We start from the raw sequence: 55,976 nt of genomic DNA on the forward strand, positions 1-55,976 counted from the left end.
ACAACTATTTTAAAGAGCTGTGTGAAAATAAGTTGAGTATAATTGTTGGTGAATCAACTAGTGGTAAAACAACATTAAGTAAACAGCTATTTCGTAGTGAGTTGAATGCAGGAAGGTGTTGCATTCTTGCTTATGGTCAAAACTTTACAACATCCACTGAAAATGCAATCATAAAGACCATAGAGGAAACTTATAAAAAACAATATTCTGGTGATTATTTGGAAGAATTCAGACAGCTTCCACGAAAGAATAAAACATTGATTATAGATAATTTTGATTCAATACAAAATAATAACAATAGAAGAAGCAAGGTGATAGATTGTGTGTCAAATCAATTTGATACAGTTGTAATACTAATGGCATCAAGCTTTGCAATAACAACACTCTTAAAATCAGAGGTAATAAATTCAAGCGATGAATTGTATTATTATGAAATCAAGCCATTTGGGAACAAAAAAAGAAAAGACTTTATATCAAAATGGTATAAATTAAATAATGTTTCCGACACAGAAAAAACAATAGATGAAAAGATTGAACAAGCTAAAGGTATAGTAAATAATTTTTTGGGAAATGGAGCGTCTTTTATTCCTGCATACCCAATTATTCTAACTGGTATACTACAAAACAAGGATGCTTTTAGCCAAAGTATTCATGTGAGTAAGTATGGTTATCTTTATGAGTCATTGATTAATCAAAGTCTTGCATCTATTGCTGAATATGAAACAAATTCTGGGTTATATAATTTAGATACTGAAATTTTATCTGGAGTAGCATATGAAATTCTGCATCGTAAACGTACTGCTATTACAAAGGAGGACATTGGATCATATTCTAAAAAGTTATGTGAAGAAAAAATACTTTCGAATGTTCATGTTGAACAGTTTATTGATAGAATGCAACGTGCTAAAGTTTTGATAGAAGAATTTAGTAATGGTGACGGATATAAATTCAAGTATCCATACTTTTTTTACTATTTTGCAGCAAAGTACATTGCTAATCATTTAAATGATGAGCAAGTACAAAACCTAATGGAACATATGAGCTCGACTCTTCATAATGAGACTTACGGAAATGTTGTAACTTTCGTATGTCATTTCAACAGTGACCAAAGTGTTATTGATAATGTTATGATAAATGCTTATGAAAAATTGGATAACTTTGAGGAGTTCGACTACTCAAAAGATAATCCGATTTTTTGCGAAATTAAAGATGCAGTAAAACATTTTATTCCGCAAAAGATTTCATCAAATGAAAATGTAGAATCTAATAAAGATGCTGAGTTGAAGCAAATGGATAAGATGGGAATGAACGATGGTGAAGTAAGCAAGGGAGAAGACTACATTGATGATACGATATCAGAGGAGGATAAGAATTTTGCGGAGATTGTTGCAGCATTAAAAACCATTGAAGTACTTGGACAAATTTTACAGAATTATCCTGCTGATATAAGTGGTCAGAATAAAATAAAGATAATTGACGAAATGCATAGGCTCGGAATGCGTTCAGTAAATGCAATTATTGAGACAATGAAGTATCTAAAGGATGACTTAATTAACTTTGTATATGAATCTTCCGTAAAAAATAAATCAAATATATCACGAGAAGAAATTGAAAATCGCATTAGAACACTAATTAATGTCATTGTGGTGGGGATGGCTCGCTCAATGATACATCAAGTTGCAAGATCATTAAGTAGCGAGTTGCTACTGCCGGCTGTCGAGAAAACATATGAAAATGATGATTCTATTTCAACGCAACTTTTGATGACAGACTTAAAGCTAAACTGTTTGAAGGACAAGGTGAACTATGATGAAATAAAGCAACTAAGAGATAAACTTGACAAAGGAAATGAGCTTTTTGCAAAAGGTATTGTTGATTCAATAGTTGGAAGATACTTAAACTACAATGAATGTGACTTTAAGTTAAGGTCAAAATTCTGTAATTTATGTGGATTTGCCGAAAGACCCATGTTCGCATCAGTAAGCGAAAACTTAATAAATAGCTAATATACATGAGGCTGTCGCATTGAATAAAAAGTGACAGTCACTTATCATGGGAAAAGCAGAGCATCAACGACAGAATCTACGATCCCAACGTTAACGGTCTGCTTCTTTCGAGTTTTGGCACAATAAACCAGCCATTGCCGGTTTGATCCATTGTGATATTACGCCAGAAAAACAGACCACAAAAAGCAAGACTATTTCACGTTGTACGACAGCCTATTGAAAATGCTGTATCTTATCATAATTGATATCACGATTGATACCATGAAAAACAGATCTGTCATCGGCATGGCCGAGGACAGATCTATTCTCAGCTGAAAATCTATTTTGAGGGCGTTTAGCAGGAAGAAAGCTGGGGAGACAGGCCTATCATCTTAAGCGGGTATATGGAGCCTTAGAGCTCGAGGGCTTCGTCCGCACCTTGCGCTTTCCTATTCTGCTTATAAGGCTTATTTACCTTCATGATATCGTTGACAGCGATGAATTCCTCTGCACCGGATAGCTTCTCGGCTAACCGATCGGTGAATTCCTCTCCTATAAATACAGGTATGTGACTCCTATACATCCTGCCTGAATATGCTTCGTGGGGCATATTTATAAAATGTGGCAGCTTGCCGTTTTCATCCTTTGTCAGAATCCGCCGATATATAGGATCGGCAATCACAGTGGCAGCACCGTTCAGGACAGCTTCTATATCAGCCTCGTCGCGAACAGTCACATCGCCGGAGCGGAGTACGTGTGCATCAAGCTGAGTAGGGCATAGTATATGCACGTCTGGAACGCCCAGATCATGCTCGAGAGCGTAGCGGATGCCGGATGCGTTCACTGCTTCTCCGATAATCCATGTTCCTCCGTCTGTTCTATTCTTTAGCGAATATTGGGCACCGAACCTCCTGCTGTGAGATTCATACGGAAGTGTATCGTAGAGCGCGCTTGTACCTAGTATTCTTGATCTGTTGTCCGCAGCCGATGCTCTTATTAGCCGCTCCAGCTCCGTGCCGGCAGACTTCCCGGTCGGCAGTCCCAGAACTGCAGGAGTACCGTATTTCTTATGCAACACGTGTGCGCCTGAAATCGCGAGTGAAGAGCACACGACGTTGACATCAGCTATATGCGCTCGAGCTATCTCCTCGAGCGTGCAGCTCATGGTCATGCAGCAGTTGACGCGGATGTTCCTGTCTGCAAAATACTTATTCAGGGCTTCCACGTTTCCGACCACCGAGAAGTCAAGCGGAGTTATGCCGAGCAGGTTGACAGAGAGCGAAGCTGAAGGTGCAGCCGGCGTTTCAGCCGGGACAAGCGGTGCAATTGGTACATTCGATGCAGCCGATCCACCAGGCGCAGCAGATTCTTGTGATGCGCAGCTGTTTTCATCTTCCTCAAGCTTTGCATGTGGAGGGCAGAATCTATCCAGCAGCTCCTCATAGACCATATTGCCGCCGAGCACGTATGTGTCCATGGCGTTGGTTGTAAATCCGAAGGTCGGAATTCCCGTTCGATTCTCGATTATACGCGCTATTCCCTTCATATCAGTGCTCATGAAGAGCGGTATGAGAGCTGCCGAGATAGCTATGAACTTTGGATGAGTCTCGTTTGCGGCTTCAACCACATCGCATATCAGCTTCTCGTCGTTGCCGAGTATGACATCGTTCTCGATTAGACCCGAGATATATATCATGCTGTCCACGTCGTACCAGCGCGGCTCGTCGTGTGTGTTGTAGGTTGAATTGCAGCCCGAAGCATCGTGCATAACGACCAGTCCACCCAGCTCGTACAGTACAGAACATACACCAAACAGGTCTGCCGAATATGTAGATAAAACTCTCGCTACCTGCTTCATGCCGAGCACCCCCAAGCCTTGACCTGTATGATGGATTTCGTATCCTTCTCGTTTTCGTATGCGTCTATGAGCTCAGCAGCTAAACTCTTGATAGCATCATAACCGTACCGACCGTTGTTGGTAATCATATTTACAAAATGTCCGGTACCCATGAAATACGCAGCCTTCTGACCGATAGCGATAACCTTGCCGTCCGCTTCCTCGTCTCGAGGGTAGAAGCGAGCGCGGAAATCCTGTGTAGCCTTGAGCGGTATGTCCGGATAATGCTGCTTCAGCCACTCCAGGTCGGGCATGCTGTCCGGGGTAAGGCTGTCACCGTAAATCTCGGTGACATTGAAGCCGTGAGACAGCAGCAGTCTTGCCAGACTGAGAAAGCGCGGTGTACTCATATAATCTATCCCGATCGGGGCAGTGCCTACAATCGACAGTGCATTTGTAAGAGATTCTTCAGCCTCTGTTCGCATATCGGTGAGGTCAGGAGCTTCGACATCCAGCACAGCTGCAAGCCTGGTCATGTCACGGTCTATCTCGTCATAAATATATGTGTATGGCATGTAGATGAACTGCTGCCCGAGTCTCTCCTCGAGACATGCCGCCGACCATGCTGCGACAGGCAGGGAATAGATGTTGAGAAAGCTCTCTCCCATAGCCTTGTATTCTGCATAATCATCCATAGCTGCCGGGTCATGAGTGCGAAAACCGTGCTTATGCAGCAGCTTCATATGGTCTCCGGTAGTGGCGATCGGGAAGTTGTCACCGATGAAATTCACTACTTTGCCGTTTAGCGGTTGCTCCTCGATGCACAGATACATCGAGCGGCACATATCCTCTTCAGGAGTGTGGTCGTTAAGCTTCATGGTTGGCGTCATCTGCGCGGATATGAAGTCTATATCCGGGAAGCGAGCTGACAGCTCGTCGTAGATATATTCGATATCCGTAGCCAAAAAGTAGTGGATGCAGCCGGTGAACGGCAGCACGCATGTTGGCCTGTGCTTCAATTTATTCAGTATATCTGTAACACCCTCGATGAACAGCTCCTCCATCTGACCGCTGAGGATGTCCTTCTCCTCAATCATCACCATCGAGTATCTGTCGAGGCCCTCGTATTCTGCAGCCGATAGCACTACTCCGCGCAGACAGGCAGACGCTCCGATATATATCATGTGAGAACCCGGTATGATCATCGGCGTGTGCGCAATCGTCCATCCGCCGCGTGAGGGACATGAATATTCGAGCTTGCGCGGGAACGGTGTCAGCGTGTTAAGGTCGCCCAGCCGCACCTGTGCCTTGCTTAAATCGGGCTTGTGTAGATCAATCAGCATTTTTACTCCCTGTTTATTAAATCCAGTGCGATCTTCGTGTAAACATCCACCATCGGGTCACTCGGATATGCCTCGGCGACCGTGAGTGCGTCGTCAGACGCTTTTTTTACAACCATACTGTGCTCGATAACTCCGACTATCGGACACTCGAGATCCTCGCTGAGTGTCTGCAGCTTCTCGTCCTCACCGTGGACGCTGCGCTTGTTGGCGATGATACCCGACAGTCCGTTGTGGCCGCGGCGCTTGAAACTCTCCATCGCAAGGCCGAGATTCATGGCTGCATATATGGCCATCTGTTCACCCGATGAAATCACATATACATCGTCAGCATAGTTCCGGCGTAGCGGCATGGAGAATCCGCCGCAGACTACGTCACCGAGAACATCATAGAAGACTACATCTGGATGGAGCACCTGTTCGAAGTTCCTTTGCTTCAGTAAATCCAAGGCTTTTGCTACCCCGCGACCCGCGCACCCGATACCGGGAGTCGGACCTCCGGCCTCGACGCAGATTACTCCGTTATATCCGATCGTGTACATGTCCTCGAGTTCAATATCCTTGACTTTATCTCTATATGTATCGAGAACCGGGGTGAGTTCACGTCCCCGGCGCAAGCTGATAGTTGAATCCGCCTTCGGATCGCAGCCAATCTGCATGACCGTGTATCCCTGCCCGGCCAGTGCAGCGGACATGTTGGAGACGGTGGTCGACTTACCGATACCGCCTTTACCGTATATTGCAATTCTTTTCATAGAAATTACTTCCTTGTTAAACATAATTATATCTCAAAAGCTTATAGCTTCATGTTACTACTTGCTTTGAGATACGATGTTTAAAAATATTTTATCAGTGGGGTAAAAAATTGTAAATGATTGTGATTAAAATACCTTTAGTTGCGTGTAATCGAATGCGATAGTATAATTTCAATAGTTAAATGCGGACTGACCACAACGGGCACCGTGTGGGAAGAGCTTGTTTTCGGAGACTTCTGCCCGAGTGGTTGAAGTCTTTTTGTGTAGGGGGATAAATGATTAAAGTGGCTATATATGGCAAGGGCGGCATTGGAAAATCAACGGTTACAGCCAACCTCGCGGCAGCTTTTGCAGTTAAAGGCTATAAGGTGCTTCAGATTGGCTGCGATCCGAAGGCGGATTCGACAATCAATCTGCTCGGCGGTGAGCCGCTGATGCCGGTAATGAATTTTATGAGAGAAAACGACGATGAACCGACGATTGACGAAATGGTCAAGACCGGCTTTGGCGGAGTGAAGTGCATCGAGACCGGGGGTCCGACGCCGGGGATCGGATGTGCCGGAAGAGGAATAATCTCGACGTTCAATCTGATTGACGACCTGGATGTGTTTGGCAGGTTCGAGCCGGACGTAGTGCTGTACGATGTGCTGGGAGACGTTGTCTGTGGAGGCTTTGCGGCCCCTATCAGAGAGGGCTTCGCGGAGGATATACTCATCGTAACCTCGGGAGAGAGGATGGCTCTCTATGCTGCCGGCAACATCAAGACGGCTGTTGATAATTTTGCAGACCGCGGATATGCCAAGGTGAAGGGCATCGTGCTCAACCACAGGAACGTCGAGCACGAGACAGCGAAGGTACAGGCCTTTGCGGATGAGGCCGGCGTTCCGATCGTCGGAGAGATTCCTCGCAGTCAGGAAATCATCGACTGGGAGGATCAGGGCAAGACTGTCGTCGAAGGCAATCCGGATTCTGATATCGCCAAGAGATTTATGGCGCTCTCAGACTATCTGATCAAGGAGAACGCGTAATGGCGAGAGATGCTTACTATACAACTATCGGAGAACTCGCTGCGGCAGGTACGATTCCGTCTGAACTGATTGGTAACGATCACCTGGTATACAGTTCACCGGCGACGCTGACATATAATTCTCCCGGCGCGCAGGGCTTCGGCGTCAAGCGGGCAGGACTCGTGATACCGGAATCGGTGATGCTGGTCGTTGCACCGGCATGCTGCGGCCGTAACACCACGATTCTCGCGGACGAGGGCGGCTACAGCGACAGGATGTTCTTCCTCCAAATGAGCGAAACCGATCTGGTCACAGGGCGTCACCTCACCGATATACCGCAGGCAATAGAGGAAATCTGCGAGGTGTGCGAGGTCAAGCCCAAGGTTGTGGTCATCTGCATCACATGCGTGGATGCACTCCTCGGAACCGACCTGGAACGTGTCTGTCGCAAGGCTGAAGAGCGAACAGGAATTCATGTGGTTCCTACATATATGTATGCGCTGATGCGCGAAGGCAAAAATCCACCTATGGTTGCGGTAAGGGAAGCTATCTACTCACTGCTCGAGAAGCGAAAGCCAATAGGCGGGACTGTTAATCTGCTCGGGAATTTCACCCATCTCGAAGACGATTCGGAGCTATATGATATCCTCGGACAGCTTGGAGTCAAGACAATCCATGAGGTAGGGAGGAAGACAACCCTCGATGATTATATGGAGATGGGCGGAGCCGACTTCAACCTGATATTAAATCCTGAGTCAAGGAAGGCTGCGTTTGCGCTGGAGGCGAGATTGGGAATACCATATGCAGAGCTAAGCAGACTGTATGAAATAGATAGAATTCGCCGTCAATATGCGCTTTTTGCTGCGGCCCTCGGAAGTGCTATCGATGATTCGGAATACTACAACGAGGCGAATGATGCCTGTGCGAGGCTGCAGAGGGAGTGCGAGGGCAGGACTTTTGCAATAGGTCAGGTAGTAAATGGAAATTCTATCGAGATGGCACTTGCACTCGAAAAGCTGGGGCTGCGCGTCAAGGCAGTTTTTGCAAATATAAGTGGCGATGACTTCCCGTTTATCAACGAACTCGCAGAGCTCAATCCGGAGTTAAAGGTATATTCGACGTTGTCTCCGACGATGATGAACTATGATGGCAGTGAAAAGGTCGATATATCTATTGGAATTGACGCACAGTTCTACTATCCTGAATCGATAAATGTGCACTGGAATGACGAGATTCAGCCGTTTGGCTACAAAGGACTGGTCCACTTTGTTGAGGCGGTAGAGAGGAGGCTCGCTGATGAAAGGGCTTAGGAAATATCTATCGCCGTTCACACCGGATCAGTCGGGAGCCGTTTCGGTGCTGTTCCACTACGGCGGAATGCTGATAATAATGGATGCCGGCGGTTGTGTCGGTAATATCTGCGGATATGACGAGCCGCGCTGGGAGAAGGAGAAGAGCGCGATTTTCAGTGCCGGACTCAGAGACCTGGATGCGATTCTCGGACGCGACGAGCTCCTGATCAAGAAGACCAAGGATGCATTGCGAGATGTGGATGCTAAGTTCGTCGGACTGATCGGGACACCGGTTCCGTCGGTGATTGCGACGGATTACAGGGCGCTCAAGAGGCTGATGGAAGAGGATTACGGGCTTCCTGTCGTGTCGGTCGAGACGAACGGAATCGACCTCTATGACGATGGTATAAGCAAGGCTTTTTTGCAGCTGTTCAAAAGCTACATGCCGGAAAACGGCGGCTCCGGAGCAAAGGTACTGAATTCAGGGAGTTCGATGGAAGCAGCAGGATTGTCAGCTGATGAACCGGTCGAGGACGGCCCCAATGCCGATACTGATTCAAATGTGGAAGCGCCGGTAAGCGATGCGGATGACGCATGCAGTAGAGATAACAGAACAGGTTGTGTAGGCCGATTGCATTTAACAAATCGGGATGCGGGTGACGTATGCAATAGAAATAATAGAACCGTCGGGGTGATAGGCTTTACACCGCTGGATACGCCGGGAAGCGGCGATTATTCAGATATGCTGGCAGCGCTTGCGGAGATGGGAATCGAAAATCCGGTCATATACGGTATCAACGATGACCTCGCAGCTGTTGGCAAAGCGGCTCGCGTGAACAGGAATATCGTCGTATCTCCCGGTGGAATCAAGGCGGCTCGATGGCTTCGAGATAGATTCGGAGTTCCGTACGAGATACGATATCCGCTGCCCGAGGCTCGATTGCAAGACTTTGCCGCAAGGGTATGCAGCCATAATCCGACAAGGGTGCTGATAATACACCAGCAGGTTCTTGCAAATTCGCTAAGGAGCGTTGTGCTTGATACTGATTCCGACTCTTCGCTTGAATCGGTGGATGTTGCGAGCTGGTTCATGCTGAATAAGGAGGCTAGATTCGACTCGGATGTAAAGCTGAACGAAGAGGATGATCTCATGAAGCTTGTGGAAGCTCGCGGATACGATATGGTCATTGGCGATCCGCTACTTAAAAGAGCGTTGCCCGGCTGGCAAGGAACATTCCTCAGCCTGCCGCATTTCGCTATATCCGCTTCACTTTATTCCGCAGACTCTGACGCCGAGTATTGGGAGAAGGCCGGAGAGGTGCTGTAATTGATAACCAAACTTATTAGGCTTTATGGAATAGTGCAGGGAGTAGGCTTCAGACCATTTGTCAATAGGCTTGCAGATAGATATCAAATATCCGGAAGCGTCTGTAACAAGGGTTCTTATGTTGAAATTGCAGCTTCTGCTACAGTAGACGTAATAGATGAGTTTATTCATGCACTGGAGGCAGAGGCTCCTGAGAGATCTGCGATTGTCAAGGTCAAGGTGAAGACGCTTGAGCCCGAGAACGGTGCTCCGGCACCTGAGCTGATAACGGGGCAGAGAGGTGCGGCTAAGAACAATAACGCAGGATCCGGATTCAAAATATTAGAGAGCAAGCATGAGGAAGGTCAGATATTTGTATCTCCTGATATTGCCATCTGCCCTGATTGCGCCAGAGAGCTGTACAATCCTGATGACAGGAGATATCTGCATCCCTTTATCAACTGCACACAGTGCGGTCCCAGATTAACAATTCTGGATTCTATGCCTTATGATAGAGATAAAACCAGCATGGCCGATTTTCCTATGTGCGAGGACTGCAATCATGAATATACGGATATGAATTCGAGGCGGTATCACGCACAGCCTGTATGCTGCAATGATTGCGGGCCGGAGCTCTACACACTCGGCGGCGTGGCCGAAGTCGGAGCGGTTAGTCCGCACACCGTAGAATGTGATGCGGCACAAGCTGATTCTCGTATCGAGCAGGGTGCCGAATCCGAGGCCGTGACCGACAGTCCGTGCACCGGGGAATATGGCGCAGCACAAGCTGATGCTCATATCAAGCAGGGTGCCGAATCCGAGGCCGGAATCTACAGGCCGCGTGCTAAGGAATATGGCACGGCGGCTCTGCTCAGGACCAGGGCTGTGATTAGATCCGGCGGCATCGCTGCTATCAAGGGGATTGGAGGGTTTCATCTGTGCTGCGACGCCGCGAATGAAGCAGCGGTTCGGCGCCTCAGACAGCTGAAGGCGCGCCCGATGAAGCCGTTTGCTGTGATGATGCGGGATCCGGATGTGGTTGCGCGCGAATGTGAGCCGGAGGCGGAGATGATGACGCTGCTTACCGGACCGCAGAAACCGATCATACTGATACCTAAGAAATCTGAGAGACTGAGTTCAGGCATAGAGCTTCAGAAGCATGATATTTCGGTGACTGATAATGAGGAACAATCAGTTCAGGGAACTAGAGTTGCAGCATCAGTAGCCCCACACAATCCTAACCTGGGGGTTATGCTGCCGTACACACCGGTGCATATGCTGCTCTTCGATTATCCGGGGGATGAGCCGATTTCTGATGTGTTGGTGATGACTAGCGGCAACCCTTCAGGAGCCCCAATCTGCATGAATGATGAAGAGGCATCAGGGTACTTGGCGCCAATGTGCGATATAATACTCTCAAATTCCAGAGAAATTCGCATTAGAGCCGACGATACCGTAATGGCATTTTATGACCATAGACCGTATATGATCAGGCGTTCCAGAGGATATTCGCCATTACCGATTGTTGCAAAGGAAGAAAGTAATCACGCGGTACTCGGGATAGGGGGGGAACTCAAAAACGCCTTTTGCCTAAGTGCAAAAGGGTTATATTATCCATCGCCATATATCGGAGATATGGCTGATATGAGGAGCGTTCGGGCACTTGATGCAGCAGTGCGTAGGATGGAAAGACTTTTTGAGATTAAACCTGAGATGATAGTGAGCGACATGCACCCCGGATATAATACGAGTGAGATGGCGAAAGTGATAGCAGAGCGGGAAGGAGTACCGGTTATGGAGGTTCAGCACCATCATGCGCACATGGTTGCATGCATGGCAGAAAACGAGTATGAGGGCACTGCTCTTGGAGTGACTTTTGATGGGACCGGTTATGGACCGGACGGTACGATATGGGGCGGAGAGTTTTTGCTGGGTGATGCAAATAGCTTTGAAAGGGTTGGAAATATCACGCCGTTCATGCATGCCGGCGGGGACATCGCATCCAGGGAAGGATGGCGGATTGCCTACTCAATAATCAGCACAGCGCTCGGAAGTGAGCCGGCCGGACGCATCGCCGCGACGCTCGGGCTCGGCGATGCGCAGGGCAGACGCAGCATCGACTTCATGCTCGGCAACAACGTCAATACAGTCAAGTCGACAAGTGCCGGCAGACTCTTTGATGCAGTCAGCGCAGTGCTCGGTATCAAGGCATCCGGCACCTTCGAAGGCGAGGCTTCAATGGCGCTCCAGTTCGCAGCCGAACGCGCCGAAGCACAAGGAATAAGCCTCGCTCCATATGCGGGCAGGCTGATCAATATCGATCAAGACCGATTCGAGCTGTGTACAGACACCTTGCTCATGGAGCTGGCGGCAAGGCGACTGTCCGGCCAGGATATAGATCAGCTAGCTTATTTCTTCCATAAGGCGCTGGCTGATATGATCGTAATGTCGTGCTGCTACCAGCGCACCAGAACAGCCACCGATGTAGTAGCGCTGTCAGGCGGCGTGTTCCAAAACCTGCTGTTGCTGAGGCTGGTAGATGAAGGCTTGAGGCGCGAAGGATTCAGAGTACTCAAGCACTCTATGGTGCCGACCAATGACGGCGGTATAGCTCTCGGACAGGCAGCAGCAGGAATAGCTGCACTTGAGAATCAGAGCCAATCAGAGTTATAGAGTCAATCAGGGTGTATCGGAGTTATAGAGCTAATTAGGGTACAATAGAATTAGATGACAAAATGATGGAGGTGCACTTATGTGCGTGGGATTAAGAGCAAAGGTTGCCAATATTGAAGATAATATGGCTGTTATTGACGCCGGCGGTGTCAAGAGGCGCGTCTCGGCGGAGCTGATTTCCGATCTTGCTCCCGGAGACTACGTCATGGTACATGCGGGACTTGCAATTGCCAGGATTGCAGGCGATGATGCTGCAGAAGCTGATTCGGTCATGGAGGAAATAGATGCCAATTAATGAGAGTGCCACAAAGGCACGTGACATTATTACTTCGTATAACGGATCAAAACTCCGCATCATGGAGGTGTGCGGGACGCATACGCATGAGATTTTTAAGCTTGGCATCAGGAGACTGCTGCCGGACAGTATAGAGCTGATCTCGGGACCGGGCTGTCCGGTTTGCGTTACGCCTATATCGTATATAGATGAGGCGGTGATGTTGGCTCTGGACAAGCACGTGACAATCACGACCTTTGGTGATCTGATCAGAGTTCCCGGAACGGAGATGAGCCTGGCAGGAGCGCGCAGCAAGGGGGCAAAGGTAAATGTCGTATACTCGCCGCTCGACTCGCTTGAGTATGCGAAGAAACATCCCGATGAGCAGGTTGTGTTCCTTGCAGTCGGATTTGAGACCACTACACCGGGCAGTGTGATGTCTGTGCGCGAAGCACAAAAGGCCGGGGCGCAGAATTTCTCGATTTTAACTGCCAACAAAACGATGTTCAATGCGTATCTGGCGCTCAAGGGAAGTGCGGATGCGTTCCTGTATCCGGGTCATGTCAGTACGATGACCGGCATGGCGGATTACTACAGGCTGCGGGATGAGTATGGTATTTCCGGTGTAGTCGCCGGATTTACAGGATCTGAGGTACTGGTTGCGCTTGCAGCCATAATCAAAAAGGTCGAAGAAGGAGAACCGTTTGCGCTGAATTGCTATCCGGCAGTAGTTACCGAAGAGGGTAGTCCGACTGCTCGCAAGCTGGTCGATTCACTGATGGAGCCGTGCGATTCGGAATGGCGCGGACTTGGAGTTATCAAGAATTCCGGGCTAAAGCTCAGACCCGAATATTCGGAATATGATGCGCGCATAAAGTTTGATTTGCCCGAGCTTGAAGGCACACCGAATCCTGCCTGCAGGTGTGGCGAGGTGCTGCTCGGCAAATTTAAGCCGTATGACTGTAAGGTGTTCGGCAAGGGCTGTACGCCTGAGCATCCAATCGGTGCGTGCATGGTGTCCGGCGAGGGCGCGTGCTCGGCGTTCTATAAATACGGAGGCGACATATGGAACAGATAATAACTCTGGCTCACGGAGCAGGTGGCAAGCAGACATCCGATCTGATTGGCGGGATTTTTAAAAAATATTTTGACAACGAATACTTGACTTCTGACGACGCTGCGGTTCTGCCGTCGCCAACCGGCAGGATGGCAATGTCAACAGACGGATTTATCGTATCTCCGGCAGAGTTCCCCGGCGGAAACATCGGTAAGCTCTCCATCTGCGGCACTGTCAACGACCTGGCGTGCATGGGTGCAAAGCCGCTGTATATCTCATGCGCTTTCGTAATCGAGGAAGGCTTCCCCCTGGCGAAGCTCGACCGCATCGCTGCCGCTATGGCCAAGACGGCTCACGAGGTTGGAATTTCAATCGTTTCCGGAGATACTAAGGTTGCAGGGAGGGGACAGGTCGACGGTGTGTTCATCACGACGACCGGAGTCGGTGAGATAATTGAAGGTGTGAACCCGACCGGTACAAATGCCAAGCCCGGTGACAAGATTATAGTCACCGGCGATATAGGCCGTCACGGCTGCACTATCCTGCTTGAGCGAGATCGCTATGGCATGGAGGCCAACGTGACAAGCGATTGTGCACCTCTATGGAGCGCAGTTCATGCAGCTCTCGATGCAGCTCCGGATATCCACGTCATTCGCGATGCGACTCGCGGCGGTGTCGGGACTGTTCTATATGAGATTGCTGACCAGAGCAATGTGGGCGTCAGGCTCGACACCGAGTCCATTCCACTCGACTCTGAGGTTGCGGGTATCACCGGAATACTGGGTCTGGAGCCGCTGTACCTGGCCTGTGAGGGCAGACTTGTGATGTTCGTTCCTGCAAAATCCGCTGACGATGTACTCGCAGCACTCCGCAGCTCCGACCACACAGAGGGGGCAGTGGTAATAGGTGAGGCGATGTCAGAGATGCCGGGGCATGTAATAATGACGACTGAAATTGGCACAGAGACTTTGCTGCCGCCACCAAGCGGCGAGCTGCTGCCAAGGATCTGCTAGCGAGACAGTGTAAGACCGAAAGCGTCAGTGTTAGCAGAGTTTGCGGCGACTGTTACGGCTATAGGCTATAAACGATAGACTGTTTAGCGGAATTTTAAGTGCTGACAAAAAACATACTGACAAAAAATTAAAAAATACTGGACAAGGTCCGTTATATTATGTATACTGTTTCGTGTCGCAATCGTGACACGAAATATGCCGCATTGGTCAAGAGGTTAAGACGCAGCCCTCTCACGGCTGAATCTCGGGTTCGATTCCCGGATGCGGTACCAAGGTTTGAAAAGGCTTGAAACTGTTGAGTTTCAGGTCTTTTCTTGTATCTGCTTTAGCAGTGGATTCGCCGAGCGATAACGAGGTGAATCAATAAACCACCGGCTCAGCCGGTGGTCATGATTATATAGGAATACAGGAGAAACCCATGCAACAATACTTCGTATTCGGAAGCCCTGGCTCGGGTACCGTTGAGATTACGGATAAAGACACTCTCAAGCACATGTTCCGAGTCATGAGGCTTCACACAGGCGATGAGGCCGTGCTCGTCTTCCCTGATGGCATTAAAAGACTGGCAGCCGTTGAGGATGTTGAATCCGGAACTATGCGCATCATAGAAGAGCTGGATGAAAATGTTGAACTGCCTGTGGATGTGACTGTCGCCTGCGGATTCCCTAAGGGTGACAAATTCCGGTTTATAGCTCAGAAAGCCACGGAGTTGGGAGCCGCTGCTATCTGGGGCTTTCCGGCTGAGAGGTCGGTTGTCAAATGGGATGCCAAGAAGCTGACCGGGCTCAAGGAGAAGCTTGACAAGGTCGTGCAGGGTGCGGCTGAACAGAGCAAGCGCAACCTCATCCCTGAGATTGATCTTGTCGAGCGAAGCAAGGAGCTTGTAGATAGCTTTGCTGATTTTGACAGAGTATTTGTCGCTTACGAGGAATCCGCCAAGGCGAGAGAAAAGTCAGCGCTTGCTGCGGCGCTCGGGGAAGTCTCGGAGGGTGACAGACTTCTCTTCATATTTGGACCTGAGGGCGGAATCACGGGTAGGGAGATTGAGAAATTTACAGAAGCCGGTGCAGTCTGCGTCGGACTCGGGCCACGCATCATGCGAGCTGAGACAGCGCCGCTGTATGCGTTGTCGTCGGTAAGCTATGCGCTCGAACTTAGCCGTTAGACTTTTGTAAACAAATCTACCGCGTGAGTAATCGCAGATTGCGACTGTTGATGTTAAAAAGATAAAGGACATGCGTCAAATTTAATAAATACACGTTCGGATGGTACGCAGTTTATCCGAAACAATTTAAAGCTGACGTTGATAGACATACAAATTGAATATTATGGTTTGTGCACTATAACTAGTGTCAAAAACTGGTTGTAAGTAGTACAATAAATGAAGAAGGACTCTCATTGGACTCAGTGCCGGAGGGTCTTTTCGTGTTTATATTTCAGTACCGATACGTGACGGGCGTTTGCAATTTTGTAGTTAAAGTAATATAATTACCAAAATAAATGACATTTGGTCAGTTTGAAAAAGGAGGTTGCTATGTCAATATTAGATAAGGCAACATTGGCTGCTTTCAACAAGGCAGTTGATATCGGCTTCAAGAAAGTCAAGAAAAATCCACAGGAAGGAATGCTGGATATAGTAAATATTTTCGACAAATATCTTATTCCTAAGAGCGATAAGGAAAACAGTGGCAAGAAGGCTATAGAGCGCATCAGAAGCGAGTTTGCCGATCCAAACTCAAGCTGGGTTGCGTATGCGACAAATATGGTAAATGAAGTCGACGAGAACGTCATCAAGCACTTCGTTACCAATGTCGGCTACAACGCTGCATTCAGAGGAAACAAAGAGAGAAACAGGCTTCAGCGCGAAGAGAATTGCAATATTCCATGGGCAATTTTGTTCGACCCTACTTCTGCTTGCAACCTCAAGTGCACCGGCTGCTGGGCTGCTGAATACGGATATAAAAACAATCTAAGCTATGATGAGATGGCCAGCATCATCAAGCAGGGTAACGAGATGGGCACCTACGTGTACATCATGACAGGCGGAGAGCCGCTGGTTCGCAAGGACGACATCATCAAGCTGGCGGAGGAGTTCAACGACAGCGAGTTCCATATTTTTACCAACGGAACGCTGATTGACGATGCCTTCTGCAAGGACGTTCAACGTGTTGGAAACATATCCTTCGCAATGAGTATAGAGGGTACCGAGGAGTCGACAGACTCTCGCCGCGGCAGGGGTGTGTACCAGCGGGTTATAAATGCTATGAAGCTGATGCAGAAATATCACCTGCTGTACGGAGTGTCGATTTGCTACACAAGCGTTAACTACGAGTACGTTACCAACGATGACTTCATACAGATGCTGGTTGAACACGGCTGCAAGCTTGCTTGGTACTTCCACTACATGCCGGTCGGCAACGATGCTGATCCGAGCCTGATGCCTAATGCTGAGCAGCGCAAGCATGTTATGGAGAGAGTTCGCTTCATCAGGTCTAAGGATTATCCTCAGACCATATTCACTATCGATTTCCAGAACGATGGTGAGTACATCGGCGGCTGCATAGCAGGTGGAAGAAACTACTTCCACATCAATTCTGCAGGGGACATGGAGCCATGCGTATTCATCCACTACTCCGATTCGAATATCCGGGAAAAAACAATTCTGGAAGCTCTCAAGAGTCCACTGTTCATGGCATATCACCACAACCAGCCGTTTAACAGCAATCCGCTCAAGCCGTGTCCAATGCTGGAGAATCCGGGAAGGCTGTCCAAGATGGTCAATGAATCCGGTGCTCACTCTACAGATATGATTTCGCCTGAGTCGGCGGAGCACCTTGAGGAGAAGTGTATCCCATATGCTAAGCAGTGGAATCCGAGCGCTGAAGAGATATGGAGTCACAGTAAGCACAGCAAGCAGGCAAAGTAGTTACAGTTACATAGAGCCGAAACATCTCAAAGCATATAAATGCACATTGTATTTTTGTGTATTTATCAATTTTACCTCTGGACTTTTGTGTTGGCTATGGTACAATACATAAGGTTAAATTATAAATACTGACGCAGAGAGGTGCAGACATGCAGAGGCGAGTGTTTCGCGATTTGTATTTTGAATATTACGATACGATTAAGACTTCGACATTGGATTTTTAATTCCGGTGATCGAAGTCTTTTTTTATGAACAGTCAGTATGTACGAATGAGATGATGCATTTAGATAACAGGAAGGGTGAGGAAAATGGCAAGAAGAAGTGACATCAGGAAAATTCTCGTAATCGGGTCGGGGCCAATCGTGATCGGACAGGCAGCAGAGTTCGACTACGCCGGTACCCAGGCATGCATAGCGCTTAGAGAAGAGGGTTATGAAGTGGTATTGTGCAATTCCAATCCTGCGACGATAATGACTGATACGTCGATGGCGGACAAGGTTTATATGGAACCGCTCACCTTGGAATATCTCGCCAGGATAATCAGGTACGAGAGACCTGATGCCATTCTGCCGGGAATCGGCGGACAGACCGGACTCAATCTCGCAATGCAGCTGGATAAAAAAGGTGTGCTGCGCGAGTGCCGAGCGGAGCTGCTTGGTACCAAGAGTGACAGCATCGAGCGTGCCGAGGACAGGGAGCTGTTCAAGGAGCTGTGCGAGGAACTCGGTGAGCCGGTGTTGCAATCTGAGGTTGCAAATGATGAAGATGAAGGGCTCGAGATTGCTCGCGGGATTGGATTCCCGGTTGTGCTCAGGCCGGCGTTTACGCTCGGAGGCACGGGCGGCGGATTTGCGGATGACGAAACGGAATTTAGAGAGATGATTCGCCGTGCACTTGCGATTTCTCCAACTCATCAGGTGCTCATTGAGAAGAGCATCAAGGGATACAAGGAGATAGAGTACGAGGTAATGCGTGACGGTAATGACACAGCGATTGCCATATGCGATATGGAGAACATAGACCCGGTGGGTATACACACTGGCGACTCGATTGTAGTGTGTCCGACACAGACAGTGAGTGAGTCGGACTGCGCTATGCTCAAGTCGAGCGCACTCAAGATTATCCGCGCACTGCGCATCGAGGGGGGCTGTAACGTTCAGTTTGCGCTCAATCCGAATTCTTCGGAATATTACCTGATAGAAGTTAACCCTAGGGTATCCCGTTCGTCAGCGCTCGCTTCCAAGGCCAGCGGTTATCCGATCGCGAGAATTACAGCCAAGATAGCAGTCGGAATGACTTTGGACGAGATAGAGATTATCGATCAGCCGGCATCAGTCGAGCCGGTTGTCGACTACATAGTGAGCAAGGTGCCGAGGTTCCCGTTCGACAAATTCGCAGATGCGGACAACAAGCTGGGAACCCAGATGAAGGCGACCGGCGAGGTTATGAGTATCGGCAGAAGCCTCGAGGAGAGTATGCTTAAGGCTGTGCGATCGCTAGAGATAGGTGTAGCTCACGTCTACATGGAGAAATTCGATTCATGGGATACGGATGACATGAAGTCGTATATAGTAGAGGGGCGTGACGACAGGATATTTGCCATTGCCGAACTGCTTCGCAGGGGTATCAGCAGGTCTGAAATTTGTAAGCTGACAGCGATCAATGAGTACTTCATAGAGATGCTTGAGAATATCGTGGACATTGAGAATGAGCTGCGTGAGCACAGAAACGATGTCGCAAGGCTGAGAATTGCCAAGCAGTACGGATTCTCAGATGCAGAGATAGCAAGGCTTTGGAACATGCCTGAGGCACAAGTGTGGAGGCTTCGCGAGGCAGTGGAGCTGTTCCCGACGTACGATATGATCGATTCATGTGCAGCATCCAAGGATGCATACGTTCCTTACTTCTACTCGACCTTTAATGACAGCGGGAACACACATATCGCCGATAGCGGTAGACGCAAGGTCGTCGTTCTGGGATCTGGTCCTATCAGAATAGGACAGGGTGTAGAGTTCGATTATTCGACTGTGCAGGCAGTCAAGTCGCTGCGCAGTCAGGGCTGTGAGGCAATTATCATTAACAACAATCCGGAGACCGTGTCGACGGATTACACGACAGCCGATAAGTTGTATTTTGAGCCGCTGTGCATCGAGGATGTTATGAATATCCTGAGACTTGAGCAGCCCGAAGGTGTAATAGTATCCCTTGGAGGACAGACCGCTGTCAACCTTGCAAGTGCGCTCGATGAGCGCGGTGTCAACATTATCGGCACCGATTGCACGGCGATTAACGCTGCAGAGGATAGAGATGAATTCGACAAGCTGATGCAGAGGCTTGACATCGACAAGCCGGAGGGCAAGGCAGTGACGGATATTGATGAGGGCTGCAGGGTAGCAAGAGAGATAGGATATCCGGTACTTGTCAGACCCAGCTTCGTGCTTGGCGGCAGAGCGATGAGGATAGTTGCAGATGAAGAGCAACTGAGGCAGTATCTGAGGACTGCGGTTGAGATAGATGAGGATAAACCGGTTCTGGTCGATCATTACATCAGAGGTAAGGAGGTTGAGGTAGATGCCATCTGCGATGGTAAGGATGTATTTATCCCCGGCATTATGGAGCTTGTAGAGCGTACAGGAGTGCACTCCGGAGATTCGATCAGCGTATATCCACCATGCTCGATTTCAGACAGTGTCAAAGAGATTATCCGAGCATACACCGAGAAGCTGGGGCTGGGAATAGGTATTAGAGGCCTGTTTAATATCCAGTTCATAGTGGATCCTTCTGAACAGGTGTACATAATAGAGGTGAATCCAAGGTCTTCGAGAACAGTTCCGTTTCTCTCCAAGGCTACCGGCTACAACCTTGCAGACATCGCTTCTAAGGTGATGCTGGGCATAAGTCTGGAGGAACAGGGACTCAAGGGAGTGCCACCTATGGAAAAGAAGAGGTGGTACGTCAAGGTTCCGGCCTTCTCGTTTGCTAAGCTGTCAGGAATGGATATAAGACTGTCTCCTGAGATGAAATCCACCGGCGAAGCCATCGGATATGACGACGATCTGATGCGAGCTTTTTATAAGGCAATGCAGGCTGCAGGCATGAGGATGCAGAACTACGGAACAGTATTTGCATCTATAAATGACGAGTCTAAAGCAGATGCACTGCCGCTCATCAGGAGATTCTACGACTTGGGCTTTAATATCGAAGCGACCGAGGGTACGGCACAGTTCCTCAAGGCGAACGGCGTCAAGACCAGGAGCTTCCCACACACGGACAACAGCATGGACGCTGTGGCAAATGAGCTCAGACAGGGATATGTGACATACTTGATTAACATCGGTGACATTCGCTCTGTAGATGCAAATTCTATGGGCAATCGTATCAGAAGGTGTGCCGCTGAGAATAACGTAACGACGCTCACTTCACTTGATACGGTGAAGGTGCTGCTTGACGCTCTGGGCGATATAACATTCAAGGTATCCACAATCGACGCATAATGATATAATGGTCATCAATCAAATTTTGGTAGTAGCCTTGCCGGCACTAATACTGAATCTGATAATGTAATGGTCATCAATCAAGTTTTGGTAGTGGCCCTGCCGGCACTAATACTGAATTTGATGGTGTTATAATGATCGTCGATCAATTTTTGGTAGTAGTCTTGTCGATACTAAATACTGAATCTGATAATGATATGATGATCATCGATCAATTTTAGGAGGGGATTATGGAACTAAGAGAGTGTGTGAAGTTGCGCCATTCAGTGCGCGCGTATGAGGATAGACCGATAGATAATAAAGCCGTTGAGGATCTCAAGGTGATGATTCAGCAGTGTAACCGCGAGGGGAATTTGCATTTCCAGCTGATTCAGGACGAACCGAAGGCCTTTTCGAGCTTGCTTGCCAGATACGGTAAGTTCTCAAATGTTCGCAACTATATTGCTGTTGTGGGCCCAAAACGCCCGGACCTGGACGAGATGGCCGGATACTATGGCGAGAAGCTGGTGATTCGGTGCATACAGCATGGACTCAATACTTGCTGGGTCGGAGGAACTTATAAGAAGGTTAAGGAAGCTATCGTCGTCAGAGCCGATGAAAAGATCGTAGCGGTTATAGCAGTCGGTTACGGCAAGACCATGGGCTCTGATAGAAAGTCTAAGACTGCAGGCGAGGTGTTCGACGCGAAAGCGTCCAAGGTTGCCGGCTTTGAGGAGACACCTGATTGGTTCAAGGATGGAGTTGAGATGGCGCTGATGGCTCCAACTGCGTTTAACCGGCAGAGGTTCAGCTTCGCGCTGAGTGGTGACAGGATCAAGGTCAAGTCAGGCATGGGTCCGATGAGCAAGGTTGATCTCGGTATTGTAAAATATCACTTTGAGATAGGGGCATCGCCAAAGGAATTTGTATGGGCTTAATAGTTTAAAATATGGACAGATTAGATTATATGAAATTATATGAAATTCGCCCGGTTGCGCACATGCGCTCCGCTTTTCGGCAGAAGTACGGTATACCGCGGCAGCCCCGGATGGTTGACGGGCTGCGGTCGGAGATAGTCTTTGACCATGAATTTAATATTCCTGAAGCTGTGAGAGGGCTCGATAAGTTCTCTCATATTTGGTTGATATGGGGCTTTTCGGAAAACCGGCTCAATATGAGAGAGCCACATCCGGCATGGCGACCAACTGTCAGGCCTCCACGGCTGGGTGGTTCGGTTCGCATGGGCGTATTTGCTACCAGATCTCCATACAGACCGAACTCTCTTGGAATGTCAGCAGTTAAGCTGGTGGAAGTGAGATATGAGGATGGGCAGGTGAGCCTGATAGTAGAAGGTGCGGATCTCCTCGACGGTACGCCGATATACGATATCAAGCCGTATTTGCCGTACAGCGATGCGATTACCGAAGCGACAGAAGGCTTTGTTGCCCGGCCCGAAGCGTCCGGAAAAACGGAAGAATGCGGAGAAACCGGAAAGTGCGGAAAAACTGAAGAGCATGGAGATCCCGAGAGAGCCGGAGAAAAAGATGATATCCCGGGAGCTCAAATGACGTGCGTGGAGGTCGAATTCCCGGATCACCTCCTAGCCAAGGTGGAGGAGCAGTATAGAAAACCGATTATCGGCATACTGCAGCTGGATCCTCGCGATGCATATGACAGAGATTCGGATAAGCCTTCGAGGCTGGCTTTTGGAAATGTGGATATAGAGTTCATATCGCGTGAAGGCAAGCTGATAGTGACAGCAGTCAGAGAGCTGGCAGAGTAAGAAGGCTTGAGCATTATTTGAACTCGTCCGGTTAGAGTGATACAATCAAGACATAATAGTTTAGATGAAAGATATGTGAGGTAATTAGGAGGTAACCAGATGTTCGAATATACCGATACCAAGAACGCTCCTGCGGCTCTCGGTCCTTATTCTCAGGCAGTCCTGGCAGGAAACATACTATATGCTTCCGGCGCAATTGGAATCGATCCTGCAACAGGGAAGTTTGTAGGTGATGACATTCAGACACAGGCGGAGCAGGCCTGCAAGAACGTAGGAGAGATTCTCAAGGCTAACGGTATGACCTACGACAACGTTGTCAAGACAACCTGCTACATTTTGGATATGAGCGATTTCAAGGTGTTCAATGAAGTATATGCTGAATATTTCACTTCGAAGCCGGCTAGATCGTGCGTTGCAATCACTGCACTTCCTGCAGGTGCACTCTGCGAAGTTGAGATAACGGCTGTAAGGTAGTCTTTGAGAAAATCAATAGTATTTATGCACTGATGGCGAATAAACAGCGATGAATTTCGCCGCATTTATCATTTATAATAGTGGTAACATATGAGACCAGCGGTATGAAGCGTACTGCTGGTTTTACATTGATAGCTCTTATGGTTTATATTAATAGCGCCTATCTGTTATATGGAGGATTTCATGTATAATAGCGAATATACAGATACAGATAGCACGAAGAAATTTGCTGAATGAATATTTGCGAATAACATTGATTTACCTATGTGAAAAGGGCGCATTGGGATGCCGTGAGGCAAGGCATGCTTATTGTATTTGACGCAGGGATGAAGGATGGACAATATTAAGAACGCTGGGAGATCATAATTAGATGAATCAGGAGAATTTGGCGCAGGAATGAAGAATGGACAACATTAGGACTATTAGATTTGACAATTTACACGATATAGAGCTAGCCCACATATTTGAGTGCGGGCAATGCTTCCGATGGAACGAATGCGGAGACGGCTCGTATATAGGAGTAGCCGGCGGCAATGCAGCACATGTCGTGCTGAAACACAAAGATGATGCGAGCACACTTGTAGTTGAGTGCACAGGTGGCAGTGAGGAATACTGGTGCAGCTATTTTGACCTGGACACCGGATATGGAGATATGAAGAGAGCGTTGCTTGCGAGTGACTCAAAGCTCGATGAGGCGATAGACACGTGCTATGGCATAAGGATTCTCAATCAGGATTATTGGGAGGTCTTGATATCGTTCATCGTATCTCAGAACAATAACATCCCGCGTATCAAGAAGTGCATTGAGTCGCTGGCGAGGAGCTACGGTACTGAGATTGGAGAATTTATGGGAGAGGTAAGGTATGCTTTTCCGACTCCTGAGCAGCTGGCTGAAGCAACTCTCGAGGAGCTTGCGGCACTCAAGCTGGGGTATAGGAATACATATCTGGCAGCGGCCCCGGAGCATTATAAGGAGCAGGGTGTGCCAACAGGCTCGGCAGAAGAGAAGCACAAGGCGTTGCTATCGTATTTAGGCGTGGGACCTAAGGTTGCAAACTGCATATTGCTCTTCGGACTCAGGGATTTTACAGCCTTTCCTATAGATGTCTGGATGAAGAAGATAATGGCAGAGCTTTACGGGTTTGACATCAAAGATGTTAAGGGAATGCAGAAGTTTGCCGACGAGCATTTTGGTGAACTTGGCGGAATAGCACAGCAATATCTGTTTTATTTTTATAGAAGTATGCAGTGAAGATATCTTCACATTTAATTCATAGTGCCGTGTTGACAACATCATGGGTGCTGAGTAAAATTAGTTATAGAGATTAGCACTCGCATATTTTGAGTGCTAACAATTAAACGATTGGGAGGTTTCAAATGAGTATAGGAATAAAGCCATTAGGCGCAAGAGTTGTAATTAAGCGCAGCGAAGCATTGGAAAAGACTGAGGGCGGGCTTATCCTGTCGGCAAGCGCCAAGGAAAAGCCGCAGGAGGCTGAGGTTCTGGCCGTTGGTCCCGGAACGGAAGACGAAAAGATGGAAGTCAAGGTTGGAGATAAGGTAATCTTCTCCAAGTATGGCGGCACAGAGCTGAAATACGCCGGCGAGGAGTACATCATAATGAGCCAGAAGGATATCCTCGCTGTAATCGAATAGCTACAGTCGAGAGCTCTATTTGGGTAGAACGATAGGCAATAACAATAAATAATAGAAATGTAGATTTCAACTCCGCATCTCATATATGTACACATAATCAGGTGCGGATGTACATGCAGTACAATAGGAGGTAACTAAGATGGCAAAGGATTTGCATTACGGAGAAGACTCGAGAAGAAAGCTCCTCGCAGGAGTTGATAAGCTGGCAGATACAGTTAAGATTACACTAGGACCTAAGGGCAGAAATGTCCTGATTGAGAGATCATATGGATCACCGTTGATCACCAACGACGGTGTTTCGATTGCCAAGGAAATCGAGCTTGAGGATCAGGTTGAGAACATGGGAGCTCAGCTTGTCAAGGAGGTTGCTACCAAGACTAATGATGTAGCGGGTGACGGAACTACTACAGCTACATTGCTCACACAGGCAATTGTTCGCGAGGGATTCAAGAATGTAACTGCCGGAGCTAACCCGATGATTCTCAAGAAGGGTATCAGCAGCGCGGTAGATGTTGCGGTTGAATACCTCAAGAGCAGCGCAGTCAAGGTTGATGATAAGGATAGCGTAGCTCAGGTTGCAGCTGTTTCCGCCGATGATAAGGAGATTGGTACACTTATCTCCGAGGCTATGGAGAAGGTCGGTAAGGACGGCGTTATCACTGTTGAGGAGTCGAGGTCGCTCGGAACTACTCTCGACGTTGTAGAGGGTATGCAGTTTGATAGAGGTTATCTGTCTCCTTATATGGCAGCTACATCAGAGAAGATGGAGGCTGTTCTCGATAACCCGTACATCCTGCTGACAGATAAGAAGATTAGCAACATTCAGGATTTGGTTCCGCTGCTGGAGGACATCATGAAGTCCGGCAAGAAGCTGCTCATCGTTGCTGACGATGTAGACGGTGAGGCTCTGGCAACACTTGTTGTTAACAAGCTGAGAGGAACGCTTGATGTAGTAGCTGTAAAGGCACCCGGATTCGGTGACAGAAGAAAGGCTATGATGGAGGATATTGCGATCCTCACAGGTGGTACGGTCATCAGCGAGGAGCTGGGATATGAGCTCAAGGAAGCTACAGTCGACATGCTCGGAAAAGCAGGTACAGTCAAGGTTAATAAGGACCATACTGTAATCGTAAACGGCGCCGGGGACAAGGCTGAGATCGATGAGAGAATTGAGAAGATCAAGGGTGAAATCGAAGAGACAACCTCTGATTTTGATAAAGAGAAGCTGCAGGAGAGACTTGCTAAGCTGGTAGGTGGAGTTGCAGTTATCAACGCCGGAGCAGCAACAGAGACTGAACTCAAGGAGAAGAAGCTCAGACTTGAGGATGCGCTCAATGCTACCAGAGCTGCCGTTGAGGAAGGAATTGTAGCCGGTGGCGGTACTTCACTGATCGGCGCAATTGATAAAGTTTCCGAGTATGCTGAGAGTCTTGAGGGCGACATGAGAACCGGTGCCAGAATCGTCATCAGAGCACTTGAGGAGCCGGTTAGACAGATTGCTGAAAACGCCGGATTTGAAGGCAGCGTAATCGTTGCCGAGGTTAAGGGCTCCAAGAAGGGTGTGGGCTTCAACGCTGCTACCGAGGAGTATGTAGACATGATTGAAGCGGGAATCGTGGATCCGGTTAAGGTTACCAGATCGGCGCTTCAGAACGCTTCCAGTGTAGCAGGAATGCTGCTCACAACAGAAGCAGGAATCACGGAGATTAAGGAAGATATTCCTGCTGCACCTGCTATGCCCGCAGGCGGCGGAATGGGCATGATGTAATAAGCGAGGCGAGATGTCAAGAAGGGTTTCGGCAAGGACTGACATGGATATAGCGCGGCGGCTGATGGTTAGCCCCCTGTTTAAGGGTATGTCCGTAGAGGATGTGGGTAAATGCTTTACCTGTAGCGACGCGCTTTGTGTCACCTACAGGAAAGGTGAGATGATTTTCACTGAAGAGGATGAGCCCAACAAGCTTCACATCCTGCTCGAGGGCGGGGTACGAGTCGGCTACGATTCGTTTGACGGCAACAGAAGAGTAATCGGGACATTCTCAAGTACGGGAGATATATTTGGAGACATTTTGCTGTTCCTAGGTAAGAAGGAATATGGGGTATTTGCACAGGCTACGTGCGAGACCAGGATAGTCGTGTTGCCGCGCGACTTCATGACAGGCACGTGTGTCAACGGCTGCGATTATCACAAGCAGCTGACAAGCAATTTGCTTATGATTTTTGCCGGGAATGCTTATGCGCTAAATATGAGACTGCGAATCCTGTCTTGTCCGACTCTTCGTCAGAAAATCGCCAAGATGCTGTCCATCTATAATGATAGGGATATGACCAAGCCGATCGATATGACACGTGAGGAGCTTGCCGAGTTCCTCGGTGTGACGAGGCCGTCGATTTCTCGTGAGTTGATGAAGATGCAGGATGATGGATTGGTTGAGATTAAGGGGCGCAAGATATTTGTACTTGATCCGGCCGAGATAGAAGCCCTCAACTGATATGCGGATATATTTTTCAAATTCGTACATGTGTATGAATTTGAGCAAAGCTCTCAACTGATATGTGACTATATCGCTTCAGCTATGGCTATACGGCGTTAGCCGTGCGTGTGCGAATTTCGAGCGCGCCGTCGATGCGCATCATTGGTGGAGCAACGCTTCAAATGCCGAGCGTAGGTGCGCCGGTGTTCTGACATAAAAACATTAGCACAAGGTGGAATTGTAACATAGGTTACAGATTCCACCTTTTTTAAGTGTTAGACTTACTCACAGGTTAAGGTTCAGCACGTACTTGGAAGAACACTCATCAACACCTTTTCTAAGTGTTAAACTCGTTCACAGGTTGAGGACTATGGAATATGACATAAAACTTAGCAGACCTAAGTAAGGATATTCAGGTTAGATTTGTTCCGGGTGAGGGACTGGAGAATGACCGGAGACGACGGCTGAGCGGAGGCGAGGTCGATATATAGTAGTTGAAAGGAGAAGCAGATGGAGAATAAGATGTTTTGTTTCCAGTGTCAGGAGACGGCAAAGGGTACAGGCTGTACGATGAGAGGAGTATGTGGCAAACTCCCGGAGACAGCCGCATTACAGGATTTGTTGGTATACGTAACTAAAGGTCTTTCTGCAGTTACTACACAGCTGAGAGCCGAAGGTAAGGAGGTAGGTGAACAGGTTAATCACCTGGTATCGCTCAATCTATTTACCACTATCACAAATGCAAATTTCGATGATGAGGCGATTACCGCTAAGATCGTTGAGACATTGACTTGCAAGGATCAGCTCCTCAAGCAGCTGGATGATACCGGCAAGCTTCCGGATGCAGCTAAATGGAACGGCTGCGTAGGTGAATTTGCAGCCAAGGCGGCAAGTTCCGAGGTCGGAGTTCTATCGACAGAGAACGAGGATATCAGATCTCTGAGAGAACTGATTACGTACGGACTTAAGGGTCTGTCAGCATACAGCAAGCATGCAAATGCACTTCTCAAGGACAATGCCGAGGTTGACGGATTTATGCAGAGAGCACTCGCTGCTACACTGGATGATTCGTTGACGGCAGACGAGCTCGTTGCACTCACACTTGAGACAGGAAAGTACGGTGTAGACGGAATGGCTCTGCTGGACGAGGCAAATACTTCCGCCTATGGCAACCCGGAGATTACAAAGGTTAACATCGGAGTTCGCAAGAACCCTGCAATCCTCATCTCCGGACACGACCTCAAGGACCTCGAGATGCTGTTAGAGCAGACAGAAGGAACAGGCGTAGATGTATACACTCATTCCGAGATGCTGGCAGGTCAGTATTACCCGGTATTCAAGAAGTATGAGCATTTCGCAGGAAACTACGGAAATGCCTGGTGGAAGCAGAAGGAAGAATTTGCAAGCTTCAACGGACCGATTCTGATGACTACAAACTGTATCGTTCCACCGGCAGACAGCTACAAGGACAGACTGTTTACAACAGGAGCAGCCGGTTATCCGGGATGTAAGCACATCGATGGCAAGTATGGCGAGACTAAGGATTTCTCCGAAATCATCGAGATGGCCAAGAAGTGTCCGGCTCCAACTGAAATCGAGACAGGTGAGATTGTCGGCGGATTTGCACACGAGCAGGTGTTTGCACTGGCCGACAAGGTAGTTGAGGCAGTTAAGTCTGGTGCTATCAGAAAGTTCTTCGTTATGGCAGGCTGCGACGGCAGAATGCAGTCGAGGAACTACTACACAGAGTTTGCAAAGGCTCTGCCAAATGATACAGTGATCCTCACAGCCGGATGCGCAAAATACAAGTATAACAAGCTGGATCTCGGTGACATCAACGGTATTCCAAGAGTCCTCGATGCGGGACAGTGCAACGATTCATATTCGCTGGCATTGATTGCGCTTAAGCTCAAGGAAGTGTTTGATCTCGACGATATCAACGAGCTGCCAATCGCTTACAACATCGCATGGTATGAACAGAAGGCCGTAATCGTACTGCTCGCACTTCTATACCTCGGCGTCAAGAACATTCACCTTGGGCCTACACTACCGGGATTCCTCTCGCCTAACGTCGCTAAGGTGCTAGTCGAGAACTTTGGAATCGCCGGAATTGGAACAGTTGAAGATGATATCAAGCTGTTCCTCGAGAACTAGGCGGTATTGGATGTTTGATGGAGATAATCCTGTATCCGTTGCGCTTAAGGTTCCTCAAGAATTAGGCGGTACTGGGTGCCGATAACTGAGGTGATAAGTGGAATGCTCGAGCCGGCAGGGCTCAGCTGCAATGAATCCGAGCACCGGAGCTGCGGGAGCGAAGTTCGTCAGATAATCCGAGCATTGGAGCTGTGGGAGCGGAGTCCGCAAGATAATCTGAGCACTGAATCTACAGGAGTGGAGTCCGTCAGATAATCCGAGCACTGGAGCTGCGGGAGCGAAGTTCGTCAGATAATCCGAGCACTGGAGCTACAGGAGCGGAGTCCGTCAGATAATCCGAGCACTGGAGCTACAGGAGCGGAATCCGATATATAACCGACATGTTTTGCTCCTTAGAAATCAATAATATGTCAACAACGACATTGTGCTCTCGAATTTGAGGTTGTGACCGGGTGTTTTACCCTTTGTCTGGTTGCAACCTGTTTTTTATTAAATTAGCGCCCGGATACTATCGGAATGCGGTCTATTGTGCTATAATTTTCAATTAATATCTTTAATTTCAATTTCACGTTTATATATAGAAAGAGAGAGGTGCACAATGGCAATTGTTCTAGCAGAACCATCAAGAACTTTTAGCGAGTACCTTCTTGTGCCGGGCTTTTCCAGCGCTGAAGCCAGGCCTGAGAATGTGTCGCTCAAAACTCCAATCACAAAATTCAAAAAAGGCGAAGAGCCTAAGATTATGGCTAATATTCCACTTGTTTCCGCTGTAATGCAGGCTGTATCAGATGACGGTATGGCAGTTGCACTTGCAAAGGAGGGTGGAATTTCTTTCATCTTCGGTTCGCAGTCAATCGAAAGCCAGGCGGCAATGGTCAAAAAGGTTAAGTCCTACAAGGCCGGATTTGTGCCAAGTGACACCAATGTCAAGCCGGATGGCACGCTGGCCGATGTACTCGCAATCAAGCAGAATTCAGGACATTCGACAGTTGCGGTTACAGATGACGGTACAGGCCACGGCAAGCTGTTGGGACTTGTTACAAGCAAGGATTACAGAATCAGCAGACTCAGCACAGACACCAAGGTATCTGAGTTCATGACACCTCTCGAGAACCTCGTGTACGGCAATGCAGGTATCACACTGTCCGAGGCTAACGACATCATCTGGGACAACAAGGTCAATCAGTTGCCAATCGTGGACAAAGACGGATGTCTAGTGGCGTTTGTATTCAGAAAGGACTACGATTCCCACAAGGCGAATCCAAATGAGCTGCTCGACGACAACAAGAGCTTCATCGTAGGAGCCGGTGTAAATACCCGCGACTACGAAGAAAGAATTCCGGCTCTCGTAGAGGCCGGGGTAGACATACTAACTATCGACTCCTCTGAAGGGTATTCCGAGTGGCAGGCGAGAACGCTTAAGTGGGTAAGAGAGAAGTACGGCGACAGTGTTAAGATTGGAGCCGGAAACGTAGTAGATAAGGAAGGCTTCGACTTCCTGGCCAAAAGCGGCGCAGACTTCGTCAAGATTGGAATCGGCGGTGGATCAATCTGCATCACCAGAGAACAGAAGGGGATCGGCCGTGGACAGGCTTCCGCAGTGCTCGAGGTAGCAGCGGCAAGAGACGAGTGGTTTGAGAAGACAGGTGAGTACATTCCAATCTGCTCGGATGGCGGAATCGTATATGATTACCATATGACACTTGCTCTCGCTATGGGTGCGGACTTCATCATGCTGGGCAGATATTTTGCAAGATTCGACGAGTCACCATCTGCTAAGGTGATGGTAAATGGCAACTACATGAAGGAGTACTGGGGCGAGGGTTCCGCAAGGGCTCGCAATTGGCAGAGATACGACCTGGGCGGCGAGGCTAAGCTCAAGTTCGAGGAGGGGGTTGATTCCTACGTCCCATATGCAGGTTCACTGCACGATAACGTAAACCTCTCACTCAGCAAGGTTAAATCGACAATGTGCAACTGTGGAGTTGTCAGCATTCAGGAGCTTCAGAGAAATTCCAAGCTCACCCTCGTTTCAGCGACGAGTATAATTGAAGGCGGCGCACACGATGTTGTACTCAAGGATAACAGTGTGGCAACAGTAAGACGTTAGGATTACCGTGTTTTAATATAAGCAAACAGCGAAGCGAACATTTTCAGTTGTTCTATGTGACATTAGGATTACCGTGCTTTAATATTAAGCCCGATTCCTGATACAAGGATAACAGTGTCGCAATAGTAAGACGTTAGGAGCGACAATGGCTAACAAGATATTAATTATCGATTTCGGTGGACAGTACAATCAGCTCATCGCCCGCAGGGTTCGTGAACTGGGCGTGTACTCGGAGGTTCGTAATTTTGACGGACTCACTGTAGACAAGATCAAGGATTTTGACCCATGTGGAATCATCTTTACCGGCGGACCTCAGTCCGCATATGGTGAGGGGGCTCCGGCTATTGACAAAGGTGTGTTTGAGCTCGGACTGCCAATCCTCGGCATCTGCTACGGAGCGCAACTTATGGCGCATATGCTCGGCGGCAAGATCGGAACAGCGCCAACGAGCGAATACGGCCGTACGGAGACTGCGGTAGACTGCAAGGACGGCCTTTTTGCAGGAGTGAACGACAACACAGTAGTGTGGATGAGCCACACGGACTACATCAGCGAGGTGCCGGCCGGATTCACGGTTACAGCGCACACCGACAACTGTCCGGTTGCCGGCATGGAGGATGCTTCTCAAGGATTCTACGCTGTGCAGTTCCATCCGGAGGTTAACCACACCGTTGAGGGGACGACGCTGCTCAGCAACTTCATCCTCGGTGTATGTAACTGCGATCAGGACTGGAAAATGGACTCGTTCGCAGAGACGCAGATCGAGGCGGTTCGCGAGAAGGTCGGCGACGGTAAGGTTCTGCTCGCACTATCCGGTGGCGTTGATTCCAGCGTAGTTGCAGCGCTTCTGGCAAAGGCAATAGGCAAGCAGCTGACATGCGTATTTGTAGATCACGGTCTGCTTCGCAAGGACGAGGGCGACCAGGTTGAGTCGATTTTCGGCAGCGATGGCGTGTATGACATCAACTTCGTGCGTATAAATGCGCAGGAGAGATATTACGCTAAGCTTGCTGGTGTTACAGATCCGGAGACAAAGCGTAAGATTATCGGCGAAGAATTTATCAGAGTTTTTGAAGAGGAAGCCAAGAGGATCGGCGCAATCGATTATCTGGCACAGGGGACGATTTACCCGGATATAATCGAGAGCGGCCTCGGCAAATCAGCCGTAATCAAGTCGCACCATAACGTGGGCGGACTTCCCGACCACGTTGATTTCAAGGAGATAATCGAGCCGCTGCGCATGCTGTTCAAGGACGAGGTGCGTGAACTGGGCAGAGAGCTCGGACTCCCGGACTATCTGGTAGATCGCCAGCCATTCCCGGGACCGGGACTAGGCATCAGAATCATCGGAGAGGTCACTGCAGAAAAGGTTAAAATCGTGCAGGAGGCAGATGCAATCTATCGCGATGAGATAGCTAAGGCAGGCCTAGACAAGTCGATAAGCCAGTATTTTGCAGCGCTTACTAATATGAGGTCGGTTGGAGTCATGGGCGATTTCCGCACATATGACTATGCGGTGGCAATTCGTGCGGTCGAGACAGTGGATTTCATGACAGCAGAGGCCGTGGAGATACCGTGGTCGGTGCTGCAGAAGGTGATGAATAGAATAATCAATGAGGTGGATCATGTGAATCGCGTATTCTATGACCTGACATCCAAGCCACCGGGAACGGTGGAGCTGGAGTAGTAATACCAATCCCTATAAACCGTAAGTTTAAGCGGTTGTAGGGATTTTTAAATTTAATTAGGCTTATAGGACAAAAAGGTTGAAGATACTAAAGCTCTTGTACAGACACCGGAGAATTGCGGCATAAAGGTTATGCTTCAGGATCATATGCATGAACATTTTGCCATTATAGACTATGAAATAATATGGTACGGAAGCATGAATTTGCTTTCGCGAGCTAGGGCAGATGATAATATGATCCGAGTTAGGAGCAAGGATACAGTACAGGAATTATTGGAAATGACCTTTGGATAATGATAAAACGAGGTGCTGCAATTTTTGTGTACAGTAGAGTTTAAACGATATGAAAATATAGAAAAGCGTATCAGATGATATGTAGAAATGTTGGTTCCAGACCAATGTTCAATATGCTTCTATTAAGGAAAATGTATAAGTACAATTATAATTTTATATTTCAAACTTGTTTCTATTAAATAAATTGAAAGTAAAAGTCAGCTATAAAGCTGTAATGATTGTAATCTGAAATCGGAGAGATGTAAATGATATAAATAAAGAAATTTATATTTTTTAGGTTCATGTGTTTTTCAAAAGCCGAAACCTATAGGTGTTAGTAGGAAGCCATGGTTTAGAAAATAAAATCGAGTGTTTTTAATTTTTATATTCACTCATAAGACTTCTTATTAGATATGGTAAAAGGGAAAGTACAGAAGTACACAATATATAAATTATATTTGTATTTTATAAATACAAATATAATGGTTGATAAAATTCGATAAGACGGTTATTATGATACTAGCTTAAATAAACTTGGGAGGAGACCAACTATGAAAAGTCAAGGTAAATTTCAGAAGAAAATAGAATAAGTTGCATTTAGAAAGAAGCGCAACCTAAAAAGACATCCCAGAAGGAAGCCTCAAAAACATATGGATGGAATCTAATCTAAGTTAAATTCCACATTGTCCTTAAGCATCTTGTAGATGACACGGACAAGCTTGCCAGCGCAATGTCCAAGAGCATTGTAATGGCCACGGCCTTCGGCCCTTTTACAATCATAGTATTCCTTGAATGTCTGATTGTACTTCACAATATTGTGAGCAGCGTTCATGAGGGCATAACGAAGGGCGGAAGATCCCCGTTTTGACATTTTTGTTTTCTTCGCAATGAAGTTTCCGGATTGGTAAACGGATGGGTCAAGACCCGCAAAGGCAAGCAGCTTGCGAGGCTTGGGAAAGCGGTTAATGTCACCGATTTCACCGAGAATCATTCCCCCGTTGATGGGACCGATACCCGGTATGGTCATGATAACAGAGTCGAGAGATATAACAATGTCTTTCATCTCAGACTCTACCGCATCGATTTGACTATCCAGTAGATCAATCTGGGCGATAGATTGAGTAATCTGAATGGATAGAGATCTGTCGGCAGTGCCGACGGACTTCTGTGCCAGAACTCTTAATTCTAAGGCCGTTTCCTTCTTGAAGTGTCCGTGGGAATTAGACAGAAGAAGGTTTTTAAGATGAGTCAGATGCATGGAAGCAATCTGGGTAGCAGAGGGCGCCTCTTTTAGGATAGCGTATACCGTCTTTTGATGAATACTGGACTTGAAGAAATACTGGAGTTCAGGGAAGACCTGATCCAAGTAAGCAGTGAGCTGTATCTTGGTGCGAGAACGCTGCTTAACAAGCTTCATCCGGAATCTCCCTAGATTCTTCAGTTGCATGAGAGCAATATTATACAGAGTAACAAATCTTGGGTGATCCATCAATGCGACGGCTTTAGCAATCACCAGAGTATCGACCTTGTCCGTCTTGGTTTTGCGGATATTGTTCTTCCGCAAAGTGGCGGTCTGTATCGGATTGATGACACAGACGTGCAGACCTTTGGTGACAAGGAAAGAAACCAGGTTGTTGCCATAGTGAGCAGTGGATTCAAGACCAATGATGATGTCATCCAATTCAAAGGAATTGAGCTTGGATAACAGGGTGTAAAAGCCCTCATTGTCATTCAAGAATTCGAACGGCTCGATGAGTACCACGCCATCGGAATCGATGGCAGAGGCATAGTGATTAAGCTTGGCGATATCAATGCCAACATAGATCATTGAAAACGCCTCCTTTCATAAAGATTAGATACTGTCAGGTCCACCTTACGATTATCCTCGTAAACTTGATCGATATAAGTACTCGGAAAGCAAAGCCTCCGGCAACATCCAACTAATAAACATTTCAGATAATGTAGCGGCAATACACTCCAATTAAATAGTCAATGCTACAGAAAGAAAATAAAAAGTTCACAGTATCTGAATGTATTATGACACAGACAGTAAAAAAGGAAAGGAGAGTATGATTTAGCCTATGAGCTAATCATACAAGAAGATATGAGATATCAAATTGTAATTTCCTTAGATAGTGATGAAATTCCAAAAGATAAAAACAGAATGTTTCTTTCATTCATTAAACATCATATTGCAGAAAATGATAAACGGTTTTTTGAATCACTGTATATAAAAGGAGAAACAAATAGAAAAGATTTCACATTTTCGTTATATATGCCGGAATGTGAATTCCTTAGAGAAACGATCAGGATTCCGAATAAAAGAATTTGTTTAAATTTTTCCACACATGATTTGTCGATGGGTATACAATTTTATAATGCTATGATTAACGGACGAGGAAGGGAGTATTCATATAAAGGCATTACAATGAAAATAGAGAAAATCGAACTGAAGCAAGAAAAAACTTTTATGATAGAATCGGCAACTTTTAAATCTTTGTCTCCATGTGTAATTAGAGAACATGATGGCAAAACCAATAAAGACTGGTTTTATAGCTTGGATTCTAAAAAGGGAAGAACTTTATTTGTTGAGAATGCAAGAGGCCAGATTTTAGAGAGTATAAAAGACTCTTCTTACGACCTGGCTGATATAAGAATTTCGCTTATAAAAAATAAGGAAGTGACAGTTAAACATTACGGGATAGAAGTATTGGCCAATATTTGCATGTTTAAAATGGAGGCAAAGCCATATATCTTAGAATACTTTTATAAGGCAGGGATAGGGTCGTTTAAAAGTACCGGTTTCGGCATGCTTTCAAGTTTATAGCAATCTGGTAAATAGTCAATAAGGACTTTAAAATTGGGAGGACTGTGATGAATGGAATAACAATAAAAAATTCTGATTGGTTGTTCAATTGCGGGATTTTAGGGTTGTACAATATTTTGAAACATAACAATATTGATGACAGTGAAGACATATCCCTTTCACAAGATGAGTTGACATTCCCCGTTTCAAGATTGGAAAACTTTGAAGAAAAATATTTTTCTTATTTGATAGACACCTATGAAAAAACTTTTTCAATACATAGGATTACTTCTTTTGAAGATTTTTTGCAAAACCATGAAGACAGTAATTTCGAAAATTTCAATACACACAGTTTAGATAGACTTAATTCGCAGATTGAACAAGTAAAGAGATATTTGAAGAGCAACAGTTATGTAAGTGCTTATAAAATGCTTGACTTCGGTTTTGATCCTATAGCAAAAGAAAAAGAATTGAAGAAAGTATCATTGAAGAAAAATGAAACAGTTTTCGACAAGCAGAGTGAAATCAAAAAACAGATGGACATACTTAAAGAGACGGTGGAGTTTTTTAAGCGCAAGGAGGTAAGAAAATATATCGGCGGTAAAAATGCCATGTATTCGATTATAAAGAATGCTTGGAGTAATATCAGTATAATGAATCCTCAGAATAAAAATCCCGACATATATGAAGAATTCAGCAATTATTTTGTTGAACCTGTTAAGGAATATTTGGATGAAATAGATAGCAGTAGGCTAAAATCAAAGTATCGGTGTGTAACATGTAATGCCAAGATCAAAAATTTGGACATCGATTTGAGCTTTATGCGAGAAATAGGTTTTGATGTAAACAGGAAAACTTCCCACGTCTGGGACTTCAATAATTACGTGGCGATTTGTCCCGTGTGTAGATTGGTTTATGCGTGCGTTCCTGCAGGATTTACGTATCTGTATAACAGAGGAATTTTTGTGAATTCTTCGATGGATTTGCAAGAAATCGTGCGAATTAATCAAATTATAAAAAAGGATGTTTTACAAAGCTCGGAAGGCGGTACTGTAATTTATAGGGCTTTGCAAAAACAAATGAGCAGAAAAATAAATGAAACACCGGGATACGAATTGTCGGATGTTCAAGTGATCAGATTTTCCCATGACCAGGATAGTGATAATGTATCTTACACATTCAATATAATAACAAAATTTATATTGAAGACGATTGAAAATTGTGATAAATGTTTCGAAAGGATACAAAACGGTAGACTTTCGGAAGGAAATGCAACGATGTATTTGTATGATGAAGTTATGAACAGATTGGTGAACAATGAAAATCAATTCCTGCTTATTCATAAATTGATACATTACAAACTGTCCATACCTGATAAAGCAATGTATAGTATGAGCACGATAGAGAATATATTAAAAATAAACGCGGAATATTTAAGGGAGGTAGGAGTAATGGAAAAAGACGATAAAAACATGATAAGAATCGCGAAAAGTCATGGTTATTACTTAAGAGATGCATACGGAGATGAGAAAAAAGATAATTCAGGCAATAAAGCGGATGTTAAATCAAATGATATAAGCAATGAAACGAATGTTAAAGCAAAAGGAACAGGATATAATAAAAAACTTGGAAGTATTGCATATCGAATGTTGAATGCGTTAAAAACAAATAATAAATACGCATTTATGGATACGATGATCAATGCACATATGTATGTGCAAAAACCAATACCGGCTATATTTGCGGAAAATCTGGAAAACGATTTGAAATTTAAGAATATAGGTTATGCATTTGTAACAGGTATGATCGGATACACGGATGAAAAAAAAGTTGATGAGAAAGGAAATGAGGAGAATTAAGATGGGAAACAATTTAAAAGCAAAAGGATTGACAATTACAGCAATATTTGAAGCGGAGAGTGCAAACTACGGTGAAGCGATAGGAAATGTGGCATCATTGAAAAAAGTTGCAAGAGATAATGGAGAGCAGTATTCATATATTTCTCGTCAGGCAATCAGGTATAATATTATTGAACAGCTGGAAGAACCACTTGCAAAAGTAAGTTCGGAAGGAGCAGGTGAAAAAAAAGTGATTCAGTTTGATAAGGATGCGACAATTACGGATTACCCGGAAATTGATTTCTTTGGATATTTAAAGACGGAAAAGGGGACAGGAGGTAAGAAACGTTCCGCAAAAGTCAGATTATCCAATGCAATTTCATTAGAGACCTATAAAGGTGATTTAGACTTCTTAACCAATAAAGGCTTAGCAGACAGATTGAATGAGAATATGAATATTGCTCAATCTGAAATTCATAAATCTTATTACGCCTATACCGTCACCGCAGATCTGGATCAGATAGGGATTGATAAAGTATATGAAATTGAATTGGATAAGAATGAGAGAGCAAGGCGTGTATGCAAGTTGCTTGATACAATTTCTATGCTGTATCGTGATATAAGGGGAAGAAGAGAAGATTTAAAGCCGCTTTTTGCGATAGGCGGTGTGTATGACACGAAAAACCCTTTTTTTCATAACTGTATAGATGTTAAGGATAATAAATTAAATATTGAGTCGATTAAAGATATGATGTTTGAAGCTGTTAAAGAGAATACCTATTGCGGTTTAGTTATGGGGAAATTTGATAACGATACGGCTATTAAAAGTGAATTAAATGCAGTCAGTATGCCGAAGTTTTTTGAAGAACTTAAAGGAAAGGTTCGTGAATATTATGCAGGCTGATAGAGAAAGTATAAAACCGGTTGATTTTGATGGTAAGGAAGCTGTTAGAATTCGAATTGAGCAGGATTTGGTCAATTATAAAAAGCCAATGAGTTTTCAGCTTAAAGAATCATATCCGCTTCCACCTTATTCAACAGTAATCGGTATGATACACAATATGTGTCGGTATGAAGAATACGTAAATATGCAAATAAGCATACAGGGTCAATATAAATCTAAAGTAAATGATTTATATACAAGGTATGAATTTAAAAATGGAACGAATTTTGAGGCAGGAAGGCATCAACTGAATGTAAACGGTCTTGGTGTGGGCAGAGGTGTTGCCACTATAGAGTTGTTATCTCAAGTAGAGCTTGTGATACACATATGTCCTGAAGAACAGAGTAAAACAGAAGAGATTTGCAGAGCTTTTAAAAATCCGTGGGAATATCCGTCATTAGGGCGAAGAGAGGATCTTGTCACAATCAAAGAAGTAGGGAAAACTAAAATTATGCTAAAGGAAATAGACGATGACAAGTCAATGGAAATAGGTCGTTACGCATACATACCTTTGAAATACTACAAGAATACAGGGGAGGAAGAGCTGATTGTAGGATATGATTATTTAGGAAATTCTGTTCTTCGTAGGAAAGCAGGTAAGGGCCTTACTCAAAGGGGGACGAGACTTTTATTAAATAAGGAATACGATAAGTTAAACTATGGAAATTCTAAAAAAACCAAATATATCAGGGCATGGAATAGAGTTGAAGCTTTATATACTTCACACATATATGCCGATATGGATGAGAAATTTTTATGTGATGAAGATGAAGAATTTGTATTCTTCGCTTAACTAAGGGTAGCAAGGTAATTAAAATGGCGGAGAAGGAGTTTTTGGCAAAATCATATACGGAAGAAACCATTCAAGAACATACAGATAAGGTGCTTCAAGAATATGAGAGGTTGAAAAAATTTTATAAGAATTGTAATGTTAATTGGACATTGCTTGAACAAGCGTGTTTATATCATGATTTGGGTAAGATGAACTCAAAATTTCAGCGAAAAATTCGAAATGCTGAAAAGGTGGAAGATGAAGTTCCACATGGAATTTTGAGCACGCTATTTTTGGATGCAAAGCGACTTAAAGAAGATTTTCAAGGAGCTGATGATTTCAAGAACTTTGATGATTTAGATGATGCTATGTACCTCCTATTTTCTGCCATTTTTTATCACCACGATAGAGAAAGCTTCGAAAAAAGTGATTTCACGGACAACCTGGAAAAAAATATTAACAGAGAGAAAGATTCACTACAATATATAGTTAAAAATTTTAAATATGATAAGGTCAGGATACCGGAAAAGTTGCATTTTAGAGATAAATATATTAACAGGTTTTCAAATAGCGATAAAAGTAATTTGCTCGGCGAATATGTACTCTTAAAAGGTTGCTTAAACAGGGTGGATTATGCTGCAAGTGCTCATGTTCCGGTTGAAATAGAAAATGACTTTTTAGAAAACAAACTGAATTCTTTTATGGAGAAGCTTCAAAAGAGCGCTATAGGTAAAAATATAGATAAGCCTGAGTGGAACGATTTACAGAACTTTATGAAAGACAATAGGGATGAAAATCTTGTAGTTATTGCGCAAACGGGAATGGGAAAGACGGAAGCCGGATTATGGTGGATAGGAAATAATAAAGGCTTTTTTACACTGCCTGTAAGAACTGCAATAAATGCAATATATATGAGAATAAAGGAGGAAATTTTAGATAACAAATTTATAGAAGAGAGACTTGGTTTACTTCACAGTGAAACGCGAGGAATATATTTGCAGCTGCAGAGCGAAAGTGATGAGAATTTAGACATAGAAAATTATTTTACAGTAACAAAGCAGCTTTCACTGCCGTTGACCGTATGTACTGTTGATCAATTATTCACAACAGTGTTCCGATATAGAGGGTATGAAGCAAAGCTTGCAACACTTTCATATTCAAAGATAGTAATTGATGAAATTCAAATGTATGGACCCGAGATCATCGGATTTTTGATATGCGGATTAAAAATGGTAACAGAACTGGGAGGACGTTTTGCTATAATGACAGCGACTTTTCCGGGATTCCTAAGGGATATAATGGAAAGCTGCGGGCTTAAGTTTATAATGCCGGAACCGTTTGTAGATGAAAAAAGAATAAGGCATAGTGTAGAATGGCATGAGGAGGGGATAACAGCAGATTTCATATTTGAAAAATATAACAATAACAGAGTGTTGGTAGTATGTAATACAGTAAATAAATGCAAGGAAGTTTATAAAGAACTCAGTAATAAAATGGATTTACAAGAAAATAGCTCTGATAGTAAATCAATTGACGAGAGTGAATTGAACATGCTGCATGGAAAATATATTTATAAGGACAGAATTGAAAAAGAGAAAGCTATTTTAAGTTTCGGAAAAATAGATGAGGGCGGTACAAAAGATAATAGAAAAGGAATATGGATTGCAAGCTCGATTGCTGAAGCATCACTGGATGTAGATTTTGACATTTTGATTACGGAACTATCGGATGTCAACGGACTTTTTCAGAGGATGGGAAGGTGTTATAGGAAACGAAGCTGGAATGGAGACGGAGCTAATTGTTATGTTTTTGACGGTGGTGAAAAGAAATGTTCCGGAGCAGGATATAATATAGACGAAAATATTTTTGAACTATCAAAAGAAAAATTGAGGGAATATTTTAAAACCGCTCCAAGAGAATTAAGAGAAATAGATAAGATGAATTTGGTGAGGGATATTTACAGCACGGAAAATATGAAGGGTTCTAAATGCCGTAAGTATTATGACAAAATTAAAAAATGTATTGAACAGCCAACTCTTTATTTGCCGGCAGAAAATACAAAGCCGGATGCACAAAAGTTGTTTAGGGATATAACTACAGAAACAGTTATTCCATTAGTAGTTTTTGAGAATAATATAGGTGAGATAGAAATATTGGAAAAGAGCCTGAGTGACAGAAACTTGAGCATGGAAGAAAAAATAGAGAACAGGGAGAAATTAAAAGCCTTCACATTGGGTATAGAGAGATATCAGCTGGAAAATGTAAGACCTAAAGCTACGATAAAACTCGGCAAATATGAAGAAATTAAGATCATAGATGCGGAATATAATCCGGAGATGGGCTTAATAAGTATAACTAAAGAAAGTAAAGAGATAGAAAGTAATATTATTTAAAAAGTAATATTATTCAGTATATGAATAAACCACAAGGTAAAAAGTATGGGGGATAGTTGTATCAAACAAGGAGGATGAAATATATGAAAGCTGTCACCGGAGCAATGATATACTATCACTATGTATGTGATCGTAAACTATGGTATTTTTCACACCAACTTGATATGGAACACACGAGTGATTTAGTTCAAATTGGAAAGCTTATTGATGAAGAATCATATAGTAGAGAAAAGAAACATATCATGGTAGATGATATGATAAGCATAGATTTTTTACAAAGCTGGAGAATCGTCCATGAAGTTAAAAAATCAAGAAGTGTAGAAATTGCTTCGATTTGGCAACTTAAGTATTACATGTGGATACTTGAGAATAAGGGAATAGAAATCGAAAAAGGAATTTTAGACTTTCCTAAAATAAAAAAGAGAGAGGTAGTTCATCTTGAAGATAGAGACAGGAAAGAAATCGAGAATACTTTGGATGAAATTAAAAGAATTGTAGATATGCCACAGCCACCGATACTTGCTAGAAAAAAGATATGTTCAAAATGTGCATACTACGAATTTTGTTTTATTTGAGGAGAGTGACATGAACAGAAATTACTACATTTTTAAAAGTGGAACACTTCAACGAAAAGATAACAGTATAAGGGTAGTAACTGAAGATAAAATTAAGAAAGACATTCCTTGTGAAACAGTCTCCGATCTTTATGTATTTGGCGAAATAAATCTGAATACCAAACTTTTAAATTTTTTGGCGCAAAAGGAAATTTTATTACATGTATTTAACTATTATGGATTTTATTCGGGCTCTTTTTCACCGCGAGATAAAAATGTGAGTGGGTTTTTACTCGTGAAGCAGGTAGGACATTATTCCGAGTATGAGAAAAGGCTTATGCTTGCAAAAAAGTTTATTGATGCGGCATCATATAATATTTATAGAAATGTGAGATATTACAACGGGAGAGGTGTAAATCTGGAAGGAGTTCTTAAAGAGATAGCATTGCTTAGAGAGAAATTGAATCGGACAAATAGTATTGAAGAGTTGATGGGAATAGAGGGGAATATCAGGAAAAAGTACTATGAATCATGGAATGACATTATTAAACAAAATGTCAATTTTACAAAGCGCATAAAGCATCCGCCTGAAAATATGATAAATACTTTATTGTCATTTGCCAATTCTTTAGTGTATACAACTGCATTAGCAGAAATATATAAGACACAGCTCAATCCGACAGTAAGTTATCTGCATGAACCCGGGGTGGCAAGGTTTTCACTTTCTTTAGATATTGCAGAAATATTTAAGCCGCTTATCGCAGAGAGAATGATATTTTCATTACTTAATAAAAATATGATAAGTGAAGATGATTTTGAAAAAGAATCAAATTATTTATATTTAAAAGAATCTGCAAGAAAAATCATAGTGGAAGAATATGACAAACGACTTCAGCGTACTATAAAACACAAAGAATTAAATAGGGACGTATCATATAGATATTTATTCAGACTGGAATGTTATAAATTGATTAAGCACTTGACCGAAGAAAAAGAATATGAAGGGTTTAAGATATGGTGGTGATATGAATGTACTGTATTCTAGTCTATGATGTTGAAATGGATGAAGTCGGGGCAAAAGTATTGCGAAATATATTTAAGATATGCAAGAAGTATTTGACACACATACAAAAGTCTGTTTTTGAAGGTGAGTTGACGGAACTGCAATATATGAGATTGCAAACCGAGTTGTCAAAACACATACGAAAGGATGTAGATTCGGTGATTATTTTTAAAAGCAGGAATGAAAAATGGTTAGAAAAAGAATTTTGGGGATTGGAAGACGATAAGATGTCTAATTTTCTCTGAAAAGGGAACCATCAATTACTTTACAGGCTTAAAGTATTCTGCGTAATCCTCATCGGTTGAAGCGTTTCAAAGAAATAAAATAAGTTTACGTGTTTGCTTGAAAAGTTATTAAGTCAATGGACTTTGTATAGAACTAAATGTTCAATGAATATTGCTGATTATAAAAGCGAAGTGAACTTGTACATGATAAAAAATAATAACTTGTATAATTTATGGAGCTTGGGTAAAATGGCATCGTAAAGTGGTTATTTGTATTGTCAAAGATGTCGATGTGTAGTAATGTAAAAACTGCAGTACTTCGACAGAATTCTATTGGATATTGAATTTCCAACATCCAATAGAAATAATTAAGGCCATGATCTTAAAAATTACAGTGTCGAAATTGTATAAAAAAGGAAGTAGACAAAAAATGCCCGTCGAAGCGTTGATATAACAGCATAGTAGAGCAACGGGGTTTAATAGAAGCATATTGAAATGTAAACATGCTTGAGCCTTTCTCTGTTGGTGTTATCCGCGAGGGTTTAATAGAAGCATATTGAAATGTAAACATAGTGTATCCAGCGGAACGGTCGTAGTCGCCTAGTCGGTTTAATAGAAGCATATTGAAATGTAAACATAATTCTTGTTGTTGCTGGAATTGTGGCACTCGTTGGTTTAATAGAAGCATATTGAAATGTAAACATGAATCTAAAATCAGGGCGCAAATGAAAGAGGCTGGGTTTAATAGAAGCATATTGAAATGTAAACTTCTCAATCCTTTCAAATATTTGCGACTGGTACACGGTTTAATAGAAGCATATTGAAATGTAAACGTTACATACTGGTGTTTCAAAAATTGCAGCTTTAGACAGGGTTTAATAGAAGCATATTGAAATGTAAACGAAGGAAGAGTTGTAGAGATATATGGGCCAGAGTCATGGTTTAATAGAAGCATATTGAAATGTAAACGTTTTTATGAGCTGGTTGCATGAGGTTAGTGAACTGGGTTTAATAGAAGCATATTGAAATGTAAACATGTTAGATAATGGTAAGTTTAAGGGTTGGGTTTGCGGTTTAATAGAAGCATATTGAAATGTAAACACTAAGTATGCAATTGATATGGACTCGCGTTCAACAGGTTTAATAGAAGCATATTGAAATGTAAACTCATTAGCACAAACAGTAAGTAACAGTGAAAAAAGGGTTTAATAGAAGCATATTGAAATGTAAACATCGGATATAGCTGGAGAATCAAATATACCAATACTGGTTTAATAGAAGCATATTGAAATGTAAACAACTTGTAAACTCGGCTGTAAACCGATTTTTTCGGGGTTTAATAGAAGCATATTGAAATGTAAACATACAAATAGTGAGGCTCTTTTATTTCTTCTAACCAGGTTTAATAGAAGCATATTGAAATGTAAACGATTCCTTACGAGTTACACTATACGAATGTGAATGGGTTTAATAGAAGCATATTGAAATGTAAACTTTGAATCTAAATTTGATTCCAATCCGCAAGGAGATAGGTTTAATAGAAGCATATTGAAATGTAAACTTGTTATAGCTTTGATCCATGTCAATGTCCCAGCCCGGTTTAATAGAAGCATATTGAAATGTAAACGTAGCATTTACAGGAAGCGATATCTTCACATTTTCAGGTTTAATAGAAGCATATTGAAATGTAAACTTGCAGATGTCTACTGTTATCAGATTGCTGTTGGGGGTTTAATAGAAGCATATTGAAATGTAAATATGAAGGGCGCGGCTAGATACGAAGTGGCATTCGAGGTTTATTTAATAGAAGCATATTGAAATGTAAATACAAAAGATGATTACATCCCCCGGTTGTGCCTCACTGGTTTAATAGAAGCATATTGAAATGTAAATGTCATTTTCTCCGCGGCTCGCTTCGCCTCGTCAAGGGTTTAATAGAAGCATATTGAAATGTAAATCAGGTGATGAGCCTATGTAGTTAATAACCTTCTCCGGGTTTAATAGAAGCATATTGAAATGTAAATACCGAACCGATTAATGCTCTTGATTTCAACAATCTGGGTTTAATAGAAGCATATTGAAATGTAAATATGTGAGTGGCATTGAACTTAAGCCAGAAAATGAAAGGTTTAATAGAAGCATATTGAAATGTAAATTTTTCTCGCCCTGTATTCTTGTTTAAGCTTCGGAATGGTTTAATAGAAGCATATTGAAATGTAAATCTTTTTTTCTGTCAAGCATTAGCTGCCTGGTGAGCGGTTTAATAGAAGCATATTGAAATGTAAATCTATCTTACAGGCAAGAGCTTAACTATGAGCTTTCGGTTTAATAGAAGCATATTGAAATGTAAATATGAATAGAGAGGTGTTACAAATGAAAACTAACTACGGTTTAATAGTGAGCATTCACTAACTAGACTTTCCTTTGTGCGTTTTTGCACCGATTTTCCAAGGCGCACATACTGGCTTAAGTTTAGAGTCATCACTCTAACAACGAATTGTTGAGAATACACTAAATATATGAATGTATAAATCCCCGAGAAATACGGGAGAAAGGGAAAGTCTAATCTCCCAAAGTGGACAGGGCTTACCAATACATGGACATATTTCAACTTTTTTCGAGAATATGTGGACGAATTCAACGTATAACATTACAATAGAACGGACGGTGTATTAATAAAAGCCTTCGCAAGATTAACTATGTGAAGTCAAGTGATTTTTGAGAATAGAATAACGATATGACACAACAAACAAGCAAGGCTGACCTTAAAAAATGTCAGTCGATATCATTTCTGTGAGACGAACGATTTGCTGTGCTTAGTATGAAACGTCATGCATTATCAACTCATTAACACTTAGATATAGAGCTGTGGTTATAGCCTTTTAAACAAACAGTCAGCAATAGGGTTCTGCTGTAAGAGCTGATATTAATCCACAGCATCTGCATGGAAGTATATGAATCATATAGAGAAATTCGAGGTAAGGAAAAAGAAAGGAAAATATTGTGAACTTCCCTATGAGTTCAATATGCAATTTACAAGGAGCAACAATGAAGACAATATTTGACACTCAGAACCTGACGTTTGAGAACGTAAAGTATTCCCTGACAGTTCGCCGCGACAGCTTCAGCTATGAGCATAAAACCAAGGGGGTGCTCAACATCAAGTTTGATGATCTCAGGCATATACATGTTACCGGATATACCAACTCGAACAGCAGCTATACACTGACTTTTTATAGCCTGGACACTTCTAAGAAAAGTGTTGATATCATGCTGGATGTCAATCCGTACTATGAGGGGCACAACATCAGGGAGACCAAGTCGCTTTTGATTGCATTCGCAGCGCACAGGTTGACGAGCGATTTTCCTAACAATATAGGTGACCACGTCATAACTATAGCGCAATCGCTTAAGGAAAAGCAGATCAAGCTCAGGAACGACATGATTATCGGTATGAAGCACGAGGTGAATATCAACGATATCCGTCGTGTAGTATGCGTTGCACCGGGTCCGGTCAACAACTTCGCGATTTACACCAGCGATAAGAGGAGAGGTCTTTTGGATAAGCCGGACATGGTAGTGCCGGTTACATCAGTCTCGGCACCGCTGCTCGAGGCAATCATGACCAAGAATACCGGACACGGCATAGATTTTAGCCATGGCAACAACTGGGATCAGAAGACATCTGAGTTCATCATCCCCAGATTCATGGATCCGGGCTTCTTCATCAGTGAAGATGGCACGTTCAAGGAACCTTGGCAAGAGATTTGTTACGACAGAGTATGCATGTATGGGTATTTCATAGATGCACTGATCTAGCATCTGAAACAGTATTGTGTGATATTATGATTATATGATTATGCGAAATTATTATGGGAATTTATTGATGTTGTGACGACGAGAAGACTGCTGGAAATGGTTCATACAATTATATGGGAAGAGTATAAAGGAGCAGGCTGTAAGATGACCTGCCCCTTTTTTTGCTATTTATTCTATCAAGATCAAGAGTCTCTCCGGACATTTTCGCAGTAAGAATGGCGGTAAGAATGGGCGCATCATGTTGCTTTAAATATCTATAGTAAGTAAGGAATCGTTGAGAAGAGACCGTTTCAAGTTTTGTGTAAACTATAAAAACTGATATAAGATTTATTAATAGTTACGAATGGGCAGAGCCGATTTTGGTTTCTGCCCGTATCTGCATTATACAGATGTTTTTAGGTATGTCAATATGACCTGCCTAAAACAAGTCTATCCTACAGGTTTCTTCCTTCCAGATGTTCTTCAAAATAGATTTCCAGCTGGGAATGGATCTGTCCCCAATCCTGCCTGTGACCTGTCCATTTCTTGCTGATATCCATAGTCGCAAGATACAGCATTTTTAGCAGGCTGTCATCTGACGGAAAAACGGTCTTGCTTTTGGTTACCTTCCGAAGCTGGCGATTGAATCCTTCAATGGCGTTAGTGGTGTAGATTAGACGTCGCACAGCCTCAGGATACTTAAAATAAGTGGATAATGTGGTCCAGTTATCATGCCAGGATTTATAGATTTTTGGGTACTTTAGATCCCATTTATCCTTGAACACTTCCAGTTCATTTAAAGCTGTCTCTTCAGTCGGAGCTGCATATACAAGCTTTAAATCTGCCATCAGCTTTTTGATATCCTTGTATGAAACAAATTTTGTTGAATTGCGAATCTGATGAATGATACACTGCTGAATCTCTGTCTTGGGATAAACAGCCTCAATTGCCTGTGGAAACCCATTTAAACCGTCAACGCATGCTATCAGGATATCTTCCACTCCACGATTCTTAAGTCCATTCATGATGGAGAGCCAGAACTTGGCGCTTTCGTTTTCTCCGACATACATACCAAGAACATCTTTTTTACCGTTCATATCTATGCCAAGGGCAATGTAGACTGCACGTTTTACAATACGTCCCTCACTACGAACGTGATAGTGTATAGCATCCATAAACACTACAGCGTACACCTCCTCCAAAGGACGTTCCTGCCATTCTTTTACGATCGGAAGTATTTTGTCCGTAATCCGGCTGATTGTACTATCAGAAATAGCGACATCGTATAATTCTCGCATATGGGATTCGATATCTCCGGTAGTCATTCCCTTTGCATACATTGAAAGTATTTTTTCTTCCATGTCCTGTGTTACGGTGTTTTGGTACTTTTTAATAAGCTGAGGCTCATACTCACCGTTACGATCCCTTGGAATAGCTACATCCATATCTCCGTAACTTGTGTGCATGGTTTTGCCGGAATGTCCATTTCGACTGTTATCGGTTTCTTTGTTTCGATAATCATACTTGGAATAGCCTAATTCCTCATCCAGCTCTTCATCTAAAGCACCTTCCAAAAGAACAGACATCATGTCTCGCATGATGCTGTTTACATCGGCACCATTTTTGATGCTGATATCATTATTTTTCAGATAATCACGCATCATTTCTCTCACCGCTGCTTTTTGTGGACTGTCTTTTCTTCTTGCCATAAAATAACCTCCATACTGAGTGATTTTATCCTACATCAGTTTGAAGGTTTACACAAACTTTGGTATAGACCCGTTGAGAATGTATATGCATACATCAAGATTGCACCTTCCGGCTTACGAGATCCGCTCACTCCTGAGCTCCACAACTTCATCGGCAATGGACATTGTCGACGGCCTATGTGAGACGATCACAACTGTCTTGTTCGCTCGGCTTTCGGCAATAGATTTGAGTATCAGTGCTTCGTTGAGCGCATCCAGATTGCTAGTCGGTTCATCAAGCAGCATAAGCGGAGCATCGTGTAGGAATGCTCTCGCCAGCCCGATGCGTTGCTTCTCACCGCCGGACAGGGTGTCACCGAGTTCGCCGGCCTTAGTTCTATAGCCCTGTGGCAGCGTCATGATGAAGTCGTGGATTCCGGCCTTCTTGGCTGCGGTTTCTATCTCGTCCTGAGTGGCACTTAACTTGCCGATAGAGATATTCGTAGCCAGAGTATCGTGGAAGATGACTGTATCCTGCGTCAGGTAGCTCTCTGCAGTCCTGAGATCGTTTGTGTTGACGCTTCGGATATTTCTCCCGTTTATAACTACGCGTCCCGACTGCACATCCCAGAAACGCATTATCAATTTGAGCAGAGTCGACTTGCCGATTCCGCTTGCACCACCGATGCCGGTTACACTGTTAGGTGCGATTTTCAGCGAGATTCTTTCCAGCACGACAGTCTTACCGTATGCGAAGGTCACATCCTCTACGGCTGCGTCCTCGTACACCATAGATTCGCAACCGGAGACTTCTTCGACCTCCGGTATTTCTTCCAGCAGTGACAGCACTCTGTCTCCGCATGCCAGAGTCTGGTTCAGATTGTTTGATAGTGATGACAGTGCTACGACCGGTCCGAACGAAGCCATCATGGCAAGCGTGCAAAGTATCATTTCGGTGCGAGTCGCACTTCCGGAATTGCTGAAATTCATCATCATGAGCAGCATCGTCCAAGAGAATGCTTGAATCATCAGATTAGTGAACCCGCGTTGTGATCCCTCGTATTTGCTGAGCATCAATTGCAATCTTGAAAGGTGTCCGGAACGCTGATTCATCTCGCTGAGGCGGACAGCTCCCATACCGTACTGAATAGTCTCATCCAGTCCGTAGAGATTACCGAGTGCAAAATCGTTCAAAAGTCCCATCTCGCTCCTGTACGTTGCTCCGCTGTGTCCGCTTCGTCTGCCGTTCCAGATCGGGATAAACACACCTATTGTCAGATAGGAGATGAGCGCAACCAGTCCTGCGGCCAAGTTCAGCCTGCAGATAAATATAATCATAAACAGCGAAGTAATGAAGGCGATGAAAATAGGGGAGATAGTGTGTGCGAAGAATACCTCGAGCAGTTCGATGTCCGAGGTGATGATTTGCAGGAGATCTCCCTTGTCACGTCCCTCGAGCTTGGCAGGGCAAAGGCGTCTCAGAGCTGCAAAGGTCTGATGCCTGATCAGTGCCAGTATCCGAAACGCTATGTAGTGGTTGCAGTACTGCTCACCGTAGTGCAGGATGCCGCGTAGCAGTGCAATTGTCATCAGGCAGATTAGCAGTGTGCGTGGAATTCCCGTGGATAGCGCATAGCCTGCGATTACGGTCAGGAATATCGCGCAGAGGAAGCCAAGCACCCCCAGCGTTATACCAAGAAGCATGACGCCTCGCAGAGGGCGGATGAGGCCGATGAGTTCAGACATTATCCGGAAGCCGCTTCTTCTAGGAGCAAGCACCTTGGAGATGTGTGCGGTTCCGTCTGTAGGTTCATTGAGAGTCCCTGTATTCATATGCTTAAAGCGCTTATCGTCCGGATTATTGCCGTTGTACAGACCGGTATAGTTGTCGCCGTTATTGTAAGCTTTCGGTTCAGTTAGCGAGTCGCTTCGCTTGCTGCTTCCGGATCCGCTGCTTACATAAGATTCAAGTGCTGCCTGTTCGCTATATAGCTTGGCATATGGACCTCTATTACCCAGCAGCTCGCGATGCGTGCCTGATTCAACGATACGGCCATGCTCGAGCATGTAAATCTTGTCGCTGGTTGTGATATTTGCGAGCCTGTGCGAAATCATCAGGACAGACTTGGTGTGAGCCAACTCGTGAATGACATCGAGTATCATCTGTTCGCTCTCGGCATCAATGTTAGATGTGGCTTCGTCAAATATATAGACAGGCGTGTCGTGCAGTAGTGCCCGTGCAAGCGCCAGTCGCTGGCGCTGCCCGCCGGAGAGGTTAGCGCCGTCAGCAGCTAACTCGGTGTCCAGCCCATTTTCTGATTCTATGAAATCCAGCAGGTTGACCTGACGCAGTGCACGAAGCATATCTACGTCGGAGGCGTCGCTGTTGCCCTCAAGCAGGTGTTCTCGTACAGTGCCTTTAAAAATCCAGCTGTGGGTACCGATATATGTGATATGCTCCATCAGTGTTGCCTCGCATAGCTCCTGTAAATCTATTCCGTTCACAGCAACGCTGCCGGAATACCTTCTGTGTCTGCCCATGAGGATGGATGCGATGGTGGATTTGCCGGAGCCGGAGACGCCAACTATGGACACAAATGAACCGGATGGAATATCAAGACTGATATCCTCAAGAACCGTGCGGTCATCTGTATATCCAAACCCCAGATCCTTGACGGAGATATGCAGTGGCCCGTTTGCGAGCGTTTGCCCGTCGGAGTCCGGCTCAGGGAGATCGAGAAATGCAAATATTCTGTCGCTCGCCTTGATGCCGTTCATACCGATATGAAAGAAGCTGCCGAGAAGCCTCATAGGCAGGAAGAATTCAGCGGCTAACAATATAGTGAGAAACATGCCGGTAAGAGAAATCGCACCGACTCTGTATTGAAGAAGGGCAGTGATGATGCCGACAGCTGCACCGCCGTATGCGACCAGATCCATGATAACAGTGCTGTTGAGCTGCATAGAGAGAACCTTCATGGTGACACGTCGGAACTGTTCAGCCTCACGATCCATGTCGTCAGCAGCTGCCTGGTCGGCCTGATATATCTTAAGAGTAGTCATGCCGGAGAGGCGTTCAAGGAAATGGTCTCCGAGCCCGTAATATATTTCAAAATAGTGCCCGAGTATCCGTTTAGCTACCGACATGACTAGTCCCATAACTACTGGAATAAGTGGAACAATAGCCAGTAAAATTATTGCAGCGCGCATATTGAAGCTGATGATGGCGCAGAACAGAGTTAGAGGAGCGAGCACCGAGTAGAACAGTTGGCTGAGGTAACGACCGAAATACGTTTCGAGCTGCTCGACCCCTTCCCCCTGCATTTGTACAACCTCGGCGGTGCTGATCTGTTCGCGGTATGACGCTCCCAGACGAATCATCTTCTCGTAAATCCTAGTCCGCAGCACCCGTTTGATGCCTGATGATGTGAGAAAGCTGACTTTTGTATACTTGATATCGCAGATATAGCGAATAGCTATACAGATTGGAACTGCGATTAACAATCTGAAATCAGAGTCGACGTGAAAGCTGCCGGCGAGAATGCGGGCAGCGATATAAGATAGAACGATTTGAGCCAGCAGTGAAATCCACTGCCATAGCACTTGCATGGCGATGAAACGCTTTGCTCCTTGCAGCAGTGATAGCAAACGAGTTTTAATCATATAACACGTATAATCCAATCATCGAGAATGGTGATTGGATTTGTTCCTTTCTCCCGGATTCTTCCGAGGCATTCAACTCCATCTCTGATATATTCTTGTTATGCGCTGTGGTTCTGTATCTATATCACTACAGCTTCGACAAGCATGAGGTGACTCACCTCTAAATATCAGCACAAATTGGTCACATTTCCCAATCCTCGGATATCGTACGTCATGTGTGACCTTGCTTAATAAATATAGCAGATATAAGTTATATACCTATATTTTTTACCATAAGAGGATTGTACATTAAATTCGTCTAACTCAAAAGCTTCACTTCACGATATTACAATATAGTACTTCCCAGACATAATATAAACTTTACCAAAAAAGTAAAATATTACTTCAAAAGTCATTGCACATCTACAAAGAATCCCGTACAATAATATGCAGTTAGTTTGAATAAACTAACTTTTGTAAAATCTCTCTAACTTACATAAAATTTATTTTAACACACTAATTTAAGGATATTGAAGGAGAAGGAGAAATGATGAAAACATCCGGTATTAAGGGAGTTCTTGCTTTCATTGTCGCGGCGGCTGTGACAGCAGCCATGGCGTACTCGGCCGCACAGGTCATAGATAAGCATAACTCCATTGCCAAGCAGCAGGCCAAAGAAGCTCAAACTATAGGCTCTGAAGTTTCCACAGAAGACCTTAAAGATGGAGAATACGAGGGTACTGCAACCGGTTACGGCGGACCCCTTACTGTCCGCATCACCATCAAGGATGGAAAGCTGACAGATATCAAAGTTGTGTCTCACACAGAGACTCCTGAGTATTTCAACAGAGCTTCTGCTGTAATAGGAAATATTCTGAGAAGTGGCAATGTTAATGTCGACTCTATTTCAGGTGCGACTATTTCTTCAAATGCAATCAAGAAGGCGGTTGCTGATGCTCTGCGCAAGGCTGGATCGAAGCAGCAGGCTAAGGTAACGCCAGTCAAGAAAGACTCTAGATCCGCTAAGGGAAGAAAAGGTAATGTAGCAGGAACTTTTGCAATCGGAAGTGCTAACCTAAAAGATGGTGTATATATTGGATCAGGTCAGGGTTTCAATGGACCAATTAGAGTTCGTGTAACTGTTTCTGGTGGTAATATTACCAATGTCGAGATACTTTCACACAGTGACGATGCACCCTTCTTTAATCGTGCAAAGGCTGTTATAGGTAGACTGCTAGGACGTCCAGGCAAGAGTGTAGACACAGTCTCTGGAGCTACATATTCCAGCCGTGGAATCATCGATGCGGTGAGAAATGCACTTGCAGGTGCTGGCAAGACTAACGTCACCAATACTAGCAAGCCTAGCACAGGTGACAAAAAGCCAAACACAGATGATACAAACCCATCGGTTAACCCTGAGACGGGAGAGCCAAAATACGTTGATGCAGCTCTTCGTAAGCACTATCCGGGAGATAAACTCAAGGATGGAGAATACACTGGAATTGGTATCGGATACCTTAATCCGGGCGGAATTAAGACTTATATTACGGTAAAGAATGGCGAGATATCGAATCTAAGGGTCGGCGTAGGTGACGATTATCGCGATGACATGGGACCATTTAGAAGCCAGGCAGAGAACGTGATACCGTTCCTGCAGGGCAAGGAGGGTCGCTGGAACATCGCTAAGATGGGATTATATCGTGAGTATTTCGAAGCGATAAGGAAAAGCAGTAATCCTAAGGCTAAGGTCAAGGATCTCCTTGGCGATAAGTATGTCGATATGCTGAGCGGTCTATCAGGAAATAACACTGTATCTGATATAGCTCTCATGTCACGTACTGTAAAGGCTTATATGAACGACCGCTATGAGGGCAAGAAGATGTTCGATAGCGTGAGCGGAGCTACGATAAGTGCGAGCGGAATTTCGGCGGCGACAAAGGAAGCTACGAATAAGTCGGCTAGCGATTATAAGACTAACTCTGATGTAAAGGATATTTCAATTATTGAGCCAAAGACTAAGACAGTAGAAGTTAATAGGGGTGATTCTGTTGACTTCTCGGAACTTAAGGTTAAGATTGTTAAGAAAGATGGCTCTGTTAGGGAAGCAGAGTGGAAAGATTTTGCAGCCAATGGACTCAGCATCACAGATGAGGATGGCAAAGCTATTGAAAATGGAAACGACCTAAAATCTTATGGTGATAAGAAAATAATAAAGGCAAAGGTTATTCACAAGCAGTCGCTCTCGTACGACAACTTTAGAATCCTCGTTGGACGTTACAGCAAGGATTACATCGTTGGACTTGAATACAGTAAGGATGGTTCGAAGTGGTACAAGGTGAAGAATATTAAAAAGGATCCTACTGATAACCGTAAAATTGATAACCAACAGGTCGTTGATGCGCCTTTATCATTCGAATTTGAAACAGTTAAGCTTCGTGTTGTTTCAAAGAGTGGTCATCGCTATGAGTATACACCAGATAAGAAACCTGTAAATAAGAAGGTAAAATATACCCTTAATAAAGATGAGAACCCTAATACACCTAAGATAATCCATGTAGAATTTCAGTTGTCAGGTACAGAAGCGGATAAAGAGATTGTTGATGATAATGGTAGTGGCGGAGGTGGCGGTGAAGAACCAGCACTTCCAGAGGTAGAGGTTGACAGCAAGATAATCGAGACATCACTTGATGAGCCAGGTAGACCAAA

General features: G+C 44.5%; 37 protein-coding genes, 1 tRNA gene, 1 pseudogene and 1 CRISPR repeat array (1 of these 40 only partly in view). Of the genes and pseudogenes, 33 read left to right on the top strand and 6 right to left on the bottom strand.

What is annotated here, in order from left to right; genetic code table 11:
- Positions 1–2,006, top strand: partial view of a metallophosphoesterase gene (locus HMPREF1152_RS02890; RefSeq protein ID WP_083844307.1) — the 3' portion only. The gene continues 1,093 nt to the left of window position 1, outside the view; 2,006 of the gene's 3,099 nt are visible here — the last part of the coding sequence; the start codon falls outside the window, past its left edge; it ends in the stop codon at positions 2,004–2,006.
- A gap of 391 nt (positions 2,007–2,397) precedes the next feature.
- Here HMPREF1152_RS02890 and HMPREF1152_RS08920 read toward each other — a convergent pair whose 3' ends face one another.
- The 3 genes from HMPREF1152_RS08920 to HMPREF1152_RS02905 are packed head-to-tail and all read right to left on the bottom strand — an operon-like array spanning position 2,398 to position 5,917.
- The gene (locus HMPREF1152_RS08920) at positions 2,398–3,843 is read right to left on the bottom strand and encodes a nitrogenase component 1 (RefSeq protein WP_009643680.1); all 1,446 of its coding nucleotides are present in this window, start codon (positions 3,841–3,843) and stop codon (positions 2,398–2,400) included.
- Positions 3,840–5,165: a nitrogenase component 1 gene (locus HMPREF1152_RS02900; RefSeq protein WP_009643627.1), complete on the bottom strand. Its 1,326-nt coding sequence runs from the start codon at positions 5,163–5,165 to the stop codon at positions 3,840–3,842. Before HMPREF1152_RS02900 ends, HMPREF1152_RS08920 begins: the two co-directional genes overlap by 4 nt.
- Before the next feature lie 2 nt (positions 5,166–5,167).
- Positions 5,168–5,917: a nucleotide-binding protein gene (locus HMPREF1152_RS02905; RefSeq protein ID WP_036381912.1), complete on the bottom strand. Its 750-nt coding sequence runs from the start codon at positions 5,915–5,917 to the stop codon at positions 5,168–5,170.
- Positions 5,918–6,192: 275 nt separating this feature from the next.
- On the opposite strand from HMPREF1152_RS02905, the gene HMPREF1152_RS02910 reads away from it, so the two are divergent.
- The 22 genes and pseudogenes from HMPREF1152_RS02910 to HMPREF1152_RS10030 all read left to right on the top strand — a co-directional run.
- Positions 6,193–6,945, top strand: coding sequence for a nucleotide-binding protein (locus HMPREF1152_RS02910; protein ID WP_009643617.1), 753 nt, complete (start codon positions 6,193–6,195; stop codon positions 6,943–6,945).
- Positions 6,945–8,234, top strand: coding sequence for a nitrogenase component 1 (locus HMPREF1152_RS02915; protein WP_009643628.1), 1,290 nt, complete (start codon positions 6,945–6,947; stop codon positions 8,232–8,234). The genes HMPREF1152_RS02910 and HMPREF1152_RS02915 overlap by 1 nt, the downstream gene beginning before the upstream one ends.
- Entirely contained in the window at positions 8,221–9,543 is a 1,323-nt protein-coding gene (locus HMPREF1152_RS08925) for a nitrogenase component 1 (RefSeq protein ID WP_009643624.1), read from the top strand. Before HMPREF1152_RS02915 ends, HMPREF1152_RS08925 begins: the two co-directional genes overlap by 14 nt.
- Positions 9,544–12,195 carry a carbamoyltransferase HypF gene (locus HMPREF1152_RS02925; protein ID WP_009643644.1) on the top strand — a complete coding sequence of 884 codons (2,652 nt, stop codon included), beginning with the start codon at positions 9,544–9,546 and terminating at the stop codon, positions 12,193–12,195.
- Between the two features lie 79 nt (positions 12,196–12,274).
- The gene (locus HMPREF1152_RS02930) at positions 12,275–12,490 is read left to right on the top strand and encodes a HypC/HybG/HupF family hydrogenase formation chaperone (protein WP_009643673.1); all 216 of its coding nucleotides are present in this window, start codon (positions 12,275–12,277) and stop codon (positions 12,488–12,490) included.
- The gene (gene hypD / locus HMPREF1152_RS02935) at positions 12,480–13,547 is read left to right on the top strand and encodes a hydrogenase formation protein HypD (protein WP_009643638.1); all 1,068 of its coding nucleotides are present in this window, start codon (positions 12,480–12,482) and stop codon (positions 13,545–13,547) included. Before HMPREF1152_RS02930 ends, hypD begins: the two co-directional genes overlap by 11 nt.
- On the top strand, positions 13,535–14,539 hold the full coding sequence (gene hypE / locus HMPREF1152_RS02940) for a hydrogenase expression/formation protein HypE (protein ID WP_009643655.1): 1,005 nt from the start codon (positions 13,535–13,537) through the stop codon (positions 14,537–14,539). Before hypD ends, hypE begins: the two co-directional genes overlap by 13 nt.
- Before the next feature lie 197 nt (positions 14,540–14,736).
- Positions 14,737–14,811, top strand: a tRNA-Glu gene (locus tag HMPREF1152_RS02945).
- 146 nt (positions 14,812–14,957) lie between these two features.
- The gene (locus tag HMPREF1152_RS02950; RefSeq protein ID WP_009643666.1) at positions 14,958–15,704 is read left to right on the top strand and encodes a 16S rRNA (uracil(1498)-N(3))-methyltransferase; all 747 of its coding nucleotides are present in this window, start codon (positions 14,958–14,960) and stop codon (positions 15,702–15,704) included.
- Positions 15,705–16,073: 369 nt separating this feature from the next.
- Positions 16,074–17,465, top strand: a complete 1,392-nt coding sequence (locus tag HMPREF1152_RS02955; protein ID WP_009643668.1) for a radical SAM protein — start codon at positions 16,074–16,076, stop codon at positions 17,463–17,465.
- A gap of 308 nt (positions 17,466–17,773) precedes the next feature.
- Complete coding sequence (carB, locus tag HMPREF1152_RS02960) at positions 17,774–20,959, top strand: carbamoyl-phosphate synthase large subunit (RefSeq protein WP_009643691.1); 3,186 nt, start codon at positions 17,774–17,776, stop codon at positions 20,957–20,959.
- 230 nt (positions 20,960–21,189) lie between these two features.
- Entirely contained in the window at positions 21,190–21,876 is a 687-nt protein-coding gene (locus HMPREF1152_RS02965; protein WP_009643659.1) for a nitroreductase family protein, read from the top strand.
- A 29-nt stretch (positions 21,877–21,905) separates the two neighbouring features.
- Positions 21,906–22,721 (top strand): tRNA (N6-threonylcarbamoyladenosine(37)-N6)-methyltransferase TrmO, encoded by an 816-nt coding sequence (gene tsaA, locus HMPREF1152_RS02970; RefSeq protein ID WP_039883433.1) that lies wholly within the window; start codon positions 21,906–21,908, stop codon positions 22,719–22,721.
- A 99-nt stretch (positions 22,722–22,820) separates the two neighbouring features.
- A complete protein-coding gene (locus HMPREF1152_RS02975) occupies positions 22,821–23,195 on the top strand; it encodes a Rid family detoxifying hydrolase (RefSeq protein WP_009643615.1) in 375 nt (124 codons plus the stop codon).
- A 403-nt stretch (positions 23,196–23,598) separates the two neighbouring features.
- Complete coding sequence (locus HMPREF1152_RS02980) at positions 23,599–24,447, top strand: DNA-3-methyladenine glycosylase family protein (RefSeq protein ID WP_009643681.1); 849 nt, start codon at positions 23,599–23,601, stop codon at positions 24,445–24,447.
- Positions 24,448–24,578: 131 nt separating this feature from the next.
- Positions 24,579–24,851, top strand: coding sequence for a co-chaperone GroES (locus HMPREF1152_RS02985; protein ID WP_036381980.1), 273 nt, complete (start codon positions 24,579–24,581; stop codon positions 24,849–24,851).
- Between the two features lie 139 nt (positions 24,852–24,990).
- On the top strand, positions 24,991–26,619 hold the full coding sequence (gene groL, locus HMPREF1152_RS02990) for a chaperonin GroEL (RefSeq protein WP_009643616.1): 1,629 nt from the start codon (positions 24,991–24,993) through the stop codon (positions 26,617–26,619).
- 13 nt (positions 26,620–26,632) lie between these two features.
- Positions 26,633–27,343 (top strand): Crp/Fnr family transcriptional regulator, encoded by a 711-nt coding sequence (locus HMPREF1152_RS02995; protein ID WP_083844308.1) that lies wholly within the window; start codon positions 26,633–26,635, stop codon positions 27,341–27,343.
- 492 nt (positions 27,344–27,835) lie between these two features.
- The gene (gene hcp, locus HMPREF1152_RS03000; protein WP_009643619.1) at positions 27,836–29,479 is read left to right on the top strand and encodes a hydroxylamine reductase; all 1,644 of its coding nucleotides are present in this window, start codon (positions 27,836–27,838) and stop codon (positions 29,477–29,479) included.
- A 598-nt stretch (positions 29,480–30,077) separates the two neighbouring features.
- Positions 30,078–31,589 carry an IMP dehydrogenase gene (locus tag HMPREF1152_RS03010; protein ID WP_009643693.1) on the top strand — a complete coding sequence of 504 codons (1,512 nt, stop codon included), beginning with the start codon at positions 30,078–30,080 and terminating at the stop codon, positions 31,587–31,589.
- 145 nt (positions 31,590–31,734) lie between these two features.
- On the top strand, positions 31,735–33,276 hold the full coding sequence (guaA, locus tag HMPREF1152_RS03015) for a glutamine-hydrolyzing GMP synthase (RefSeq protein ID WP_009643632.1): 1,542 nt from the start codon (positions 31,735–31,737) through the stop codon (positions 33,274–33,276).
- A 117-nt stretch (positions 33,277–33,393) separates the two neighbouring features.
- A pseudogene (locus HMPREF1152_RS10030) lies at positions 33,394–33,570 on the top strand (phospholipase D-like domain-containing protein); the annotation flags it as partial.
- A 640-nt stretch (positions 33,571–34,210) separates the two neighbouring features.
- On the opposite strand, the gene HMPREF1152_RS03020 reads toward HMPREF1152_RS10030, so the two are convergent.
- A complete protein-coding gene (locus HMPREF1152_RS03020) occupies positions 34,211–35,377 on the bottom strand; it encodes an IS110 family transposase (RefSeq protein ID WP_009643687.1) in 1,167 nt (388 codons plus the stop codon).
- A gap of 276 nt (positions 35,378–35,653) precedes the next feature.
- Between HMPREF1152_RS03020 and cas6 the strand changes: the two genes are divergently transcribed.
- The 9 genes from cas6 to HMPREF1152_RS03065 all read left to right on the top strand — a co-directional run bounded on the left by cas6 (position 35,654) and on the right by HMPREF1152_RS03065 (position 47,961).
- A complete protein-coding gene (gene cas6 / locus HMPREF1152_RS03025; RefSeq protein ID WP_009643686.1) occupies positions 35,654–36,376 on the top strand; it encodes a CRISPR-associated endoribonuclease Cas6 in 723 nt (240 codons plus the stop codon).
- A 47-nt stretch (positions 36,377–36,423) separates the two neighbouring features.
- Complete coding sequence (locus HMPREF1152_RS03030; RefSeq protein WP_009643660.1) at positions 36,424–38,214, top strand: Cas8a1 family CRISPR/Cas system-associated protein; 1,791 nt, start codon at positions 36,424–36,426, stop codon at positions 38,212–38,214.
- Between the two features lies 1 nt (position 38,215).
- Entirely contained in the window at positions 38,216–39,097 is an 882-nt protein-coding gene (gene cas7i / locus HMPREF1152_RS03035; RefSeq protein WP_009643679.1) for a type I-B CRISPR-associated protein Cas7/Cst2/DevR, read from the top strand.
- Positions 39,054–39,929, top strand: coding sequence for a CRISPR-associated protein Cas5 (cas5, locus tag HMPREF1152_RS03040; RefSeq protein WP_242822265.1), 876 nt, complete (start codon positions 39,054–39,056; stop codon positions 39,927–39,929). The genes cas7i and cas5 overlap by 44 nt, the downstream gene beginning before the upstream one ends.
- 23 nt (positions 39,930–39,952) lie before the next feature.
- Positions 39,953–42,301, top strand: a complete 2,349-nt coding sequence (locus HMPREF1152_RS03045) for a CRISPR-associated helicase/endonuclease Cas3 (protein ID WP_009643690.1) — start codon at positions 39,953–39,955, stop codon at positions 42,299–42,301.
- Between the two features lie 83 nt (positions 42,302–42,384).
- A complete protein-coding gene (gene cas4, locus HMPREF1152_RS03050; RefSeq protein WP_009643614.1) occupies positions 42,385–42,876 on the top strand; it encodes a CRISPR-associated protein Cas4 in 492 nt (163 codons plus the stop codon).
- A 10-nt stretch (positions 42,877–42,886) separates the two neighbouring features.
- Positions 42,887–43,879, top strand: a complete 993-nt coding sequence (gene cas1b / locus HMPREF1152_RS03055) for a type I-B CRISPR-associated endonuclease Cas1b (protein ID WP_009643621.1) — start codon at positions 42,887–42,889, stop codon at positions 43,877–43,879.
- A gap of 5 nt (positions 43,880–43,884) precedes the next feature.
- Entirely contained in the window at positions 43,885–44,163 is a 279-nt protein-coding gene (cas2, locus tag HMPREF1152_RS03060) for a CRISPR-associated endonuclease Cas2 (protein ID WP_009643682.1), read from the top strand.
- Positions 44,164–44,615: 452 nt separating this feature from the next.
- Positions 44,616–46,494: a CRISPR direct-repeat array (repeat unit 30 nt; unit sequence GGTTTAATAGAAGCATATTGAAATGTAAAC).
- A 696-nt stretch (positions 46,495–47,190) separates the two neighbouring features.
- Positions 47,191–47,961: a hypothetical protein gene (locus HMPREF1152_RS03065; protein ID WP_009643677.1), complete on the top strand. Its 771-nt coding sequence runs from the start codon at positions 47,191–47,193 to the stop codon at positions 47,959–47,961.
- A 434-nt stretch (positions 47,962–48,395) separates the two neighbouring features.
- Here HMPREF1152_RS03065 and HMPREF1152_RS03070 read toward each other — a convergent pair whose 3' ends face one another.
- Together HMPREF1152_RS03070 and HMPREF1152_RS09950 are read right to left on the bottom strand one after the other, a co-directional pair.
- A complete protein-coding gene (locus HMPREF1152_RS03070) occupies positions 48,396–49,604 on the bottom strand; it encodes an IS256 family transposase (protein WP_442852103.1) in 1,209 nt (402 codons plus the stop codon).
- Between the two features lie 159 nt (positions 49,605–49,763).
- Positions 49,764–53,291 (bottom strand): ABC transporter ATP-binding protein/permease, encoded by a 3,528-nt coding sequence (locus tag HMPREF1152_RS09950; protein WP_009643667.1) that lies wholly within the window; start codon positions 53,289–53,291, stop codon positions 49,764–49,766.
- A gap of 526 nt (positions 53,292–53,817) precedes the next feature.
- On the opposite strand from HMPREF1152_RS09950, the gene HMPREF1152_RS08930 reads away from it, so the two are divergent.
- The coding region (locus HMPREF1152_RS08930) for an FMN-binding protein (RefSeq protein WP_156791947.1) at positions 53,818–55,976 on the top strand (2,159 nt) is incomplete at its 3' end.

Origin of the sequence: Mogibacterium sp. CM50, from assembly GCF_000293155.1 — a bacterium.
Classification (GTDB): domain Bacteria; phylum Bacillota; class Clostridia; order Peptostreptococcales; family Anaerovoracaceae; genus Mogibacterium; species Mogibacterium timidum.

Coding starts and splice junctions, on each gene's coding strand:
- HMPREF1152_RS02980 (WP_009643681.1), top strand. CDS start 23,599: ATGGACAACATTAGGACTATTAGATTTGACAATTTACACGATATAGAG.
- hypE (WP_009643655.1), top strand. CDS start 13,535: ATGGAACAGATAATAACTCTGGCTCACGGAGCAGGTGGCAAGCAGACA.
- tsaA (WP_039883433.1), top strand. CDS start 21,906: ATGAAATTATATGAAATTCGCCCGGTTGCGCACATGCGCTCCGCTTTT.
- HMPREF1152_RS02915 (WP_009643628.1), top strand. CDS start 6,945: ATGGCGAGAGATGCTTACTATACAACTATCGGAGAACTCGCTGCGGCA.
- HMPREF1152_RS02950 (WP_009643666.1), top strand. CDS start 14,958: ATGCAACAATACTTCGTATTCGGAAGCCCTGGCTCGGGTACCGTTGAG.
- HMPREF1152_RS09950 (WP_009643667.1), bottom strand. CDS start 53,291: ATGATTAAAACTCGTTTGCTATCACTGCTGCAAGGAGCAAAGCGTTTC.
- HMPREF1152_RS03020 (WP_009643687.1), bottom strand. CDS start 35,377: ATGATCTATGTTGGCATTGATATCGCCAAGCTTAATCACTATGCCTCT.
- hcp (WP_009643619.1), top strand. CDS start 27,836: ATGGAGAATAAGATGTTTTGTTTCCAGTGTCAGGAGACGGCAAAGGGT.
- HMPREF1152_RS03010 (WP_009643693.1), top strand. CDS start 30,078: ATGGCAATTGTTCTAGCAGAACCATCAAGAACTTTTAGCGAGTACCTT.
- groL (WP_009643616.1), top strand. CDS start 24,991: ATGGCAAAGGATTTGCATTACGGAGAAGACTCGAGAAGAAAGCTCCTC.
- HMPREF1152_RS02975 (WP_009643615.1), top strand. CDS start 22,821: ATGTTCGAATATACCGATACCAAGAACGCTCCTGCGGCTCTCGGTCCT.
- cas6 (WP_009643686.1), top strand. CDS start 35,654: ATGAGATATCAAATTGTAATTTCCTTAGATAGTGATGAAATTCCAAAA.
- HMPREF1152_RS03070 (WP_442852103.1), bottom strand. CDS start 49,604: ATGATGCGTGATTATCTGAAAAATAATGATATCAGCATCAAAAATGGT.
- cas4 (WP_009643614.1), top strand. CDS start 42,385: ATGAAAGCTGTCACCGGAGCAATGATATACTATCACTATGTATGTGAT.
- cas2 (WP_009643682.1), top strand. CDS start 43,885: ATGTACTGTATTCTAGTCTATGATGTTGAAATGGATGAAGTCGGGGCA.
- cas1b (WP_009643621.1), top strand. CDS start 42,887: ATGAACAGAAATTACTACATTTTTAAAAGTGGAACACTTCAACGAAAA.
- HMPREF1152_RS02910 (WP_009643617.1), top strand. CDS start 6,193: ATGATTAAAGTGGCTATATATGGCAAGGGCGGCATTGGAAAATCAACG.
- guaA (WP_009643632.1), top strand. CDS start 31,735: ATGGCTAACAAGATATTAATTATCGATTTCGGTGGACAGTACAATCAG.
- HMPREF1152_RS02905 (WP_036381912.1), bottom strand. CDS start 5,917: ATGAAAAGAATTGCAATATACGGTAAAGGCGGTATCGGTAAGTCGACC.
- HMPREF1152_RS02965 (WP_009643659.1), top strand. CDS start 21,190: ATGGAACTAAGAGAGTGTGTGAAGTTGCGCCATTCAGTGCGCGCGTAT.
- HMPREF1152_RS03045 (WP_009643690.1), top strand. CDS start 39,953: ATGGCGGAGAAGGAGTTTTTGGCAAAATCATATACGGAAGAAACCATT.
- HMPREF1152_RS02955 (WP_009643668.1), top strand. CDS start 16,074: ATGTCAATATTAGATAAGGCAACATTGGCTGCTTTCAACAAGGCAGTT.
- HMPREF1152_RS02995 (WP_083844308.1), top strand. CDS start 26,633: ATGTCAAGAAGGGTTTCGGCAAGGACTGACATGGATATAGCGCGGCGG.
- HMPREF1152_RS02930 (WP_009643673.1), top strand. CDS start 12,275: ATGTGCGTGGGATTAAGAGCAAAGGTTGCCAATATTGAAGATAATATG.
- HMPREF1152_RS02900 (WP_009643627.1), bottom strand. CDS start 5,165: ATGCTGATTGATCTACACAAGCCCGATTTAAGCAAGGCACAGGTGCGG.
- hypD (WP_009643638.1), top strand. CDS start 12,480: ATGCCAATTAATGAGAGTGCCACAAAGGCACGTGACATTATTACTTCG.
- HMPREF1152_RS03030 (WP_009643660.1), top strand. CDS start 36,424: ATGAATGGAATAACAATAAAAAATTCTGATTGGTTGTTCAATTGCGGG.
- HMPREF1152_RS08925 (WP_009643624.1), top strand. CDS start 8,221: ATGAAAGGGCTTAGGAAATATCTATCGCCGTTCACACCGGATCAGTCG.
- HMPREF1152_RS08920 (WP_009643680.1), bottom strand. CDS start 3,843: ATGAAGCAGGTAGCGAGAGTTTTATCTACATATTCGGCAGACCTGTTT.
- carB (WP_009643691.1), top strand. CDS start 17,774: ATGGCAAGAAGAAGTGACATCAGGAAAATTCTCGTAATCGGGTCGGGG.
- cas7i (WP_009643679.1), top strand. CDS start 38,216: ATGGGAAACAATTTAAAAGCAAAAGGATTGACAATTACAGCAATATTT.
- HMPREF1152_RS03065 (WP_009643677.1), top strand. CDS start 47,191: ATGAAGACAATATTTGACACTCAGAACCTGACGTTTGAGAACGTAAAG.